The organism is Sinomonas sp. B1-1 (assembly GCF_050474465.1).
Lineage (GTDB): Bacteria > Actinomycetota > Actinomycetes > Actinomycetales > Micrococcaceae > Sinomonas > Sinomonas flava.
In genome coordinates this window covers 114,552-171,277 of record NZ_JBCHVF010000007.1, presented here as the reverse complement: position 1 = coordinate 171,277, position 56,726 = coordinate 114,552, and the positions used below count along the sequence as shown (strand labels likewise).

Sequence of the window (56,726 nt, the reverse complement as noted above, 5' to 3'; positions counted from 1 at the left end):
AAGGTGGTCGTCTACATCGACTTCATCTGCCCGATCTGCAAGCAGTTCGAGGACACGTACGGCGAGAAGCTGAACCAGGCGCGCAACGACGGCAAGATCACCCTCGAGTACCGTCCGCTGGGCTTCCTGGACCGCCAGTCCACGACGAACTACTCGTCGCGGGCCGCCAACGCCGCCGCCTGCGTCGCGAACTCCCACCCGGACAAGTACGCGGACTTCTTCACGGCGCTGTTCGCACAGCAGCCCGCTGAGGGCAGCGCCGGCCTCTCCGACGACAAGCTCAAGGAGATCGCGCGGGGCCTCGGCGCAGACATCGACAAGTGCGTCGACGACAAGACCTACCGGCCGATGGTCAAGTACGACACCCAGCTCGCGACCTCCTCGGGTGTCACCGGCACGCCGACGGCGTTCGTGGACGGCAAGCAGTGGGGCATCGGGGACTCTGCGCAGCAGGGCTTCGACGCGTTCCTCGACGCCGCGATCGCTGCCAAGGCTGCCTGACCGAAACGTACGACGCCGGCCCGGTCCCCTCGCGGGGGCCGGGCCGGCTGTCGTTGGAGCAGAGGTCCGGTGAGGAGCGTCGCCCCGTCAGCGGATGTGCATCTGGACGAGGGCGACGGCTGCCGCGAGCAGGAGGCCGAGCGCGACGACGCCGAGCATTCCGGCGAGGGCCAGCACGAGCCTGCCGGCGGCAATGAAGGGCCCCTTCGGGATCATCCAGGCCTTCCTGTGCAGGGCTGCCTGCAGCCTTGCAGACTCTGCCCGCGCATCCAGGAGGCTTTCCTGAACGAGGCCGTCCCCCACAGGGCCCATCATTCCCCCTCTTGTGTTTCCTGTTGTCTCCGCCGTCTGGGGTGAGCTCGCGCCCGCGGCCGCCTCACCGTGTGCACGGTGTCGAGGCGGCCGCGGGCGCTCCAAAGCGAACCCCCAGCGTCCGCATTGGACATGTACAACATTAGCGGATATGCCACCTGCGCGGCGCGGAAAGAAGCGATGGCTTCTGGGCGCTGCCGCTACCCCTGAGGCCTCCGGATCTGGCTAGAATGCGTCAACGCGACGACGGAGAGTCACTGGGGGGAATGAATACGTGGACGAGGCAATGAAGCGCTATCTCTCCAGGCAGATCACAGGGCTCGACCGCATGAGAGAACCGCGGGACGAGGAATTCGCGGCGGTCATTGTGGAACTCGAGGCATTCCGTGAGGAAGGCGGCGGCATCCCTGACTGGAGATCGAGCGACAGGGTCGAAGCGAGGCTCGGTTCGTGGTTGGAGGGCCAGCGGGATGTTGAACGCCGCGGCGTGCTGTGCGAGAAGCGGCGCATGCTGCTCGAAGGCGTGCTGGGGCCGCGGTGGGTGAGCCCGAGCTGAGGCCGCGGGAGTTCAGGAGTCCGTCGAGGCCGTCCGCTCCCGCGCCGGCAAGGGGGACTCCGCAGCGGCCAGCATTTCCTCCTCCGTTCGTCCCTGCTTGCGGAGGAAGAGCAGCAGTTCTTCCTGGGAGGGTTCCCCGCGGTCCCGGTACTTCACGGCGAGCCCGTAGAGGTACTCGAAGTCGGCATATCGGGCCGGGTCGGACCACATTTCTCGCTCCCGCATCGCCGCCGACCTCCACAGTGCCCAGCCGTGCCGGATGGAATTCCCATGGAGGTCGAGAACGCGCTCTGCCCTTAGGACCCCAGTCCTCGTGAGGTACCCCAGCTCGGTATAGAAGTTGAAGAGGGCGCGAGTGCCGCCGTCAATGTACTGTGGCTCGCGCAGCTGCCCATCGACCAGATAGTGGTCGAGGAAGTACTGGAAACTCGCCCGCCGGTACCGCTGGAAGATGGGTCCGGTCCACTCCTCCCAGAGCTGCGACATCACGCTGACCTCCAGCCGGATCCGCTCGCGCTCGTCGCGCAGCTGGAGGGACTTCAGCTGCGCGGCCACGCTCTCCGCTGTCAGTTCGGTCTGGCGTCTCATGAGGACGTTCTGCTCCTCGACGAATTCCGCGTGGGCCCTCAGCTGGCGTCGTGCGACCCACGCCGCCCAGATGGCACCGACGCCGGTGGCCATGCCGCCCACGGCGATGAGCACTGTCAGGAGATCGAGGTCCATCGGCGACCCTTCCTCAGTCCGATGAGATGGGCCCCAGCTGTTCGTACCGTCAAGATTCCGCGCACGCGCTGCGGACGTCAAGGAGGTGAAGGCGAAGGCGAGAGGCGCGATCGCCTAACCTCTGGCAGAGTATTCTTCAGCACCGACATCGTGAACCAGCCTGGGCATCTGTCTTAGCCTTCCGCTCATGTGGGTACTGTCACCGCATGGATTCAGCACGGAAACGAACAGGGGCCTGACTTGGCAGGGAACGCGACCTTTCGTCACGGCAACGCCGCACTGCTTGCGGTGAGCAGCGTCGAGGCTCCGAGGATCGTGAGTTCGACGGATTTCGACCACAGCCTGGCCTCGACCCTGCAGCGGCTCAGGTTCCCACCCCGGCTGCTCGAGCGCGTTGCCGGCATCACGCACCGCCGCTGGTGGGCCCCCGGGACGTCCTTCGACGACGCCGCAGCCGAAGCGGGTTCGAAGGCGCTGGCGGAGGCGGGTGTGGAAGCATCCGAGATCGGGCTCCTGATCAACACCTCAGTCACGCGACGCAGCCTCGAGCCGTCCGTCGCGGTGAAGATCCACCACCGGATGGGCCTGAATTCGTCGGCCATGAACTTCGACCTTGCGAACGCGTGCCTCGGGTTCGTGAACGGCATGATCCTGGCGGCCAACATGATCGACTCCGGCCAGATCAAGTACGCCGTCATCGTCAACGGCGAGGACTCCCAAGCCACGCAGGAGGCGACGCTGGCACGACTGCAGCGGCCGGACACGACCCGCGAAGACTTCACCCGGGAGTTCGCCACGCTCACCCTCGGCTCAGGGGCAGCCGCCGCCGTTCTGGGTCCCGCCGATGAGCACCCGGGGGCCCACCGGCTTGTCGGGGGCGTGATGCGGGCCGGCACCGAGCACCACGACCTGTGCGTGGGAGGCGTCGACGGGATGTCCACCGACACGAAGGGCCTGCTCGACGGCGGCCTCCAGCTCGTGGTCGACGCCTGGCACGAGGCCCAGCCGGAGTGGGACTGGGCCTCCATGGACCGCTATGTCACCCACCAGGTGAGCAACGCCTACACCCAGGCCATCATCAAGGCCATCGACCTGGACCCGGGCAAGGTTCCGATCACCTTCCCCCACTGGGGCAACGTGGGTCCTGCCTCGCTGCCCATGACACTGGCAGCCGAGGCGCAGTCGCTGAGTTCGGGAGACCGCGTGCTGTGCATGGGCGTGGGCTCGGGACTGAATACGGGCATGGTGGAAATCGTTTGGTAGCCGAGGCCTGGGCCGGGGTCGACCCAGAATGGTCCCGGACGATCACCGTTCATTCCACCTCCGCGGTGGACCCTGCGGGCACACTGCGCCGCTGGCACGTCTTGGACAACGGCGCACAGATCTCCAGGCGGGGTCTCGCGCCGGCAGGCACCCTGCTGTGCGTCCACGGCAACCCGACCTGGTCGTACCTGTGGCGGACCCTTCTGGCAGCCGGATCCGAGCCGGGCCATCCGTGGCGCGTCGTCGCGGTGGACCAGCTGGACATGGGCTACTCGGAGCGGACGGGCACATTCCGTCGTCTTGGTGACCGGATCAACGACCTCGGAGACCTGACCGACGCACTGGGCCTCGACGGACCGGTGGTCACAGTGGGCCACGACTGGGGCGGGGTGGTCAGCCTCGGCTGGGCGCTGGCGCACCCCCAGCACCTCGCCGGAGTCGTGCTGACCAACACGGCCGTCCACCAGCCGTCCGGCTCGGGGATCCCGCCCGCCCTCCGGCTTGCGCTGCACCCCGCAGTCCACCGCTGGGGCACCACGACGTCGGACGCCTTCCTGCGGGTCACGCACGCCCTGGCACGCCCACAGCTGCCCCCCGAGGTCCGCAGGGCCTACATGGCCCCGTACCGCAGCTCCCACCGCCGGGCGGGGGTGGGGAACTTCGTGGCGGACATCCCCACGGATGCCTCCCATCCCAGCTTCCCGGCGCTCCGGGGGGTAGCGGAGGGGGTGCGCGGGCTCAGGGTGCCGGCCCTGCTGCTCTGGGGCCCGCGCGACCCCGTCTTCTCCGACCGGTACCTCAAAGACCTCGTCGGGCGGCTCCCGCACGCGGACGTGCACCGCTTCGAGGGCGCAGGACACCTCGTGGCGGAGGACCGGGACATCGCCGCACCGGTCTTCCAGTGGCTCGCAGACCACGCGGTCGGCACGCACGACGGCGACCACGCGGCGTCGGGCGCCCCGATCCCCGATGCAGGCAGGCCGACGGCCGCCGAGGAGCGGCCCGGTGCGTTCCGCCCTCTCTGGTCGGAGCTCGACGAGCAGGCGGCGGGCCCCGGAGGGGACGAAACCGCTGTGGCCGAGATGTCGCCGGCGGGCGCCGTCAGCCGGTTGCTCACGTGGAGACAGCTGGGCCGGAGCATCGCCGAGCTCGCGGCGGGCCTGCGGGATGCAGGCGTGGGCAGCGGCAGCCGGGTGAGCCTCATGGTTCCGCCGGGGGTGGACCTCACCGTGGCGCTCTACGCGTGCCTGCGGCTGGGAGCGGTGGTCGTGGTGGCCGACGCCGGGCTGGGAGCCAGGGGTCTGAGCCGGGCCGTGAAGGGCGCGGCCCCCGATTTCCTGATCGGCATCGACAGGGCACTGGCGGCTGCCGCGGCGCTCGGCTGGCCCGGGCGACGGATCAGCGTGCAGGAGCTGCCGGAAGTCCGCCGCCGCATCCTCGCAGTCGAAGCCTCCCTCACAGGCCTCGCGCGGCGCGGTGCGGCGCTCGGCGCGGGCCGGCCGCTGCCCGATCCGGATCCGACGGCCCCCGCCGCCGTACTGTTCACGTCCGGCTCCACCGGCCCCGCGAAGGGGGTTGCCTACACCCATCGGCAACTCTCCGCGATGCGGAACACCGTGGCCCAGACGTTCGGGATCCGCCGCGGGGCCAGACTGGTGGCGGGCTTCGCCCCCTTCGCGCTCCTCGGACCGGCGCTCGGGGCAGTCTCGGTGACCCCTGCGATGGACGTCACGGCTCCCCGCACCCTCACCGCGCGCGCACTGGGGGACGCTGCGGCGGCCATCGAAGCCACCGTGGTCTTCGCCTCGCCGGCGGCGCTGCGCAATGTCCTGGCCACCCAGAATGGCGTAGGCGCGGCGGGGCGCGAGGCCCTGGAGCGGGTCGAACTGCTGCTGTCCGCCGGGGCACCTGTCCCCGAACCGCTCCTGGCCGAGGTGCAGCGGCTCCTTCCGCGGGCCTCGCTGCACACCCCCTATGGGATGACGGAAGCGCTGCCCGTCACGGACATCAGCCTCGAACAGATCCGGGCCGCCGACGTCGAAGCCGCCGCCGGCACAGTGCCGGGTGCGGGCAATGGCGTGTGTGTCGGCCTGCCGGTGCATGGCGCGCGCGTCGCCATCGTTCCGCTGGGCCCCGACGGCAGTGCGCACGGATCCCATCCTGTGACGGAGGCGGGTGTGACCGGTGAGATCCTGGTCAGCGCGCCGCACGTCAAGCACGCCTACGACAGGCTCTGGCTGACGCAGCGGGAGAGCTCCAGCGTTCCCGGGTGGCACCGCACGGGCGACGTGGGGCACTTCGACGCGGCCGGCCGCCTCTGGGTGGAGGGGCGCCTGGCCCACGTCGTGACGGCGCCGGGCGCCGTGGTCACGCCTGTCGGCGCGGAGCAGGCAATCGAACGTCTGGACTGCGTCCGGCTGGCCGCCATTGCCGGCGTCGGCCCGGCTGGCACGCAGGCGGCGGTTGCCGTCGTCGAGACCCTGCCTCCGACCCGCACCGGGGGCCCTGCGGCGCCCCGGCTCGCGTCGCGCGTCAGGGAGGCGGCCCGTGAGGCCGGTGTGGCGGTCTCCGCGGTGCTGGCCGTTCCAGCGCTCCCGACGGACATCCGGCACAACGCCAAGATCGACAGGACGCGTCTGTCCCGCTGGGCTTCCCAAGTGCTGGCCGGCGGCCGCCAGGGGAAGCCATGAGGGTCTTCGTCACGGGTGCCAGCGGGCTGCTCGGACGCGAGGTCGCGCGGCTCCTGGTCCGCCAAGGGCACGCCGTGACCACGTTCCAGCGACGGGCGTCAGGGGTCGACGGCGCCGCCGACCTCCGCGGCTCCGTCACCGACGAGGACGCTGTCCGGGCCGCCGTTCAGGGTGCGGAGGGAATCATCCATCTGGCCGCGAAGGTCTCCTTCACCGGCCGAGCGGCTGAGTTCCACGAGGTGAACGTCGAGGGGACCCGCCGCCTCCTCCGGTGCGCCCGCGCGGCCGGCGTGCGGGATGTGGTGTTCGTGTCGTCCCCGTCCGTGGCCAACTCCGGCGCCGCCATCGTAGGCCTGGGCGCCGAGCCCGCCGACCCGCAGCGCGCGCACGGAGACTACTCGCGCACCAAGGCCGAGGCGGAGCTCCTCGCGCTGGCGGCGGACTCGCCGGGGTTCCGGGTCGGGGCCGTGCGTCCCCACATCGTGTGGGGCCCCGGCGATACCCAACTGGTTGAGCGGGTCCTGCATCGTGCACGTCGCCACCGCCTGCCCCTGCTCGACGCCGGTGCGGCTCTGATCGACACCACCTATGTGGACAATGCCGCCTCCGCCATCGTCGCTGCGCTGTACCGCATGGACCATGTCCATCGGAGAGCCGTCGTAGTGACCAACGGCGAGCCGCGCCCGATCGGCGAGCTGCTCGCAGGCATCTGCCGCGCAGGCGGCGTCCCGGCGCCGTCGTGGGCCGTGCCCGGCACCGTGGCCCGGACAGCGGGCGCGGCGGTGGAGAAGCTCTGGACCTGGGCCGGGCGCAAGGAGGAGCCTCCGATGACGAGATTCCTGGCCGAGCAGCTCTCTACGGCCCACTGGTACGACCAGCGTGAGACCCGTGCGCTCCTCGACTGGACCCCCTCTGTCTCGCTCGATGAGGGGCTCGCGAGACTTGGCGAGCACTATGGTTCTCCGTCAGGGGGCCGCTGACGCATCTCGGCGACCGCGAGCGGGCACCCCGCGTCCCCCACGGCCCGGAGGTCAGGGCAGGGCTGGGGTGGGGCCGTCGCCGCTGGGGAGTGGGACGGGTTCTCCATAGGCGTTCACGATGCTGCCGGTCTGCTCGGCGCGGAGCTCGAGGAGCTCCACGGGCGCGGTGGCCCGGGCCAGGGCCGCGGCGTGGGCGACGTCGGCGGCGATGTGCTCGGCGGCGAGCACGAGGCGGTGGCTGACAGGGAGGCGGGTGTGCTCTGCGGCCCAGAGGTCCAGGGCGCGGGCGAGCTGGTCGGTGTCGGCGTCGCCGAGCTGGACTTCGACAAGGAGGCGCGTCCCGCTGGCGGGGTCGAAGAGGATGGCGGCGAACCGGTCGGTGCCGTCCCGGGGGATGGTGCGCTCGAAGCGGGGCATGCCGTCGGTGAGGCCCAGCAATACCGGGCTCTCCTCGATGCGTGAGGCCAGCCGGACCGCGTCGAGGCCGAGGCTGTGCAGGGTCGGCCGACGGGACCGGGGCGTGCTCACCCCACGATCCTATGCGCGGCCCCGGCAGGCGTCCGTGACGCACGGCATGGCCGCGGGTGGTTTGGCCGGGGCGCGTGCCGGATAGGGTCCGTACGAGTTCCCTCTCCCAATGGACTCAGCGGGCTGGTAACCCGCGACCCGGCACGGAGGGGCCCGGCAGCTGGGCCCCTCCAGGGCCGGAACGTCTCAGCGCTTGCCCGTGGCGGCGAGGGCATTCCTATCCTGATGCCGACTACCCGTCATCGCAGAGAGCGGCGAGAATGATAGGAGCGCAATGGGCCTCAAGAGTCTGGGACCCCGGCTGCGCATTGAGAATGATGCCCCCTCGACAGAGTCGAGTGAGGGCAGGGCAGGCAGATCTTCCATGCTTCCTCGAAGCAGTCACTCCAGAACCAGCCTCCACTCCGAGAAGTCCGTCGCGCGGGCTCGTCCGGACCATGAGAAGCAGACCGGCCCGGATCTCGCTCCGGCCTCCCACCGTCAGAGGACGCGATTGCTCCGCGAACTCAGGCAGGCCGGCCTCGGTGACTCGGAGGCGAGGGCCGAGGCGTCGAGGCTGCTGAGCGGTGACATCTGGTGCGGATGATCGGGAAGTGCTGCCTGACGAGACGGACATGACGCCAATGTGCTAGGCGAAGGCGATCTGGGGCGACTCGGGAGCAGGAGCCCGCGGCCCGTGAAGGTGGCGTACTTCGCGAAGAAGCGGCGGATCTCCTCCCGGAACGAGATGCGTGGCCTTCGGGAGACATGTCGGGACACGCCCAACCCACCCTGTTCCTCACCCGGTACTGTCTGGTAGAAACGGTGGCAGCGTGCGACGGCATCGTCCCTGCCTGCCGATTCGCAACATTGCACGTGCTGGAGGCGTCAGGCTGGCGCTCGGTCCTGAGGGAGGCCATTGGCCGGTCGGGCGCCTTCCGCGCGCCCCAGACGCTGTGCAGACCATCATCGGGCACCGGACCGGCTGCCTGGTTCGGAAGGACCGCGAAGGAGGAATGGGTATGGCTGGGAGCACCACGGCAGGGCGGGCGCAGACCCTCAAGGCGCTGCATGAGGCCTCGGACATCCTCCGCGTCGTCAACGTCTGGGACGCCGTCAGTGCGGCCACGGTCGCGGCCCTGCCCGAGACGAAGGCGATCGCCACGGCTGGCCACTCGATCGCGGCCTCCTACGGCTATCCCGACGGTGGGATGCCGCTGGAGACGGCGCTGGCGGGGATCAAGGCTGTGGTCGACGCGGTCGAGCTGCCCGTGACCGCTGACCTCGACGACGGCTACGACGACCCGGCCGAGACGGTCCGCCGGGCGATCGGCATAGGCGTCGTCGGCGCGAACGTCGAGGACCGGCTTCGGCCCTTCGAGGTGGCCGTGGCCCGGGTCGAGGCGATCATTGCGGGCGCTCAGGGCGAGGGCATAGAGTTCCAGCTCAACGCCCGCACCGACGCGATCGTGCGCGGCGGCGGACGCCCCATCCAAGAGAGCATCGAGGACGCCATCCGCCGCGGCAGGGCGTTCCTCGACGCCGGCGCCGCGCTCGTGTTCGTCCCCGGTGCCCTTACCCGCGACACCATCGAGCCTCTCGTGGACGGGCTGGGAGCGGGCAAGCTCTCGGTTATCGGTGCCCCGGGAGCGCTGCCGGCGGCGGAGATGCAGAAACTCGGGGTGGCCCGCATTTCCTACGGGCCCTACACCCAGCGGGTGGCCCTGCGCGCACTGCGCGACCTCGCCGCCGACCTCTACGGCTCCGGCGTCATTCCGGAGGACACGCCTGCCCTGAACTGAGCGCACGCAGGCGCTGGCCTAGGACGAGGCCGCGAGCTGATCCGGCAGGGCCTGCGCCGCCGGGCATGAGGCCATCAGCTTCCGGGTCGCGTCAGCCTTCGCAGTCGCGGCAGAAGGCCTGACCGCCGACCTCGACCTTCTGTGAGCGGTGGTGGACGAGGAAGCACGACTGGCAGACGAACTCGTCCTCGCCCTGAGGGATGACCTGGACAGTGAGCTCGTCGGTCAGGATCTCCCCGCCGCGTAGTTCCCCGGCCTCGCCACTGTCGTCCACGTCGAGCTCGCGCACGACGCTGCGCGCATCGGGGGCGCTCACCGACTTCACCGCCTCAAGCGATTCGTTCTGGGATTCCTTCACGTCGGAGCGCAGTTCGTCGAAGTCGGCGGCCACGGTGCTGGTGTTCCTCTCAGTGGTGGGGGCAAGAGCAGCTAACCGTACACCAGTCAGCTGGGCGCCGCGCGGCACGGCCGTGATCAGCCGCGCAGCAGGCGCAGACTGCCGTGCTGGGACGGGGCCTCCAGACCGCCGAGGACCCCTAGCACGGTCCGGCACGGCCAGCGCTCCAGGCAGCCTTCACAGACCGCTGCGGCATGTTCACCGGCCGGGGCATGGACCCATAGCAGGACCTCGCACCCCTCGAGCGAGTACCTGCTGTGCGACATCCGCCGTCGGCGCGCCTCGCCGATCAGCTCGAGCATCGTCCCGTGCAGCGGCGAGGCCGGTTCTTGATAGGGCATGCCCAAGGGGATACCCGATTGGCAGGAAGCAGAAACCGAGAGCAATCGGTTCGGTTGCTGGAGTCCACGTGCGACTCGATGCATGGCCCGACGGCGATCGGCCATCTTCGGGTGCCAGTGCCTGGGTCCCGCCTACGGTCCCTGCTTCTGGGACCCTCGGTATCTCCCGGCCGGCCGGAAGCAGAAACCGAGAGCAGTCGAATCGCCAAGAGGCGGCTCGCGGCCACCCGGGTCGGCAGATTCTGCCGGATCCCGCTCGGGCACTTGGCTGCGGGGCGGTCCCCGGGGATGCTGGCAGCAGCCTGAGCAGCAGGCCTCCTTCCAGGAGCGTCCACGGAGGAGGCCTGCATGGGCTTGCAGTAGGACCGGTCGGCCAAGGTGGACTGAACCGCTGGACGGAGGGTGCGGGCAGGGGAATGGAAATGCCTGAGGCGGTCTACGACTATGTCGTCATTGGGGCAGGATCTGCGGGGTGCGTGCTGGCGAACCGGCTGAGCGAGGACGGGCGGGCCTCGGTCCTGCTGCTGGAGGCCGGCCCTGCCCCCCGAAGCCCACTGCTGCGGGTCCCGGCCGCGGGCAGCCTGCTCTACAAGTCCCGCTACGACTGGACGCTGGAGACCGAGCCCCAACCGCACTTGGACGGGCGCCGGCTGTATGTGGGCCGGGGGAGGGGCCTTGGCGGGTCGACCCTGATCAACTCGATGATCTGCATGCGCGGAGCACCCCGAGACTACGACCATTGGGCCTCCTCGGGGAACCCCGGGTGGAGCTTCGCCGAGGTCCTGCCTTACTTCAGGAAGCTCGAGGACAACCAGCGTGGTGCCTCGGCATTCCACGGCGCCGGCGGCCCGCTTCGGGTCGAGGACCTGCGTTGGGTCAGCCCCCTGTCTCGGGCCTTCCTGGAGTCCGCGGCCGCTGCCGGGCATCGGCGCAACGAGGACTTCAACGGGGCCGAACAGGAAGGGGTGGGGCTGCACCAGGTGGCCCAGCGGGGCGGGCGCCGGCAGAGCGCGGCGGATGCGTACCTGCGCCCGGCCAAGGCCCGGCCGAACCTTGCGGTCAGGACCGGGGCGCGGGTCACCAGGCTGCACACCGGCGCCTCAGGGGTGGGCGCCGCCTACGTCAAGGACGGCCGCCCGCATGCCGTGCGGGCGCGCCGCGAAGTGCTCCTGTGCGCCGGGGCCCTGCACTCCCCGCAGATCCTGCTCCTGTCCGGCATCGGCCCGTCCGGGCACCTGCGGCAGATGGGCATCCCCGTAGTGAAGGACCTGCCCGGGGTCGGGCAGAACCTGCACGACCACGTGGCCATGGGCGTGGCCTGCTCCTGCGCCCAGCCGCTAGGCTTCGGCCGGGCCCTGGCCCCCTGGGCCCTGCCGCGGCACCTCCTGCACTATCTGCTCTCGCGCCGGGGCCCACTGGCGTCGAACGTGCTCGAAGCGGGCGGCTTCGCCAGGTCCGAGCCCGGCCTGGCGGCCCCGGACCTGCAGTTCGCGTTCCTTCCCGTCTGGGCGATGGACCACGGCCTCACCCGGGTCAAGGGCGACGGGTTCGTGCTCCTGACCTTGCTCCTGCGGCCCGAGAGCCGCGGCAGCGTCTCCCTGCGCTCGGCGGACCCCCTCGATGCGCCCCGCCTCCAGCCGAACTACCTCGCTTCCCCCGGGGACCGGGCGGCGCTGCTGCGCGGGATCCGGCTGGTGCGGGAGGTCATTGGCACCGGGCCGCTGGCCGCGCTCCGGGGGGATGAGTGCTACCCGGGCGCCGGCGTGCAGGACGACGACGGGCTGCTGGCGTGGATCCGCGCGTTCGCCGAGCACGGGGACCACCCCGTCGGGACCGCCAGGATGGGCCGTGATGCGATGGCGGTGGTCGATGAGCGCCTGCGCGTCCACGGCGTGCCCGGCCTCCGGGTGGTCGACGCCTCGGTCATGCCCACCATCGTCGGGGGGAACACCAACATCCCGACCGTCATGATCGCCGAACGCGCCGCCGACCTGATCAAGGCAGAGAACCCGTAGACCGGCCCGCACAGCCGGTGGGAGGAGGACGCTTCCCGTGGACATCCGCGACTACCTGGCCACAGGCCGGGTGGACCTGCAAGGCCTGAAGGGCCATCTGGACGGCCTCGACGACCAAAGCCGGGTCGCCGCAGTCCGTTCGCTCGGCCCGACGCAGCAGGCCCTCCTGTTCGAGGCCGCCGCGGACGCTGCGCTGACCGACACCGCGCACCTGGTGCCTGCAGGCACCCCGGTCTGGCATGGAGTGGTCCATGCCGGGCGCAATTCCCTCCCGCTGCTGAGCAGATTCGAGAAGAGGTTCCTCCGGACCGATCTGGGGGAGGTCTTCGGGCACAACAGGCACGTGCTCAGCCCCCTGGTGGGCCCGGGATACTTCGGCGTGGCCAGGACCGAGCGCGGGTTCCTGGTGATCGACTACGCCAGGCTCCCGGACATGGCCCCGCAGGGCTGGCCGGCGGTGCGGTCGAACTCCGCCCGGCTGGGTCGGTTCGTCTACGACCGCACCACGGACGCGCTCCGGGCGGTGAGCGGCCACGTCACTGTCGGGCGCGCCAGCCGGGACGGAAGGGCCTTGGATGCGTGGTTCGTGCTGTGCAGGAGGACACCGGATGCCTGAACGGACAGCACGGGTGCGCCAGGCGGTGCCAGCGCTGCTGGCGGCCTGCCTCTTTGCGGTGGGCGGCTGCGCCCGCCCGTCCGCGACGCCCCCGACTCCGGGTCCCGGAATCACCCGCTGCAGCCCCTCGGACCAGGACCGGTACGTCTATGACCCGGACCGGCTCCAGGTCGTGGCGGCCTGCCTGCGCGTCAGCGGCCGCGTCGAGGCAGTCCACTCTGGGAGCGACGGGGACACGATCTTCCTGCTGGACGTGGACCCCGCCTACCGGGAACTGCTGACCCCGGGCAACGACGCCGACGAGACAGGCAGGAGTCTGGACATCGAGGCCGTGTGCACGATCCCTCCGCTGGAGCCGATCGTGTACGCCGTGTGCGCGGGAGACCCGCACCCGGTCCCCGGCCCCTACCCGGGCGTCGGAGAGCACGTGTGGATGGAAGGGCGCTACATCCTGGACCTGAACCACGACGCCCACGCCGAGCTCCACCCCCTCTATCGCTTCGGCCCCGCCACCCCATGAGAATCCTGACCCGCCGCCCCGGCACCGCGTGGGCCGCAGCCAACACCATCGGGTACGCAGCGGCGGTGGTGCTGTGGGCCACCTTCAGCGGACCGCTCTGGTCGGCCCTGAGCCCGCTGCTGGGCGGCGCCGCCACGCTGGCCCTGTACGGTGCGGTGCTCGGCACCGGCCCCGGGGCCCTCCAGCTGGCCGCCCTCCGCCCACTGCTTCCCCGCCCGCGCAGGTGGCTGGCAGCGACGGCAGCGGGCTGCGCTGCTGGGTTCGTTCTGGCCTCCTGGGCGGCCCTGACCGTGACCGAGGCATTCTGGGCCGATGCGAACAAGTACCTCAGCAACTCCGCTGTCAACGTCGCCTTCGGCCTCTTGGCCGGGGCCGGGATCGGGGCAGGCAGATGGCTGGCGCTCGGCAGGGAGAACCGGGCGGCGGGACGGTGGATCGGCGTGAGCGCAGTGAGCTTCACGCTCGGCTACGGGCTCGCCGCAGCCGTGGTCCAGCTCACCTACCCCCTCCCCGCTCTCGCCACAGCGCTCGTGTTCGGAGCCTGCGCCGGCTTCACCACAGCCGCCATCGAATGGGCCTGGTACGGCCGCCGCCCCGAAGCCTGGGCCACCCCCCAGGGGGGCGGCCCCTCTCGCTGACAGCGCCCGCGCCCGGCCAGGCTGCCCCAGGTACGCGGCTGCGCACGGCCACCGGAGCGGACGCCTTCCTCGCTGAAACCCGACATCCTCGAGATCCTTGTGCATTGGTGGCCGGACGCAGTCCGCGCCAACGGGCGGAGCTCAGATGACGCGACGCCTGGGCGCGAGACCCCTGCTCGTATGGGGCCCGCCAAGGGAGTCGTGATCCGGCAGCGGAGGGTCCTGGTGCTGTTCGTTCGTGTGGGCCGGGACGGACTGCAGGCGGTCCGCGAGAGGGTGGATCACCTCGAGGGCCGTCGGAAGGGCGGACGGCATCGAGCGGATCCTCGGGCGCTGGAAGGCGTACGCTCGCGACGGCCACGACGGGAATCTCGCCCTCAAAGACCTCCCGCCCGGGCACGCTCGCCACTTCCGGTTCAGCATCCTCCGCGTCTTCGGCCCCAGCGCGTCCACCACCGAAGTGGCTGCCGTCGAAGCCCGCCACAAGCGGGAATTGAAGAGCAGGGAGTTCGGCAGCACCAAGAACTAAGGTGACGGGCATTCAGCCACTCGCGGATATGCCTAATCCTGCATGTTGTTGGGTCGCGCCTCCTGCGCGGCTTCGATCTCGGCTGACTGGAGGCGCCACGCCGCCTCCGTCTCGTCATTGATGGGGACCACTCGTGCTACGGGCTTGCCGCCCTTGGTGAGGATGCAGGACCCGCCGGAGGAGACGAGGTCTAGGATGCCGTTGACGGACTCCTCGATCCGCTCGATCGGCACTTCAAGTTCAGCGCTGGTCATGCGCCCCAGTCTGCTCGGCGCACCCCCTCGGGCGCCATACCGCCCCGCCACCCGCCCTTATACACAGCCGCGCCTGAGCCTACGCTCGCTCTGGAGAGAGTGGGGAAGATGCTGCTGTCCCTTAGTCATGCGCCTCGGGAACGCCCTGCCCGTGCTCGCCGCGCGACTGCGGCGCTGCTGCTGGCGGCCTGCCCACGCGACACCTGCGGGCCAGTGCCCAGATCCCGAGGCTCTCGACCCGCTCGTCCCGCCGGACTCCGGTGAGCAGCTCCGCACGACCTCCCATCCGGACCACCGGAGGTAGGCAAACCCATCGGGCACACCCACCGTCAGAGGCGGTCCTGAATCAAACCGTCACAACACGCCGGTCGGGAGGCAAGTGGTCCTGAATCAAGCTGTCACGGTCAGTGCTCGTCAGAAGGCTTGGCGGCTCTCGAGGAGATCGTCGTGGGACACCGGGACCTGTAAACCTGCCTTGATCATTGGCGGCTATTGAAGCCGGGGTGAGGCGGAGTCGCGAGAGGTCTCGAAGGTCTGCACATAGTCGATGGCGGCCTGCAGGGCGTCTCTCAGCGGGGCCGGGTTCCGCTGGACCTGGGAGAGGAGCATCCCGCCTTGGAACGCCGAGAGCAGAAGATTGGCCAGACGGGCGGGATCTGCATCGGCGCTGATCCGGCCGAGCTCCTGCATGCGCTGTAGTCCGTCGCGGAAGATGTCCCGCCACTGGTCGAACGCGTCCGCGAGCTGATCGTGGACGTCGAGGTCAGTCTTGATGATCTCGCTCGCGAGCGACCCGAGAGTGCAGCCTTCCTGATGGGCGCGCTCGAAGCCGACGTAGAAGTCCGCCCACTCCTGCAATGCGTCCAGGCTGTCGAAGCTGGCGAACCGCTCGCTTCGATGGAACGAGAGGACCCGGTCGGCGCGCCATTCGATGACGGCCAGGACGAGGCTCTCCTTGGTCGGGAAGTAGTGGTTGAGCTGGGACCCGCTGACGCCGGCTGCCCGCCGGAGCTGCTCGTTGTTCGTCGCATGGACGCCCTTGGTGTAGATGAGCTCCGCCGCGTGCTCCAGGATCCGCTCGCGGGTCGCCTGCCCCTTGCCGGTGAGCTTGCGTGGCTCCCGAATCCCCGCACTGGCGTTCATGCTTCCAAGCATAGATCAAAAGTGGGCTTGACAGCCCACTCGCACCCGCGCTTAATGGAAGAAATGGGCTGACCAGCCCAAAAATCGGATCGATGGGTCGAGATCAGCGTTCCAGTGGCTTCTCGTTCCAGGCCCCACTAAGGAGGGTGATCTGCTGTGCCACGCCAGGACTTGGCTCTCGAGCACCATCAGGACCAGCGAAAAACCGATTCGGCCGGAAGGAAGGCCTCTTGGTGGCCTTCGCTTCGGCGGTGGTCGCCTTGCTGGCCTCATTCGCCACGGTGGGGTCAACAATTCCGCTGTTCAACGTCTATCGGGCTCAGGACGGCTTCAGCAGTGCCGACGTCTCCCTGACCGTGGTCGCCTACTCGGGCGGAACGCTCGGAACACTGCTGGTTACGGGTCGCCTGTCCAACTATGGCGGAAGGCGCCCCGTCTCCATCGCCAGCCTCGCCTTCCTGATTGCGGGAACACTGACGCGGCTGAACGTGCACCACCACCCGGTGATGATCTGGACGACGGAACTTGACCTACCTGCCACCGAGTGCGCCGCACTCATCCCCAACCAAGCCCGGCACATCCGCTTCAACTTCCCGCCAACAGATACACGACAGAGGAGAAACCCATGAAAGCCATCGTGGTCACCGATCAGGCAGCAGGACTCGCCGGAATGACACTGACCGAGCGCCCCGAGCCGACCGCGGCAATAAACGACGTGGTCGTCCAGATTCGCGCCTCGGGATTCGTCCCGACCGAGATGGACTGGCCGTCGACCTGGACCGACCGCGCCGGCCACGACAAGTCACCCTCGATCCCCGGCCATGAGGTGGCGGGTGTGGTCAGCGCCCTCGGCTACGGCACGACCGGACTCTCGATCGGACAGCGGGTCTTCGGGCTCGCCGACTGGCACCGAGACGGAACCCTCGCCGAGTATGTGGCGATCGAGGCGCGCAACCTCGCCCCGCTGCCCGGCGACGTCGACTTCACCGTGGCCGCATCCCTGCCGATCTCAGGCCTGACCGCGTGGCAGGGCCTGTTCCAGCACGGCCGCCTGCAAGCCGGGCAGACAGTCCTTGCCCACGGCGCAGCCGGGGCGGTCGGGACGATGGTGGCCCAGCTCGCTCGCGAGGCTGGCGCCTACGTCATCGGCACAGGCCGCGCCGCCGACCGTGAGAAGGCGCTCGACTTCGGCGCGCACGAGTTCGTCGACCTCGAGAACGACGCGCTCGACGCTGTCGGCCGCGTCGACCTGGTCTTCGATGTCATCGGAGGCGAGATTCAGAAGCGGTCCGCGGCCCTCATCAAGCCTGGGGGAACGCTGGTGTCCATCGTCGGGCCTGTCGAGGGCCGCCCGGCCGATGGCCTGGCGGTGGACTTCGTCGTGGAGGCTGATCGGGCCGAGTTGGTCGAGATCGTGCAGCGGGTCCGGGACGGCCGACTGCGGACTAACATCGACACCATCGCGCCCCTCGACGAGGCGGTCTCAGCCCTCAACCCGACCGTCCGCCGTATGGGAAAGACGATCATCAGCATTCGCCCGTAATACGGTGGAATCCGCGTGTACCGGATCAGCAGACCGGCTAGGTAGGCGTCGTTGAGGCGTCGCCTACCAACGCGGATGGGCCGCTTCGGGACCAAGCTTGGCCACATCGTCAGGATCCACGCTCAATCAGCTCGGACCTTCGCCACGTCTGCCGGCAGATCTCCGAGGCGGAGCCGCGGGACGAGGGCGAGCTGTAGCAGTGGTGCCCGGCATGCCCAACGAGGTGCACTGAGACAGCGCCGAGCAGTCCGCTAGGAACTACGTGCCCCGGTCCTGCGGGGCCCCACGGCGCTGGACGCCACTCGCTCCAGGCAATGGTCCCTGCCCTGAACGCCGTCCTCGCCGAGCTGCCGACCGATGTCGCACTGGACGACGCCGAAGACGGCGTGCTGGAGGCCATGGCGGAGCTGTTCGGCGTCCTGGATGCCCGGCCGGCACACGTGGGCATGACGAAGCTCGCGAAGGTACTCGCACGCAAGCGGCCGGGCCTGATCCCGGTGTACGACGGGGCCATCGGGCACTGCTACTCGGCTGCGAGGGCGCCCCGGTACCTTGGGACAGGGAGCACCCGCGGGCCGGGTACGCGGAAGCGTGGCTGCGGGCGGTGCGGGACGACCTCGTCCGCCAACTAGGGGCCTGGGCTGAGCTGGCCGCGATCGCGACCAACCCGCCGATCGCGCCGCACCGCCACAGACGATGTCGGACAGGGCGCCGCGCGGATCCCCCCATTCCCGCGTGGCGCCCTTCTCTGTGCCCTGCGCCGCAGGATCACCGCAGGATTGGCACAGGAACGGGAATCGCAGGCTTTCAGGCAGAGACGATGTTTTCGTGCCCCCTCTGGCGCGTCCCCGCCGAGCGCCCACAAGCGCGCCCTCGGCGGCGCCGTCGCCCGCTCAGGCCGCCGACACGAGCACGACGGCGACCGTCTACTCCGCTTCCAACCCTCAACCCGCCCACGGAACCAGCCCGCACTGATCGGCTGCACAGCGCTCAACCTCTTGGGCGGGCCCGCCCTCATGCACCGCCGCAGCACCGGCCCCGCACGGCGCGACGAGGGCCACGCCCCCGGCGGAACCCGGACCCCGACCGCCCTGGGCAGATCCACGGCCGCTTAGACCAGCCACACCACCCCCGCACTTGGAGGACCCCATGCGCCGACGCGCGCCCAGACACCGAGCCGTGCCCGCCAAGAAGCGCCGCCCCGACAAGGGGCACCGGCACAGCGCCGCACAGCGCGGCCTGACCTCCGCCGCCCTCGTCCTGACCGTCCTGGCAACCCCCGTCCTCATCGGCCAGCCGGCCCAGGCGGCCACCCTCCCGGCCGCCGTCACGACCGCGTTCCCGCAGCGGGCCGCCCAGCTCTCCGTCACCCTCGTCACACTGCAGACCCGGGACAAGACCGCCGGGGACGCCGCAGCGCTCGACGTCAACGCCTACCGGAACGCCATCTCTTCGGCGAGCACCTACTGGTCCTCGATGTCCTCCGGGCGCATAGGCATGCGTGTCGACCGGGTCCTCCCCGGATTCCGCACCTCCGCGTCCTCCGCCGACGACTTCACCGTCATCATGGACACTGTTGCCCGCGAGATCGGCTGGGCCGCCGGAGGGAACAGCGTCCTCATCCTCGCCGTCCCCCGCGACGACGTCATGGTCTACGGCTCCGGCGGAAACCTCGGCGCCGGCTGGGCCGCCGGGCAGACCAGCGGCCGCATCCTGCTGCCCCGCCCGTCCAATTTCACCGCCCCCGTCACCGCGCACGAGGTCGGCCATGTCCTCGGCCTCGGCCACGCCAACACCCTCCAGTGCAGCAACGGTGCCGCCGACTCCCCCCGCGGCGCAGGCCGCTTCGCCGACGCATCGTGCAGCACCCGCGCCTACGGCGACCGCACCGACCTCATGGGCGTCTCCCAGTGGAGCCAGCCCCACCTGAACTCCTATCTGTACGAGTACGGCGGGTTCGGGCGCGGCGACGAGATCACCGACGCCGGGACCGCCGGAGCCGCCGTCACCTACACCCTCCTGCCCTGGGCAGGGACAGCCTCGCACCGGGCCCTGAAGTTCGAGGACCCGCCCACCGGGGAGTGGTACTACGTCCAGTTCAAGACCAACACCGGCTACGATGCCCCGACCGCAATCGGCGGCAACCGCGGGATCGAGATCATCAAGGGCGGCCTCGATGAGAGCGAATCGCTGCTCATCCCGCCCTCCACACTCCCGTTCGCCGGGGTCTACGCCAGCAGCCTGGCCTGGCAGGCCGGGCAGACCTTCACCACCGCCGGCGGCACCCGCGTGACCGTGAACTCAGTCGGAGCGGATACTGCAACCGTGACCATCGCCGGGAAGAACGCCCCGCCCGCGGCCGTCGCCACAGTGATCGACGCCAAGGCCGCCCAAGCCGGGCTCGGCTCCGCCATGAGCGACTTCGGCGCGATCCGCAGCGGCGGCTTCTACCGCATGTACCAGCGCGGGGCCGTCGTGTGGACTTCCTTCACCGGCGCGCACATCTCCACCGGCGGAATCCGGACCGCCTGGGCCAGGAACGGCTACGAGGACGGCCACCTCGGCTACCCCACCACCGACGAGATCGGCGGCCTCAGGGGCGGGGGCGTCTACCAGATGTACGAGGGCGGGGCCATCATCTGGAACCCCACCCTTGGCGCCTTCGAGTCCAGCGGGGCCATCCGCGCCGCCTGGGCCCGCAACGGGCTCGAGAACGGCAAGTTCGGATACCCCACCAGCGACGAGGTCCGCGGCCTCAAGAGCGGCGGCTCCTACCAGGCCTTCCAGGGCGGGCTCATCATGTGGTCGCCAACCACCGGGGCACACGAGTCGCTCGGCGGCATCCGCAATGCCTGGCAGCGCACGGGATTCGAGGACGGCTACCTCGGCTACCCCACCACCGACGAGGTCGGGGGCCTGCGCGACGGCGGGGCTTACCAGATGTACCAGGGCGGGGCCATCCTCTGGTCACCCAAGACAGGGGCGCACGAGTCCGGCGGCGCTATCCGCGCAGCGTGGGCCCGGTTCGGGCTCGAGGACGGCAGCTTCGGGTACCCCACCAGCGACGAGATCCGGGGCCTGCGCGACGGCGGGTCCTACCAGGCCTTCGAAGGCGGGCTCATCATGTGGTCCCCGAAGACCGGGGCGCACGAGTCGGTCGGCGCCATACGGAACGCGTGGCAGCGGGTCGGGTTCGAGGACGGCTACCTCGGCTACCCCACCACCGACGAGATCCCCGGCCTGAAGGGCGGCGGCGTGTACCAGATGTACCAGGGCGGGGCGATCGTCTGGTCCCCCAAGACCGGGGCGCACGAGTCCGGTGGTGCGATCCGTCAAGCCTGGGCGAAGGCAGGCTACGAGAACGGGAACCTCGGCTACCCCACCAGCGACGAGTACGCGATCTCCGGGGGCAAGGCGCAGGACTTCGAGGGCGGGCGCATTGAATGGCGGCCTGGCTCGGGCACGACCGTCGTCGACCCGCTCCGCTCCGAAGGCACCACCGGCACCACCATCCCCACCGCTCCGGCCTCCGGGACCGAGACCGCTCCGCAGATCCAGTCCATGGTCCGCCAGACCGCCACCCAGATGGGCGTCGACCCGGCCCTGGCCCTCGCCGTGGCCGAGCAGGAGTCCAGCTTCCGACAGAACGTCACCTCGTCCGTCGGGGCGATCGGCGTCATGCAGATCATGCCCGCCAACCGGGACTGGCTCGCCGCGCTCTCCGGCCGGCCCGCACTGGACCTGCGCAAGACCTCCGACAACATCACCGCCGGCGTCGCGATGCTCCGCTGGCTGCGCGCCCAGGCGCCCTCCCTCGACGTGGCCATCGCCGGCTACTACCAGGGCCTCGGGTCGGTCCAGTCCAGAGGCATGTACGAGGACACCAAGGTCTACGTCGCCCAGGTCAGAACGCGCATGGCCCAGTACTGACCGCCCGGCCCGTCGCCCGCCAAGGCGCATGGAAGCACACACACCCCACGTCCGCGGCCGCCGCAACCCGTCGGCCCCGGACCGCACTCGGGAGGGAATCAGTGGCACAGGCACAGCTCCTCAGGCCGCCGTCGCCCGGGAGAAGAGTAGAACCCCTCTTGACCTGCGTTTCCGCAGGTCAAGAGGGGTTCTTGGAGCCCCCTGCCGGATTCGAACCGGCGACCCTCTGTTTACAAGACAGCACCAAAAGTCCTGCAATCAGAGGGAACTTTGGACATGGACTGCCCGGAAACTGCCCACCCTATTGGGGAGACAGCAGAGCCAGCGCCTGTGGGACAAGCGCCAAGGCATCGTCAAGGTGGGCAGCGACATCGTGTATGTGATCTTCAAAGAGGTCCGCGTATACGTCTAAGGTCACAGCCGCCGACTTGTGGCCAGCGATCCTCTGAACCGCTTTGACGTTACCGCCTGCCTCAATCGCCAGAGACACCGCCGTGTGGCGCAGGTTGTGAAAGGTTGGCCTGAGGAAATCGACGTCCCCCAGACCCATCTCAACGCGCTCCAGGCGCTTGAGCACAGGATCACTAGCTGCATCGGACAGCGAGCGCCAGAGGCCGGGCGTCGTCACCGACGCCTTATCAAGTCCCACAGCCTCCTGCCATTCGTGCATGGCTCGAAGCATGGCGTCACTGAAGACAGCGACGCGCTCTGCCCTGCCGTCCCGTTGAACCCGCCTGTAGTCCGGCTTTGCCTTCAGCCGCTCAGCAAGTGTTGCCACAGCGGCGCGTGCAGCCTCTCCGGCCGGCCTGTAGTGGCGCGCTCCGAAGTTCTTCTCATCTAGAACCCGTCCCTGTCGGGACGGGAAGACGACTTCCTCAGGGCCCCGATCCCCTATAGCCTCCTGAAGGGCGCGCGCCACGGAGCGAGGGATCGGCACCTCACGCTCGACATCGGTCTTTGACACGTCCCTTTCCACGAACACCGACGGGCGCTCGCCGAACTCAAGGTGTCGCACACGCAAGGTCGAGACCTCACCCCACCTCAGCCCGGTGACTCCGGCGAACATCACCAGCAGGCCGTGGTCCCCGGCTGCAGATGCCAGTCGGGCGAGCTGTGGCATCGTCAAGCGAACTTGGGTCTTGGCCCTCTCGGGACGCGGAGCCGGCAGGGGGCGTCCCGCGTTGTCCAAAAGTGGGCTTCTCTCGATCAACCCCTCACTCGCCGCGAATGCCATCATGCGCTGGAAAAACGTTGACACCCTCTGCTTGGCATGGGCCGACGCCGGACCGCCGGTCTTCGCGGGTAGGGCCCCCACCCACTCAGCTACCCCTTGACGTGAGACGTTGGCCAGAGGCGTATGCTCCCATCCGATCTTCAGCGGGCGCCCTGCGCCGTCGCTCCAGTCATCGAGCACCATCTCTGCCCAGTAGTCATAATCTGTAAGCGTCTTCGGCTCAAGTCCCGTGCCCGCACGTCCTCCGTGCAGCTCAAGGTGATCGCGGTACTTGTCCCAAAGCTGGCGAACGGTCACCCCGCGCGCCAGCTTTGGATCGACGTAGGTGCCGCGCCGGACGGCGCGTTTCTGCTCGGCTTCGAAGTGCTCGGCTTCAGCCTTGGTGTCAAACCGTGGCCGGTGCCGCTTGTTGGAACCGTCGCGGTACGACACTTCCCAACGACCATTCGGTAGCTTCTTGACCCCCATGCGACGCTCCTCGCCTCACCGACTGTTACCGCCCAAGGATACAGGGGGTCACCCACCCCGGGACATGTGGGCGGGAGCCTTCGTCGTGCCTCACCGAAGCTCATCCGGACCGGGCTTAGGATCTTCTTGCGGGCCTCAACGTGAGCCTAGCCCCAGACATATGACAGAGCATCGACCCCGGCAGGGGTGGGTGCTCTGTCGTCTTCTGGGACCGTCTATCGCCGAAGGAAGGCGCACCCTTGTCCACCTCCCAGCCGTCCCCATACCTCACCCGAGCCCAAGCAGCCGAGTATCTCAACGTCAAGCCGCGATGGCTGGCGAACGAGGGGAGGGGCCTCGTGCCCTTCCACCGTTTCGGAAGCATGGTGCGCTACCACCTTGAAACGCTCGAACAGTGGGCACGCCAGCAGCGTGTCCGGACGGCCTGAACGCTTCGACCCCTCAAGATCCCAGGGCTGGCCTGAGGGCCAGCCTTCAACCCTACGACCGAACAGGAAGAACTCTGAAGCCCACCGACATCGCCATCACCTACGCTCTAATGGCCCTTGGAGCCGACACGGGATGGAAGCCCATCTCCCAGCGGTTCCTAAACGAGTACACCGCGTACGCACGCGAAACCATCAGGAGGTCCCTTGACCGGCTTGAACGTCGCGGCATGCTCGTGGTCAAGAAACCCCGGAACCCTCTCATGGAGCACCGCTTCAAGCTGACTGCGGAGGGGATCAAAAGTGTCCCAACCAAATGGCCTCTCCCGGGCCCCCTTCCGGATTGTTTCAGGACACTGGATTTCAAGGGGCCCGGGTGGATGTATCTGCTTGCGGAGAAGTCGGTTCCGCTGACGCTGGACGATCTCGCGGCCGCGTCGGGTGTCAAGACCAAGCGAACCCTCCGCGAGTACATTGATCGCCTCGCCGGGCTTCCCGTGCCGATCGTCAGCATTGCGCAGGACCGCCGGCGGCCCGTCTACGTCTTTCACGAGCTAAGTCTTGCGGACGAGGACATGGTCTTCGACCTGCTTGACAGGCGGGACGAGAAGTACCGCCCAATCACGATGGCGGCGACGGCTGCCCGCAACGAACGCGAGCGCAACGCTTTCTACTTGGTGCAACGGAATCGCGAGGAGTCTTACGACGATGCCCTGTCCAAGATGCTCGGCCTCTGCGTTGTGGACGAGCGCGGCTGCCACCTCTACGGCGGAGGTCTCGATGCCGGGGGCTACGCCAAAGTGCCAGGCTGTCCTCTGCCGTATGGCACCGGACACCGCGCCAGCTACCGTATTCAACAGGGGCCAATTGAACGGGATTACCAGATTCACCATGTCTGTGGGGTCCGCAACTGTCTGAACCCGGACCACTTGCTGGCGCTTCCTGAAGTACTGCATCAGTGGTACACCGAGCATCACGACGCGTTCAGTGGTCAGGTCCTTCAGTACGTCGTGGAGTGCAGGGACCACGGCCTGCGGTTCGCGTTGGGCAACCCAGCGCCACCTGTAGAACTCTTCACGTGCATGAGTTGTCTTGGACTCGAACTCGTGTCGATCATCCCAGGTCGCAGGGAGTACGAGCTCGCCTCGTGACTCTATGATGCCGCGAGGGGGCCGGTCTATCCGGCCCCCGGCACGGCATTGTGGGTTCAGATATCCCGGAACCGAGAGTCGTATTCGTGCGCCATCCGCACGATCATGCTGTCGTAGTGAAATGAGTCTCCCGGCTGAGGCGCCGGGGGTACCTCCACCAGATTCACCGGTCCGCCGTCGTTGCGCAGGTCCAAGATGCTGACACCAAGGCCGTCGAAACCCACCTCCCCAGCGTGCGAGCGCCTAGGAAGCTCAGCGGTCTTCTTAAGCACCCGGAGCGTGTCTTCCGGCTGTTTGTGTTTGGTTATCTCGATCGGGAAGCCTGGGCGAGAGTTCTTCACCGAGGAGACAAAATCGCGGGAAGCATTGACTTGAACGTATCCGATCGCGAGCGCCTGCTCGGAGGCGCCGTGAACGCAGAGATGCGACGAGTTCAGTTCGTCATAGAGGCGTGGAAGAGCCTTTACGTGAGCAGTCATGGCGGCCTTGGCCTCCAGTGCGATCAGGACCGCCCCCACATCTGACACCGGGATGTTGGGCAATCGGTCAAGTTCTTCCCGCTCGTGCCCTGTCAGCAGGACGCGATACCTGTCGGCGAGACTTCTGAGGCTCTCGCTTCCGGAGGCTACGGACCCGCTGGGTCTCGCAATCACCAAGTCCAAGGCCTTCTTGCGCTGTGTCCTAAAGTCGCTCATCGTGTGATTGACCCCGATCACGACCTTCGCCGTTTCAGCGTGGCGGCGTAGGAGCGCCGAGGTACGTAGGAGGTCGAAGGCGATACCCCAGCACCCCACTTTGGAATGTCGGTCGGACCGCGAGTTGTACTGCCATGCGACCCCGCTGGAGTCTGGCTCCCCCGGAACTTGAAGGAATCGTGTCAAAATGCGAGGTCCATACACTCCCGCACCATAACTTAAGTCCTTCAGGTTCCAGCCATGACGTCCACATGGGCCGCGATGTCCGTACGGAACCCTGGGTGGCGGCCGAGGTTTCCCTGCTGTAGGCGCTTGTAAAAGCCGGCGGTGGCCCGGTGAGAGAGGACGTCCGCTGCCGCCACGTCCATGACATCGGTCAGGTGTTGGTAGACCCCGTGAACGGGGAATTCCGAAAGTCCCGAGACCTGGCGGATTCGGCCAGTCTCGCCCCACGCCGCCGTCGGCCAGGCGCCCCGGGAGAAGTGCCACTCTGACTCGACACCGAGCGGTGAGCCGGGACTTGCGATCCTGCGAGCCGCCCACTCCGCAACTCCGACGGTTACGGCGTTGCCGACGAGTTTCCACCGGGGACCATTCTTCTTGGCGTCAAGCCCCGCGACCGCCGTCCATCCCCGGTCGAACCCCTGCATCGCTTCGGCATCTTCGATAGCGGGCTTGACGAAGCGCCGACCTGCTGCGGCCTGGGGGATCCAAACGGCAGGCGGCGACGGAATGCCAATCGTGCTCCCTCCCTTCAGTGTGGGAACGGCATCCTGTGCCCAGCCGAGGCCACCGCGCCCTTCTGTCCAGTAGAACCCGAAGGCATCCGACTGAAGCGAATCTTCCTGTCGCTCGCCTGCATCGTCAGCGAACAGAACCGTTCGCGGATCGAACTCCGTAGACGCAATGAGGATCACTCTTCGCCTCCGCTGAGGAACCCCCGTAAAGCGCGAATCCACCACCCTATAGGCCCACCTGTATCCGAGGCTTTCCATCTCGGTAACGAGATAGTGCATGGCCTTGCCGCGATCTAGCGACAGCATGTTCGGCACGTTCTCGATGAACAGCGTGGGGAGGCTGGCTCCCTTCCGGGAGGCGTTCAGGGCTTCGAAGACGTGGCGTACCAGTCCGGAGTTCTCACCCGTGATACCGGCGGTACGCCCAGCTTGAGAGAGATCGGTGCACGGGAACCCTGCGGTTACGAGGTCAATGCCTGCTGGGATCGATGCGAGCTCTCGAACGTCAGGATGGACCTCAACACCAGGGAAGCGTGCTTGGAGCACCGCACGGGCGGGCTGCCACCACTCGCAGAAGAAGCTCGTTTCGAGGCTGTCCCCGAAGGCACGCTGAAATCCAAGCTCAATACCACCTATGCCGGCGAACAGGGCTGCGACCTTCATGGATGGTGGGCTGGCCAACGGTACCTCCAGTAACTTAAGTGGGCTTCGAGACCGACCCTAGATGATCTCATGTGAAATCTCGAGCCCCAGTTGACTCCCTCACCCTAGGCTGACGGTCCGACAGTCTTCGCTCCGGCCGCGAGGGGTGAGGTCCACCGGGTGGCCCAGCACCCCACGCACTCCGACCGTATGAATGCGGGGACCTGTTCAGGGGAGGACGCCCCCTGCCTTCTCCCAATGGCGTACCACTCTTGGATCAACGTACCGGGCCTGCCTCACTGTGGGCAGGGCAAACCACCCTCGGGTATGCATCAGCGTTAGCGAGCCGGCATCGGTATCAACAAGCTTGTGCAGCCGTATGACGTCCCTGCTACTAATCGGCAGTCCCTCGAACCTGAGCTCGACACGTGGCACGCGCGGCGTTCGCGCCCGTACCTTGAAGCGCAGGCGCAGCGCGGGGAACCTCTCCCGCAGCCAGAGCTGAAGCTCAGGCATCAGCGCAGCCATCATCCGTGCTGAATCAGGTCCGCCCTTTGAAGGTCGCCGCTCCGAGAGGTGGTCTGCGAGCAGAATTACTGTCACGTCGGGCAGGTGTCTGAGTCTCTCCAACTGGGCGCCGCGATCGATCCACGCACTGATGAATCTCACCAGCCAGATCGTAGGACCGACAAGTTTCGGGAGAACTGGCAACAGAACCATACCTATGGTTGCGCTGCCGACACCCTTGCCAGTCGCCTTCGCCGCTGGGAGGCCAGCGTTCGCAAAGAAGGCCTCAATGGCTTCGCCAAGTGGTTCGACGTTCGGCGAGCAGAACCTATGGTCGGTCCAACCGCCAACGTGGTAGCCGAGGTGGGTCCGCGGGAGGTTTTCGAACTCGAACCAGAAGTCCTTCTCCTCCCTGCCCTCTGGGCTAGGACTCGCAGATGCGGCGCACATGGCTTTCCCCTTGTCTGGCGCTCATGCGCCCGACTATTCGTTGCGATCATGAAAGGCTGGGCCCTAGGCTCACTGGTGCGCAAAGACTTCTAGACCCGTACACTCCAGAGGGCGTTATTTACCTCCGGGGCATTAGACCGCGTGGAGGGTCACCCCCCTGGGGTTCGGACGCACCGAACTGATCTCGATCCATAAGTGGCAGCACGCATGCATACCACCCGTACGAGGCCTTGGGCCTCGAAAGAGGAGATGGGCCGGGGTCCCTGAACGTTAACGAGCCGCCACTAAACGTGTTCATGTGGGAATGCCCCGGCCGACAGCCATTCACCGGAGCTGTCATCAATCTCAAGACCTGCAGCCGTAAGCCGGCCCTTGAGGTGGTGGCGCCACTTAGGGCCGCTCAGACGAAAGAGGTGCTTGCCATCGAGATCCGTGGCAGGACGGATGTCCCCCCATTGCACGATGAGAGTCCGCTTAGGATCGCGGGCCAATGCCATGCCCGCCTCAATAAGAACATTTGGACGCGGTTGGCGGCCCTCCTCAAGCTCGCGGCGAGGGGTGTTCGAGCCCGCGACAGTCGAATCGAGTCGAACGTGGTCATCGGGGGTGAACAACACGATAACCGATTGGACTCGGTCCATTCCTACGCGGATGACCTCGCCGATGTAGGGGTTCGGCTCGCCCGTCCAACGAACGACCTCCTCCCAGTCGTGAACTCTGAGGTAAAGAGACCGTAGGTAGCTTGTGAGTGCCGCATTAACAGCGTTGTTGCGACCTTGAACCAGGAAGACCGAACGCCGATCTCTTTTACTCGGACTCGGCGACCATAATTCGCTACTCACATCGAGCTCCTTTGGATCTGAGGTGTGCCTTTCATGCGGCACGCCCTCCATCTTCCGTTCTGACACATATAGCCGACTCTCGTCATAGTGGATGTCAAGATCTCCGAGGGCACGTAGCAGTCTCTGCTGCTGAGCTGGCTCGATGTAGAACTTCCTCGCGGCATAATCCATGAGGAGTTCCTGCGATATCTGGTACAGGCGATCCGTCCCCTGCTCCCGCGCCAACCGAAGGAGGGCCTGAGCCCTGGCTGCGATGGAGGCCTTACCCTTGGAAAGTATCTCAAGCTTGTCCGGTCCTCCGCGCACCAAAGCGAAATATGCATCGAGGTCAGCCCCCCGCAGCGAGCTGAGACATTGTTGGAGCGCAAACAGCGCCTCCTCGCTCATCGGTGGGAAATCTTGGAACGCAGCTGCTCTTCCTATTTCTCCTCCTATCAATCCGGGAGCAACTCAGTTTACTCCCGTCGGCGTAGGCGGCAATCCGTCTGGGGCGCCTCGAACGACCGACCTCAACTTTGATGAACAGGAAGGATCCTACGCGATCGCTTTGCCTCCAAACACCCTCTCGGAAAACGATCGTTTATTGGGGGGCTGCGGAGCCCTCCCGCCGACCGCCGGAACAGGGCAGAACGCGTCTCGCTTGACTCTCACTTCCCATTTCCATAATCTAAATCCCACCAACCCCAATCGGGAACGTTAAACGAGAAAGGCGAGACCGTGGCACTCATCGGGTATATGCGAGTCAGCACGGCAGACCAGAAGACGGATGGTCAGAAGGATGCGCTGATCGCAGCGGGCGTCAGGGATGACGCCCAGCACCTCTTCACCGATCACGGTGTCAGCGGCAAGCTCGCCTCCCGCCCAGGGCTGGACAAGTGCCTTGCCTCCCTGCGAGCTGGGGACACTCTCGTCATCGCCAAGCTCGACCGGCTGGGCCGGTCTCTCGGAAACCTCGTCTCGCTCTTTGAAGAGCTGGGCCAGCGTGGCGTAGGCGTGCGCGTGCTGGACAACCCCGCGCTCAGCACGGACGGCAATGCCGCCCAGGCGAAGCTCATGCTGGGCATCTTCGCCACGCTCGCGGACTATGAGCGCACCCTGATCAGCGAGCGCACGAAGACAGGGCTTGAAGCGGCACGCGCTCGTGGTCGCAACGGCGGACGCCCTCGCGTCACGGCTGACGATCCTCGCGTGGTCCGCGCCAAAGAGCTGCACGCGGCTGGGCACCTCACTCCGGCAGAGATCGCGAAGACGGTCGGGGTGGGCATGAGCACGCTGTACCGCTGGCTGGCGAAGACGCCCGAAGTGAGCAAGTAGAGTAGACCCCCAGAAACCCCCGGTATCCCCCCATTGCCGGGAGTTTCGCCATGCCCAGAGAAGCCGCTCAGGGCCGCTCTCGCGGCCTACCGAAGCCGATCCCTGAAACGCCCAAGGAGGCCGCGTAAGGGCCACTCGGGGCGCTCACAGCCCTGCGCAAGTGGGTTGCTCAGCGACGCTCAAGGGGCGCTCACGGGCTGGTCAGGGGGCGTGCTCAGGAGCGGGCTCAGTACGCTGCTCAGCCCGCCCACCCTCAAGCATCCGAAAGGGCCATTCGAAGGTTAGCTGGGGCGGCCTCAGCTGCACGTGCCAGCCGCTCCAGAGCAGCGCTCGGCTCCCGCTCAACGGCTAGCCAGCCCCTCCACCTCGCCCACCCTCTGCTCAAGCCCAGCGAGCTTGGAGGGCTGGCCATCCTCAGTAAGCGCGCTCACCTGCTCACTGTGGGCAGGGTCAACAGGACGCAGGCCGTTCGCCAGCAAGTCCTTGAGCGGGAATCGCCAGGCCTCTGCGCTGCGCGCCGGTCTGCTCCGCGGCTTCAGTCAGGCTCCAGGCTCGGCTCGTGGTCATTGCCCAAGCTACCTGTGAACGTAGCTAACTACGCGGGAGGCCTCCCCGTGAGGTGCTTCTTGAGCCTGTCCAGAGCAAGCTCACGGAACGTATCCGGGTCGCCTTTGAAGATCATCCAAGCGGCCCACAGACAGCAGAGGCAAGCGAGCAGGGAGACCGCTGCGAGCGGGTCACGCAACGACTCCTGGAGGGGCTTGCGTAAGACGAAGAAGCCTACGGAAGCCAGTCCGGTAACCCCGCCCCAATCGGGCAGGCTCGACAGTATCTCGATGATGGTCGGCATGGTGAGCCTGGACCTTTCTTGAGCGCCTTCCCTCGGGGGCGCTCGACCCCGTTATGCCCCGGCAGTTCAGATTGTGCGGCACGATCGAGCGAATGTCACATTTGGGTAACGGTCACGGCGTGGCGGCTGCCAGGAACGCCTCTCTACTGGCCCGGCCCATCGGGTGGGCTCGCAGGCGCAGGCGATCTCTTGGGCCGGGCGCCGGGCGGAGGGTGAGATTCTGAGACGCGCACAGGGCGGCCAAGCGAATCAGGCTGCACCGCATGACCGCGTGGGCCCCGAGCTTCTGCCTCATCGAAATCCGGAGGAGCCAAAGAGCTGGCCGCCCTGGCGATGAACCTCGCGAGCCGCTGTCGGTCAGTTTCGCACCCGCCGCGTGAGGGACGGAACCACCCGGCCACCTCAGACCGCTGCAGCTCCGAAAGCTCTCTCTCGAAGTTCTTCTGGAAGGGCGACAGCTTCTTCCTGACGATGTGCGGGCCTCCCGGGTTGCCCCTGCGTGTGATGCAGGCCTGCCCTTCCCCGGCGTCGCATTTTGGACATGGCCTACTCTCGACATCCTCCAGCAGAAGGGCGCCTACATGCTGACGACGCTTCAGCTCACGGACCCGCGCATCAGCCCCGTTCGCAAATTCCTCAGCACGCTCTTCCTGTTCTAACGCCCAAGACGGGTACTCCTTGCGCATGACCTCGGCGTAGATGACCAACTCACTTGGAAGAACGTCGCCAACACGCCTCGCCAAAGCCCAGAACTCCCTTGGCGAAAGCTGCGGCCCCGAGACTGCTTCGTACCACGGCAGGTCCTTATGCTGGAAGCTTCGCGCAATAGGGTAGCCCGCCGCGATCGCCTCTCCAGTCTTAGTCACGGAATCCCGTATCCGGCCCACATCGGAAGCCAGAGGACAGAGGTCCTCAGCCTCTGTGTCAAGGCGGAGGGCCCTCGTGGCCTTGAGCACACGGCGAGCAGTTCGAAGCGCTGCGAGGACGTCATCCAATGCATCGAGGGCCGCATCGAGGCCGGACTCCAGCGGCTCCTCAAGCGGGGCCGGGCCTCCTGCCCGGCCGACAACCTCTTCCGACTCCGTCATGGTTACGGATTGTAGAGAGGCCGATACAGCAACGCCAGTCAAATGTCAAGTTGCATATTTAGGACCAAGCATGGTGTGCATATGGGAGGCAACAGCGACCGAGTGGGGTCCGTGGCTCTGACTAGGGGCTGCCTGATGGCAGGTCACGTCAGCGACGCGGGCCTGTGGGCTCCTTGACGACTGCCCAAAAACTGCCCAAACTGCCCGGAATCGACCGGATTCCAGCGGAATGCACGACATCGAGTGCCTGTCAACCATGACTGGCACTTCCACGGGGAAGGCCCCGCCTTCCCCGGAATATCAGGGAAGGCGGGGCCTTCTGTTACGAGCCCCCTGCCGGATTCGAACCGGCGACCCTCTGTTTACAAGACAGATGCTCTGGCCAACTGAGCTAAGGGGGCGCGGCGACCGCGCAGGCTGTGCCTGAGGCGTGCACCAAACCAGACTAGCGCCTCACGTGTCCCTGTCGGGAATTGGGCTGATGCGCAGAGTCAGCGGTGCTCGCGGAGGGTGCGGTCGATGATGTCCCTGATCTCGAGCAGGGTCTCCACGGAGAGGTCGGAGGTCAGGGTGCGGGCAGCGAAGGACTTCACCTCTGCCTCACGCATCGCGCGGAGCAGCTCGAGCTGGGCTCCCACCCGGTCCGGGATCTCCGGCTCTGGGTCCGTGAGGTACGTGATCGGCACGCCGAACATGTCGGCCAGGGCGTGAAGGAGCTTGGTGTCGGTCGTCAGGGGGCCGGTGCCAGCACGCATGTAGTGCCACCGCTGCCTCGAGACTTGGGCCCCGCGTTCTTCGACTCCACGCTTGATCTCCGGGAACTGCGGCCGCTCGCCTCCGCGCTCGGCGGCAGCGATGTCCAGCAGGGTGTTGAGCCGCTGGGCAAGTGCCGCCGCGGAGGGCGGTAGCGGTTCAGGCATGTGGTACCTCCTCGGTCTTGATTATCATAACGATTTCTCGCTTTACCCGCCTTTCCCGCCCCAGGCGAATCAGGCCCCGCTGAGGAGGCGAATGACCGCGTCTGCGGTGAGTGCGGGCGGAGGTTAGTCTTGGTCTCATGCGAGAGAATTTGCCCGGCGGAATGGCGCCGTGAGGAGGCGCCTCCTGCGTGATGGCCTCGGTCCTGTCCGGAGGGAAGCCTCCGAGGCTGTTTCCCGACTCCGCCTCGGTTCTGCCTTCGGCTTCCAAGAGCTGGTGGATTCGGTGGCCCGGTTCCGCGGCACCCGGCTCGATATCAGGGCTGTTCCGAGTCTCGGCAAAGGTGAGGTCAGTGCTCTGTGGCTGTCCATGCGGGACATCGAGTTGATCCTCCACGTGGACACCGATTCCGAGCTTTATCGGGAACAGATAATTCTGCACGAGCTCGCCCACATGATTCTGGGACACGATCTTCAGGAAACAGGTTCCATGGCTCAGAATTCCCTTCTTCCCGATCTCCCGGCGGCTTTGATCCAAGGCGCGCTCGCCCGCTGCCGCGAGCGGAGCCGAATTGAGCTCGCCGCGGAGGTGCTCGCCGATCTGCTCGCGAAAGGCCTGAGCGCCTCGCGTGCGCCGTCCGGAGGGGAACCGCTCAAGTTCTCAGAAGTGTTCGGATGACGGTGCACGTTGCGGCTGCAGCGGCTCTGGGCCTCCTGGCTCTGCTCCGCCTGCCCACACTCGTGAGGCGGGGAGACTGCGTCTTCTTCGTCGCAGTCTTCGCGGCAGTCGCCTCGGTCCTGGACGTCGCGCCGATCGCAACGGCAGTGGACGCCGCGGTGGACGTGCGCGGGATCGCCGCCCTTCTGGGGGGGCTGCTCATGATCGCGGCCTTCGGCGCCATCCGCCTGTCCGTCCTGAGAGCAGTCGTCCCCGAGACGGACGTCCAGGACGAAGTCCAGCGCGCGATTCTCCTCACCTGGGTCGCCGCCGCGATGTACCTCGGCTCCTTCCTCTGCATGTGGCTCGTTGCGCCGGGCAACCCAGGAGCCGGCGAGGCGCTCCTGACCAGGGTCGCCAAGGAATCGGATGTCGGAGCCTTTGTCTGCGGGACCGTGCTGAACGGCTTCTTGGCGCTCGCCTCGCTCTCCGTCCTGCGCGCGTGCCTCCGACACGTGCCCGACATGGCGTCCACGGCCTTCCGCATGGGCTTCGCCTGCGTGGGCGCAGGCAGCGTGCTGCGCATCGGATCCCAGGCTGTGCTGGAAGCCAGGGGAGTCCTCATCATGCTCGGCCGACCCGAGCTCGGCGCCGTCCCTCTGGATTCGCTGAGCCTCGTCCTCGGCGGGACCTCGATGCTGCTGATGGCACTCGGGCTGACCCTCCCGGCACTGCTCCGCCACCTTGCCCCTTTGGGTCTTCGTCACCGTCTCCAGCTCCTCAGGCTCGTCCGTGTGTGGCGTCGCACCACGGCGGCGTATCCAGAAGTGGTGGTCCACAGCAGCCTGACGCCGGCCCACGGAGTGTTCTCGGGGGAACCGAGGGCATACCTGCATCGGGCCGTCGTGGAGCTCATCGACTGCGAAGTGCTTTCGGGCGGACGGCTCTTCACCGACCGTGAGCGCGGTGCGCTGTGGCAGGCAGAGTCGATGCTGTATGCGTCGCCGGTCAGGGCTGCGGGATGACGCCGCGCAGGAGCGGACTCCGGATTCTCGGGTACGTGTGCGTCACGGCCACCCTGACGTTCACGGGGGTGTCAGCTCTTCAGGCCGTGGTCAATCCGCCCCTGAAGCAGCTCGAGCAGCTGTGGCCGCCTCAAGAGGGCGCGCCTTCTGCCCCGCCGGCGACGAGCGCGGCTGAGGATGCCGGAAACGGCCACATGGCCCCCACGCCTGAGGGGGACTCGCCGGCAGCCCAGCTGCCGTGGTGGGCGTGCGGCCCCGGTTGCTCTCAGCCGGCGGCCCCGCCGTCGGGCCATGCCGACGGCGCGGCCGCTCGTCCCGGATCGTCGCGCGACGAACGGAGCCACGAGAAGTCCGACGTCGACCAGGGGCTCACCTCCCGGGAGGGTGCCGGGCCGACGGCTCGCCCGGAGCCGCGGGCCCAGGATGGGGATTCCGCCGGCAAGTCGGCGCCACCTGCCTCTGGGCGGGACGACCGGAGCACCGAGGAAGCGACGAGGCCCGACAACGAGGGCGTGGGCCGGGCGCCGAATGGAAAGCCGTTGCCGGGCCAGGGGAGCCAGAGCCAGGGGAGCCAGGGGCAGTCCGACTCATCCAGATGACGTGCGGAACGAGGTGCGTGTTTCGACTGCCGCGCTGATGCATTCGTTGACCCTGTTCCATGCCCCGGCGTCGGCGAAGTTCTGCCGCGCGGCGTCGAGCTGTTCGAGCGCGTCGGAGGTGCGCCGGAGGGTCCCGAGCGTGCGCCCGTAGAGGAGCGCGACTTCCCCTGCGGGGTATGGCCCGAGGTCGAGGGCCTCCGGTGCAAGGGCCTCGAGCCGCTCCGCGGCAGCAGCGGGGTCTCCCGAGAGGTAGAGCCACTGGGCGCGGATGAGCGCGACGTCGAGATGGTCGCGCCGGCTGCCGCCAACGATCTCGAGGGACATCTCCGCCCGTTCAAGGGCGGCGAGGGTAGCGGACTCGACGCGCCCCGCTGCGAGCCGCGCGGCGGCGGTGGCCTTGTTGAACTGGGCCCAGAGCCCCAGGTCCTGGGCGGGTGAGAGGAGCGCCGCGGCGCGCTCGTGACGGTCGACTCCCTCTTCGCAGTCGCTGCGCATGAACGCGACATTGCCGATCGCCCACTCGACCTGGCCCGCGAGCTGGGGCGAGGTGCCGTCGACGAGCGAGGCGAGGTGCCGGCAGTGCTCCCACGCCTCATCGAGGTGCCCGCGGTCCGCCAGCGCGGCGACCAGGACATTCAGGGCGCTGACGTGGGTCGTCGACGAGTGCGCGTACCGTTCGGCCAGCGCGACGGCTTCCCGGGCCCGCTGCACCGCGGCATCCAGCTGGCCGAGGCCGTGGCACGAGGCAGCAAGGAGCTGCTGTGCCCGGCCAGCCAGAGAAGGGGACTCTGCGACGATCGGGTGTCCGAGGAGCTGATCGGCGAGTCGCTGGCACTCGGCGAGGTCTCCCTGCTTGAGGGCGCACTCGGCCTGCATGTAAGTCATGTTCCACCAGTCGCTGTGGTGGCCGCTCGCCAGGGCCAGCTGGGCCGCCGCCTCAGCATGCGACGCTGACCGGGCGTAGTCCCTCCCGTCCCACGCGTCGCGGGCACTGAGCTCAGCGAGGACGAATTCGGCGTCGTGGGCACGAGCCTCTTGGAGTGGGTCGAGGTCGCTGGGGGCGACTTTCAGGCGGTCTGCCAATTCGGCGAGGACGCCGGGAGTCGGTTCACGAAGGCCGGACTCGAGCATCGAGATATAGACCGCGGAGCAGAGGTTCCTGCCGAGTTCGGCCTGCGACAGGCCTCTCTCCATTCGCTTCGACTGCAGGCGAGCGCCGAATCGGACACCCATGGTCAACTCCTCCACACGCTGGTACAGGGCTTGTGGCGCGGATTCGCCCTTTTCCACGGGTGACTCCGGCGACGCCTGTTCGGGAACATGTATATCATCCCTTTTACATGTAAAAGATCCTCTGGAGGTAGGGGCGTTTACATGTCCGCCTTTCACTGATCTCGGGCGAGAATTCGCCCCACCGGAGGACATCCATGCGCCGTCGCACCCCCAAGCACCGCGCCGAGCGCACGAAGCGGCCCGCGGCTGCCCCGCCCAGGGCGGCGGCAGCCGTTGCCGTGGCAGTGGCGCTCGCCGCCGTCCAGCAGGGTGCGACGGCGAACGCTGCCCCGGCCGCGGCTTCCGCACAGGGCTCGGCGCCGTCCGTGCTGGCCGCCGCCTACCCCCAGCGCACGGCCCAGATCAGCGTCACCCTGGTGACGCTGCAGACGCGGGACAAAACCGCTGCGGATGCCGCATCACTGGATGTGGCGGCCTACCGCACCGCGATCCAGTCGGCCAGTGCGTACTGGTCGTCGATGTCGGCCGGCAGGATCGGGCTGCGGCTCGACCGCGTCCTGACAGGGCAGCGGACCTCCGCCGCCTCCGGAGACGACTTCACCGTCATCATGGACACGGTTGCACGGGAGATCGGATGGACCCCGGGGACGGCCAACGTCCTGATGCTGGCGATTCCGCGCGACGACGTCGTCGTGTACGGCGCGGGAGGGAACCTCGGCGCGGGATGGGAGTCGGGGCAGACGAGCGGCCGCATCCTCATCCCGAGGCAGTCCAACTTCACGGCTCCGGTGACGGCCCATGAGATGGGGCATGTCCTCGGGCTCGGGCACGCCAATACCCTCCAGTGCACCAACGGGGCAGCGGACTCGACACGGTCCATCGGGCGCTTCAGCGACAGCGCCTGCAGCACCCGCGAGTACGGCGACCGCACTGACCTGATGGGCGTGTCGCAGTGGAGCCAGCCGCACCTGAATTCCTACCTCTTCGAGTACGGCGGATTCGGACGCGGGGACGAAGTCCTGGACATCGGCACGCCGGGGTCCCCCACGAGCTATGTACTCACGCCGTGGGCGGGCACGGGCCCCAGGAGGGCCGTGAAGTTCCGGGACCCCGCGACCGGTGAGTGGTACTACCTGCAGTTCAAGGCCCCGACCGGGTACGACGCGCCCACCGCCCTCGGCGGCAACCGCGGTGTAGAGATCATCAAGGGCAGTCTGGACGAGACGGAGTCGCTGCTCATCCCTCCGAGCACCCGCCCGTTCGCCGGCTACTACGCCACGGATCTGGCCTGGCAGCCCGGCCAGACCTTCACCACCGCCGGCGGGGCCAGGGTCACGGTCGACGCCGTCGGCGCGACGGCAACCGTCACCGTCGTCGCGAAGAACGCGCCGCCAGCCGCCGTCGCGTCGCTCATCGACGCGAAGGCCGCCCAGGCCGGTCTCGGTCCTGCCTATGGCGACTTCGGCGCCATCCGCAGCGGCGGCTTCTACCGCATGTACCAGAGGGGTGCCGTGGTCTGGACGGCGGTCACGGGAGCGCGCGTCTCGACAGGCGCGATCCGGAGCGCCTGGCAGCGGCAGGGCTTCGAGAACGGCTACCTCGGGTACCCCACTACGGACGAGATCCGGGGCCTGCGCGACGGCGGCGTGTACCAGATGTACGAAGGGGGCGCGATCGTCTGGAATCCCCTCACCGGAGCGTTCGAATCCGGGGGTGCGATCCGGGCGGCATGGCTGAGGTTCGGGCTCGAGAACGGCAAGCTCGGGTACCCCGTCACCGACGAGATCCGGGGCCTGCGCAACGGAGGCTCCTACCAGGCCTACCAGGGCGGCGTGATTGTCTGGTCGTCCACCACGGGGGCTCGCGAGTCCGGCGGGGGAATCCGTACCGCGTGGCAGCGGCAGGGCTCCGAGAACGGCTACCTCGGGTACCCCACGACGGACGAGGTCAGGGGCCTGCGCGACGGCGGTGTGTACCAGATGTACCAGGGCGGTGCCATCGTCTGGTCCCCGCAGACCGGCGCACACGAGTCCGCTGGTGCGATCCGGGCAGCGTGGCTGCGGTTCGGGCTGGAGAACGGCACGTTCGGCTACCCCACCACGGACGAGGTCAGGGGCCTGCGCAACGGCGGTTCCTACCAGGCCTACCAAGGCGGTCTGATCATGTGGTCGCCCACGACCGGAGCGCATGAGTCGAGCGGCGGCATCCGCGCGGCGTGGCAGCGGCGCGGCTTCGAGAACGGCTACCTCGGATACCCCACCACCGACGAGATCCGGGGCCTGCGCGACGGCGGCGTGTACCAGATGTACCAGGGGGGCGCGATCATCTGGTCGCCGAAGACGGGGGCGCACGAGTCGGGCGGAGCCATCCGCCAGGCATGGGCGGGACTCGGCTATGAGGGCGGCACTCTCGGCTACCCCACGAGCGACGAGTACGCCATCACGGGTGGTGTGGCCCAGGACTTCGAAGGCGGTCGCATCGAATGGCGCCCAGGTTCCGGCGTATCCGTCGTCGATTCGCTCCGGGCAGGCGGAAGCACGGGCACGATCATCGCTGCGCCGACTCCGACCGCGACGGAGTCTCCCGCCCAGATCCAGTCGATGGTCCGCCAGACCGCCTCGCAGATGGGGGTCGATCCCGCGCTCGCGCTTGCTGTGGCCGAGCAGGAGTCGGGCTTCCGCCAGAACGTCACCTCACCCGTCGGGGCGGTGGGAGTCATGCAGATCATGCCCGCCAACAGGGACTGGCTCGCCAGCCTCACCGGCCGGCCGAACCTCGACCTGACGAAGACGGCGGACAACATCGCCGCCGGCGTGGCCCTGCTCCGCTGGCTCCGCTCGAACGCGTCCAGCCTCGACCAGGCGATCGCCGGCTACTACCAGGGCCTCGGCTCGGTGCAGACCCGAGGCATGTACGAGGACACCAAGACCTATGTCGCACAGGTCAAGGCCCGCATGGCGAAGTTCGTCTGAGCTCCGGCCGCCTGTTCCCCCGGGCTCAGCTCGTGGCGCCCTGGTCTCCGGGACGCAGCGCCGCGGATGCCTGGACCCCGGACGCCTGCTGCATGCCCCCGAGGACGGCCGACACTGCTTCCTGGGAGCTCCGCCGCGGCCGCCAGCCGAGCTCGGTCTGCGCGCGGGAGGCAGCGTCTGCGGGTCGAGCAGGACGGGCACCCGCGCCCGGGCCACCTGCTGGGGGATGAACCGCCCGAGGATGAACCGCCCGAGGAAGATGCCTGCCCCGACTGGAAGGTCAGGCCGGAACGGAGCCGGGCCACCGCGATCTCCGGGTGGTCCGCCTCGAAGCGGTCCAGAATGCGCTCGACGTCGGCCTTCTGCCGGCTGTAGTGCGAGGTGTGGAGTCCGCCGGTCGGCCACGATTCGTCGACTCGGCGATCCTTCGGCCCCGGGCTGTACGCGCCCACCGACGAGGCATAGGCGAGGTGCTTGACGCCCGCCTGCGCCGCGGCGTCGAACACCCGGGCGCTCCCGTCCACATTGACCCGGCGGAGCTCCTCTTCGCGGTGGTTCGGCTGGATCACCCAGGCGAGATGGACGACGGCATCGCACCCCGCGAGCGCCGACCGCGGGGCCACCGTCCCGGCGGCCCACCCCGACGAGCTCGTGGCCTCCGTGCGCGGAGAGGGTCCGTAGCAGTGCCGTTCCCACGTTTCCTGTCGCCCAGACGACGGCGACGCGCATGCCTGCTCCTTCGGAAGACGGTGCCCTGGGAGCTCCTTTCCCCACCGCAGCGAGGGCAACCAGACGCACGGTAGGGGCAGTCAGGGAACCCGGAGGAGGCGAAGCGTTGATCTCTCGAAAACCGAGAAGTAAGATCATCGAAAAATCCTGCTCTCCCTGGAGGCTCTGGCATGAACGGTCCGTCTCGCCCGTCCCGCGGGCCGGCTGCGCAGGCGGCGGGGAACGCCGCCTCATCTCCCGACATCGAGGAGCGACGTCGGTGGATCGGGCTCGTGGTGATCAGCCTCGCCGTCGCGCTCATCATCGTGGACTCGACGATCGTCAACGTCGCTATTCCCTCCATCGTCCAGGACCTCGGCATCGACTCGACGGGAGTGCAGTGGGTCCAGGAGTCCTACACGCTCGTCTTCGCGGCGCTCCTGCTTGTCTTCGGCACGCTCGGGGACCGGTATGGCCGACGGCGGCTGCTCCTGACCGGCGTCGTCGTGTTCGCGCTCTCCTCGGTCGTGGCGGCGCTGGCACCGGACGGCAGCGTCCTCGTCGCCTCGCGCCTTGTCCAGGGTGTGGGCGGGGCCATGGTGCTGCCGTCCACCCTCTCGCTGATCAATGCGGGGTTCAGGGGACCGGAGCGTGGAATCGCCTTCGCGGTGTGGGGCTCGACAATCGGAGGAATGTCCGCCGTCGGTCCACTGCTCGGTGGCTGGTTGACTACATCCTTCTCGTGGCGTTGGGCGTTCGGGATCAACATCCCGATCGCCGCGGTCATCGTGGTCGGAGCCCTTGCCGCAGTCGCCGAGTCCAGAGACGGAACCCGTCGTCGTCTCGATCCGGTAGGGGCGGTGCTGTCAGTCGTCGCGTCGGCTTCCTTGGTCTTCGCCCTCATCGAGGGACGCACCTATGGGTGGTGGGCCGTAGAGCACCGCCCGCGCGTCGGATCCTGGGAGTGGCCGGGTGGGATCTCTCCGATCCCCTACGTCCTGGGACTCGCGGTCATTGCAGCCCTCGCCTGCGCCTTCTGGGCCATCCGACGCGATCGCCACGGCAAGGCCAGCATGTTCTCCGTTGAGCTCCTGCGCATACCAGCGTTCCGCAACGGCAATATCGCGGCGCTCATCGTCTCGCTTGGCGAGTTCGGCATCATCCTCGTGCTCCCCATCTGGCTCCAGAACGTCCTCGGGTTCAGCGCCCTGGAGACCGGGCTGATCCTTCTCGCGCTCGCGATCGGCTCCTTCGCGGCCAGTGGTCTTGCCGGCGCAGTCGGGCACCGCGCCTCGGCTGTGGTCGTGGTCCGGGTAGGCCTAGCGGCCGAGATCGCCGGGGTTGCCGGCCTCGGCATTGTCATCGGGCCCGACACGACGTGGGGCCTCCTCGTCCCTTTCCTGTTCGTCTATGGGTTCGGCGTGGGACTCGCGACAGCGCAGCTGACCGGCGTCGTGCTCAAGGACGTCCCGGTGACGCTGAGCGGGCAGGCATCCGGAACCCAGAGCACGTCGCGGCAGATCGGTTCCGCCCTGGGCATTGCCGTCCTCGGGACGGTCCTCTTCACGTCCGCCGCCGGGGTCCTGGGCAGCTCGCTCGATGCGCGGGGAGTGCCGGCGGACCAGCGCGACTCCATCGTCGCCGCCGTCGTCGACAGCTCCGGGGGCGCCATCGCAAGTCTCGCCGGGTCACCCGCCACCGCGCAGGCAGCCTCTGATTCGCGGGTGGCGTTCTCCGAGGGGACGCGGCTGGCGGCGTGGTCGGCCGCCGGATTCCTTGCAGTGGGTCTCCTCGCCACACTCTCCCTCAGCGGAGGCGCTGGCGGACGGCGCCTGCAGGGCGGCCCCCCGGACGAGGGACTGGCAGAACCTGCCCGGGCCGGGGCCCAGCAGCCGCCGGTATCCTGACGCCGTGTCGACTGAACTGATCACGATTCCTGCTCCGGATGGCACCGCGGAAGCCATCGTCGCACGTCCGTCGTCCGGGGAGGGCCTGTTTCCCGGCGTCATCCTCTACATGGACGCGTTCGGCCTCCGCCCGCGCATCGAGGAGATGGCCCAGCGCATTGCGGACTGGGGGTACGTGGTCCTGGCCCCGAACGTCTTCTACCGCGAGGGCGCTGCGGCGGACCTCGCGCCGCAGACCGACATGACCACGCCTGAAGGGCGCGAGGCGGCAGGGAAGGCCGCATTCCCGCGGGTCCGCAGTCTCACTCCATCCAAGGCCCTGCCCGATATCGAGGCCTGGATCGCGGCCCTCCGTGGACTCCCCGGGCTCGCCCGGGGACCGATCGGGACGACCGGGTACTGCATGGGTGCGCGCCTTGCCCTGCGCACGGCAGCGGCCCACCCCGAGGCGGTTGCCGCCTGCGGCGGGTTCCACGGCGGAGGGCTTGCGACGGACGAGCCGGACAGCCCGCATCTGGGCCTGCGGCAGGCGAGGGCGCGCTTCGTGTTCGGCCATGCCGACCACGACAGGAGCATGGGTCCCGAGGCCGTGGCACGCCTCGGTGCGGCGCTCGCGGAAGCCGGCCTGACGGCGTCGAACGTGATCTACTCCGGCGCCGCCCACGGATACACGATGGCGGACACGTCTGCCTACCACGAGGCGGCCGCCGAGCGGCACTTCCGCGAGCTGCGCGAGCTCCTCGACACGACCCTCAAAGGCTCATCGGGCCTATGATGGACCTGCTTGAGAAGCGCGCGTTCCCCCGGAGGTGACCTCATCGGCCACCTCCGGGCCCGACCTCCTGCCGGCTACTTCTTGCCCGTGACGAGCACCGGCGGCGGGGGATCGAACCCGCCGTGGTCGAACAGGCCGACCACCTTCTGCATGTAGAAGGCCCACTGCGGTCCCGCGATGTAGGCGCCGTCGACGCTCGGCCAGAACCTGCCGTTGACCACGACGTTCCGCCCGACCCGGTCCTCCGGGTTGCGCAGCGCCTCGCCGAAGAACGATGCCGTCGCGAGGCCCTTGGTGAACCCCATGACCCACGTCTGGCTGTTGTACTGGTTCGTACCGGTCTTCGCGGCCGCCGGGACACCGAGCTGGATCGTCTTCCCGGCGTCGTCCTTGATGTTGTAGCCGGAGCCCTTCGTCAGGACGTCCTGGAGCACGTTGGTCACGGCCTTGGCGACGTCGGGGCTGATCGCCCCTGCCCGGCACTTCTGCTCCTGGCCGCCGATCCGCTGCCCGTTGGCGTCCTTCACCTCGGTGATCGAGATCGGGACGCAATAGGTCCCGTTGGCCGAGAAGGTCGCGAACATGCTCGCCATCGTCACAGGCGACACGTTCGGGCCGCCCAGCAGGTTGCCCAGCGTGGACATGTCCAGCTTCTGGTCCTTGCCCTCGCCGTCGTGCAGTCCGAGCGCGTCCGCTGCCCGCTGGATGTCGCAGAAGTCGTTGAGGCCGGCCGCCGTGGCGAAGGTCGCGGTGTTGATCGACTGGTAGATCCCCTCGCGGACCGGCATGGGCCGGTACCACTGCGGCTCGTTGTTCTGCAGGTCGGGAGCGGTCCCGAGGCCCACCGTCGTGTCGTCGAAGGCGCCGGTGACCTTGGTGCACGTGGTCTTCCACGGGTAGTTGAGCGGGTACCGGCGCTGGGCGGCGTTGACGACCTGGTCGGTCGGCTTGCCCTCGCTGAGCCATGCCGTGAGCGTGACCGGCTTCATCGAGGATCCCGGCTGGAAGCCGCCGGCTCCGCCGAGGTCGTTCCCGTTCGCATCGAGGCGATCGACGTTGAAGTTGTAGGACGTGACGAAGTCCAACCCCTGGCCTTCGAGCATCCGCGTGTTCTGGGCCATCGAGAGCACCTTGCCGGTGCCGGGCTGGATCGTGGTGAGCGCGGTGCCCCACTTGTCCGGGTTGGCCCCCGCGGTCGCATCCACCTGGGCCTGCGCGGGCGCCTGGAGCCGCGGGTCGAGCGTCGTCGTGATCGTCAGGCCTCCCCGCGTGAGCAGCTGGAGCCGGTCATCCGGCGTCGCGCCGTAGGCGGGGTCGTTGAGGATCTGGTGGAGGACGTAGTCGCAGAAGTACTGGGCCTGGGCCGCGTAGGCGCAGCCCTGCATCGTGGGCTTGACCGCCAGCTGGATCGGTGTCGCGACGGCTTCTGTGTACTGGGCCTGCGTGATGTACCCCCGCTTGAGCATCGCGTCGAGGACCAGATTGCGCCGCTGGAGCGAGTTGTCCGGGTTCGTGACGGGATCGTAGACCGAGGGCCCGTTGACGAGCCCGGCGAGGAGGGCCGCCTGGGGAATCGTGAGGTCCTTCGCGTCGACCGAGAAGAAGTGCTGGCTTGCGGCCTGGATCCCATACGCATCGCGGTTGAAGAACACGATGTTGAGGTACCCCTCGAGGATCTGGTCCTTGGAGTACTGCTTCTCGAGCGCGATCGCGAGCTTCATCTCGCGGAGCTTGTCGCCGATGCTCTTCTGGCCGTTGAGCAGCACCGCCGGGTCCTCGCCCTGGGCGATGGCGTTCTCCTTGAGGACGTTGGCGACGTACTGCTGAGTGAGGGTGGAGGCGCCCTGCCTGTCGCCCCGGAAATTCGCCATGGCGGCCCGGAGGATGCCGGTGGTGTCCACGCCTCCGTGCTCGTAGAAGCGGTAGTCCTCGATCGCGATGATGGCATTCGTGATGTTCGGCGACATGGCTGCGAGGGGGACCGGTGTCCGGTTCTCGCTGTAGACCGAGGCGATCGGCGACCCGTCCGCTGCGACGACTTTCGTCACGCGCGCCGGAGGCGTCACCTTCAGCTCTGAGGGGAGGCTGTCGAAGAACTGCACGGAGCCGTTCGCGGCGCCCCACGTGGCGGCGACCGTCGGGGCCAGGAAGCCGACCGCCAGGACACCGCACAGGGCGCTGACGGCGAGGAAGGCTACGAGCCTCCCCAAGGTTCCGGCCAGGGCGGACAACCATCTCATCAAGGACCGTCCTCACTCAGGCGCCTCAGGTACGTGTCAACGTTATAGGGGCTCCCGGGCGGGGGCTGCGAAGGGTCCGCCGGCGGCTCGGGGCGTGGCGGGGAAGCGTCGGGTGGGGCAGCCGGCCCGTAGTGGCGGTCCTCGAAGCCCTGCCGCCGCTGACGGCGGAGGAACGCCAGCCAGCTCGAGCCCACGACGACCAGCACGAACGGGACCCCGGCGACCCGCCCGATGTCGAGGAAGGCCAGGCACACGAGCACCAGCACGAGCCAGCGGGCCCCGAACGCGGCGAGATTGACCGGCGGTGCACTGCGCCCGGCGCGCCACAGGGGCCGCGGGTCGGCGCCGACTGCCCGCAGGATGCGCTCTGCCTGCCCGATCGTGAGCCCGCGGAGGCTCGGCGTCTGGCCGGTCTGCTGCCAGACCGCTCGGCGCACGTAGGCGACCTGCAGCGGCAGCGCGGGAGGAGTGCCGTCCGGGGCCAGGAGCGCGCGCCAGGCGGAGGTGGTCTGCTGGCTGACGACGCCGAGGCCTTCCCGCCGCGGTCGGGTCGCGCGTGTTCGGGGGTCGGCCTGCCGCTCCCCGGGAAGCTGGGCGGGACGGCGGGCAGGAGCCGAGGTGCGGTACGACCGTCCGTGCCGCGCCCCCCGGACCCGGTAGTGGATGTGCCCCACGGGACCTCCTCTGGCTTCCTCCATTGTAGGAGCGCCTACCCTTGTGAAAGGTAGGTTTCAGCGTCAGGAAGGTGTCCCCCATGTCCACGCTCAAGGAGCGGCTCCAGGCCGACGTCGTGGCCCACATGAAGTCGGGCAACAGGACCGCGCTGACCACGGTGCGCAACGTGCTCGGCGAGATCGAGACGCGGGAGAAGTCCGGGAAGGCTCCTGTGGCCCTCGACGATGCCCAGCTCACCTCGCTCCTGCAGAAGGAGGCCTCCAAGCGCCGCGAGACCGCCGAGATCTACTCGCAGGCCGGCGAGGCGGGGCGCGCCTCTGCCGAGATCGCTGAGGCCGAGGTCATCGAGGCGTACCTTCCCAAGCCCCTCACCCGCGACGAGGTCGAGGCGATCGTCGACGAGGTCATCGCTGACCTCAAGGCCGGGGGGACGGAACCCGGGATGCGCCAGATGGGCCAGGTCATGAAGCCGGTGACCGCGAAGGTCGCCGGACGCTTCGACGGCAAGGCGGTCAGCGAGATCGTCCGCTCGCGGCTGGCCTAGGCTTCCCTGCCTGCGCGCCTCCCTGCCTGCGCGCGGCGGGCGGACGACGGCGCGCGGGGGACCGCCGTCGTGCTCCCAGTGGCGCTGGGCTACTCGAACCGGCTCGGATCCCCGGCGCCGTAGCGGGCGATCTCGGCGACGCCGGAAGAGAAGTCGATGACGGTGGTCGGCTCGGAGCCGCACTCGCCGGCGTCGATGACCGCGTCCACCGCGTTGTCGAGGCGCTCTTTGATTTCCCACCCGTCGGTGAGCGGCTCCTCCTCGTCGGGGAGGAGGAGGGTCGAGGAGAGGAGGGGCTCTCCGAGCTCGGCCAGGAGCGCCCGGACCACCGCGTGGTCGGGAATCCTCACGCCCACGGTCTTCTTCTTGGGGTGGAGCATGCGCTTGGGCACCTCCCGCGTGGCGGGGAGGATGAATGTGTAGGGGCCCGGCGTGACGGCCTTGATGGCACGGAAGACATCGTTCGGCATGTCCACCAGCTGGCCCAGCTGGGCGAATTCGCGGCACACGAGCGTGAAGTGGTGCTTGTCGTCGAGGTGCCGGATCTGCCGGATGCGGTCGAGCGCCTCGCGGTTGCCCATCACCGCACCGAGGGCGTAGCACGAGTCTGTCGGATAGGCGATGAGGCCACCGTCCCGGAGGATCTGCACCGTCTGGCTGATGGCGCGGGGCTGCGGGTCGACCGGGTGGACGTCGAAGAATCTGGCCATGTGCGCCAGCCTACGCCGTGGGATCGCAACTCTCCGGGCCGCCGTACCAGAAATGTCGGAGCCGCTCTCTAGCCTGAAAACATGAGCACTGCAGCAGTCATCGCCTCGCCTGAGCGGACCCACCCCAAGGCCGCGTCTCGCCGTCCCCTGCACCTCGCCGAGGACGCGTGCCGCGACTGCGGCCGCGCCCTCGCGCAGTTCGAGGAGCATCGGTGCGCGGACTGCGAGGATCTCAGCCTCCACATGGAGTGTCGCAACTGCGGGAGCATCCTCGCCGACGCCGACCTCGAAGCCGGCGCCTGCGCCGGCTGCCTCGGGTGAGCTCCCGGCCTTGAACCTCTCGCACTACCGTCCCGTCCCCGGCGGGAGGGCTCCGCGCGCATGATGGGAGCCCATCACGCGGCCTGTGGCGCAGCAGCCTGGGTCGCGGTGACCACCAGATTCACCATCGACATCTCTCCCGCGACCGTCCCGCTTGGGTTCGGGCACGTTGGGGTGGACATCGGATGGCCGCTCTTCGAGTCCACGCCCGCCGGGGTCGTCGTCGGCGCGCTCGTGACCGCCGGCGCGGCGCTCCTTCCCGACGCCGACCACCGCAGCGCGACCATCGCCCAGTCCCTGCCGCCGGTCTCCAATGCGTTCTGCGCGGGGATCGGCACAGTCTCGGGCGGCCACCGCAACGGCACCCACTCGCTCGTGGGAATCGCCGCCTTCGTCACGCTTGCCTGGTTCGCCGGGCAGTGGACGGTCGAGACCGACCTCTGGGGGACCGTGTACGTCGGCGCAGGCCTGGCCTCGCTGCTGCTCGTCTCGTTCGCCGCCAAGGTCCTCGGCATCCTGCCCGACGGCGTCCAGAAGCTCCCGTGGCTCCTGGCCGTTCCGCTGGCCCTCTTCGTGGCCGCCTTCGCCCCCGACCAGGAGGACTGGTTCCCGCTCGCCGTCGCGCTCGGCACCGCGGTCCACATCGCGGGGGACATGCTGACGACAGGCGGCTGCAACCTCGTCTGGCCGTTCCGCTTCCGCCGGCCCAAGATCCTGCACAAGGTCCCCGTCATCCGGTGGATGTGGCGCCGCGGCGGCCACCTCTCGATCCCCGTCCTCGGCGACGCCGGGTCGTGGCGGGAGTGGCTCATGCTCGTCCCCGTCAGCGTCTACGCGATCGCTGGGGTCGGCACTGCCCTCTACGCGCTCGGGAAGGCGGGCATCCTCTGGGCTGCGGTGAACCTCGGAGTCCTGGCCCGATGAGGCGCCTGGGCGGGGGAGCCCGGCGCGGAGAGTGTCGGTGCCATGGTGCACAGTAGGAGGGTGAGCACAGCGACTTCTCCCGCCTCCCGCCCTGCTGCCCTTCACGAGCCGTCCCTGCCGACGCCGGAGCAGACTGCCGAGGACATCGCCACGACGATCGCGGCCGAGCTCGGGGTCGAGCCGTGGCAGGTCCGGGCGGCGATCGGCCTGCTCGACGGCGGTGCCACGGTGCCGTTCGTCGCCCGGTACCGCAAGGAGGCCACGGGGACGCTGGACGACGCCCAGCTGCGGGCCCTCGAGGAGCGGCTGCGCTACCTCCGCGAACTCGAGGACAGACGGCGCGCTATCCTCACTGCCGTCGCCGAGCAGGGTGCGCTCACCGAGGACCTGCAGGCGGCGCTCCTTGCCGCCTCGACGAAGTCCGAGCTCGAGGACCTCTACCTCCCCTACAAGTCCAAGCGCCGCACCCGTGCGCAGATTGCCCGGGAGGCCGGTCTCGAGCCGCTTGCGGACGCACTCCTCGCCGATCCCACCCAGGACCTCGAGGCCCTCGCCGGGGTGTACGTGGACGCCGAACGAGGCGTCGCCTCAGCCCAGGACGCCCTTGCGGGCGCCCGGGCGATCCTCACCGAGCGCGCCGGCCAGGACGCCGAGCTCGTGGCCACGCTGCGCGAACGGCTCTTCTCCGGCGGCCGCCTGCGTTCGGCTGCGAAGGGCGGCGCCGCTGGCGCCCACGACGCCGGCCCGCGGGGGACCTCGGCGTCGTCTGAGAACCACGCCGGCGCCGGGAAGTATGCGGACTTCGCCGACTACGTCCAGCCCGTCGGGACCGTGCCCGGCCATCGCGTCCTGGCACTCCTGCGCGGGGAGCGGGAGGGCGAGCTCTCGCTCGAGATCGCGGAGGCGGACCCCCGGGACGAGTCGGCGCTCGCCGAGGCACGGTCGCGGTACGAGGGAGCGGTCGCCCGGGCCCTCGGCGTGCGGGGCGGGGCGGACACCGCGGCCGGGAAGTGGCTGGCCCAGACCGTCAAGGTCGCATGGCAGGGCCGTCTCCTCGCCAAGCTAGAGTCCGACCTGCGCTCGCGCCTCTTCGAATCCGCCGAAGACGAGGCCGTGAAGGTGTTCGCCGCCAACCTGCGCGACGTCCTGCTTGCCGCGCCCGCCGGCAACCGTCCGGTCCTCGGGCTCGATCCCGGCCTGCGCACCGGCGTCAAGGTCGCCGTCGTGGACGCGACGGGCAAAGTCGTCGACACGGCGACGGTGTACCCGCATGCGCCGGCGAAGAAGTGGGAGGAGTCGCTCGCGGTCCTCGAACGGCTCGCCCGGAAGCACGCTGTCGAGCTGGTCGCGGTCGGCAACGGCACGGCGAGCCGTGAGACGGACCGGCTCGCGGGGGACCTCCTCGGACGTCTCGGCATGCCGCGAAGCGCGAAGGTCATCGTCTCCGAGGCGGGAGCCTCCGTGTACTCGGCCTCGGCGCTCGCCTCGGCCGAGCTCCCGGACCTCGACGTGTCCCTGCGGGGCGCGGTCTCGATCGCGCGCCGCCTCCAGGATCCGCTCGCCGAGCTGGTCAAGATCGATCCGAAGTCGATCGGCGTGGGGCAGTACCAGCACGACGTCACCCAGTCCAAGCTCGAGCGTTCGCTCGACGCGGTCGTCGAGGACTGCGTCAACGCGGTCGGGGTCGACGTCAACACCGCGTCCCCGGCCCTCCTTGCCCGGGTCGCCGGTGTGGGCCCGATCCTGAGCAGGAACATCGTCGAGTACCGCGATGCCAACGGGGCCTTCGCATCGCGCTCGGAGCTCAAGAAGGTCCCCCGGCTCGGGGCGAAGGCCTTCGAGCAGTGCGCAGGGTTCCTGCGGATCACCGGCGGGAAGCAGCCGCTCGACGCTTCGGCCGTGCACCCCGAGGCCTACGGCCTCGCGGAGAGGATCCTTGCGTCGGCCGGGGGGTCGAAGGAACGGGTCGCGACCCTCAGCGCTGCGGCATTCGTCGACGACCGCTTCGGGCTGCCCACCGTCCAGGACGTCATGGCTGAGATCGTCCGCCCCGGCAGGGACCCGCGTCCGGAGTTCGTGACGGCTGCGCTGAAGGAGGGAGTGGAGACCATCAACGACCTCACGCCGGGAATGGTCCTCGAAGGCACCGTGTCCAACGTTGCTGCGTTCGGCGCCTTCGTCGACATCGGCGTGCACCAGGACGGCCTGGTGCACGTCTCGGCCATGAGCAGCAGGTTCGTCGCCGATCCGCGGGAGGTGGTGCAGTCGGGACAGGTCGTGAAGGTCAAGGTCCTCGAGGTCGACGTGCCGCGCAAGCGCATCTCGCTCACGCTGCGCCTCGACGACGAGCCCGGAGCGGGGCGGAACGCCGGGGCGGGCGCACGCGGCGGGGAGGACCGGCGTCGTAAGGCCGGGGAGCAGCGCTCGGGCGGCCAGCAGCAAGGCGGAGAGCGGCAGGACGGCAGCCAGCAGGGCGGACAGCGGCAGGGCGGCAGCCAGCAGCGGACCGGCAGCCAGCCCGGGCGGGGGCAGCGGAGCGGTGCCCAGCGAGGCGGTGCGCCCCGGGGCAACCGGCCCGAACCCGCTGACACCGCTCTGGCGGAGGCGCTGCGCCGGGCGGGGCTCGCCTGAGCGCCGCGGCAGTGCATGCCTGAGCGCCGCCCGCGAGCCGTGTGCCGGCACAGCCCGAGGGCTGGCCGCTCCGGCGCCGCTCCCTCGGACGGCGCCGGGCGTGGTCTGCGTGTACGGTGGCGCAGGTGACCTCCCCTGTGCTCCTGACCGGGTCGCGCGTGGTGCTGCGCGACTGGACCCCCGAAGACATCGAGGCCTACCGGCGGTGGATTGTCCCTCCTGCCCCCGGCACGACCCCCAACGGGGTCCACGAGTGGCAGCTCTTCGACGGACCGTTCTACTCGCGGTGGACCGCCGACGGCGCGAACCGCTGGTGCGACGGGCTCCTGCGGCGGGCGCACGACGCCGACTGGCCGGCCGTGCGCGAGAACCTCGCCGTGGTGGACGCGGCCTCGGGCGAGTTCGTGGGCCAGGCCTCGTGGTACTGGGAGGAGAAACCGGGGGAGGAGTCCGCAGACGGCACCGCGCTGCTGCCGTGGCGGCGGCTGGGCCTCGTCGTGTTCGACCCGGCGCACTGGTCCGGCGGGTACGGGACCGAGGCGCTGGCACTGTGGACCGACTACCTCTTCGCGGCCACTGACAGCGGCCGGCTCGACTTCGCGACCTGGAGCGGGAACGTCGGCATGTGCCGGGTGGGCCAGAAGCTCGGCTTCACCGAGGAAGCCCGGTTCCGCAAGGCCCGGAAGGTCCGCGGTGAGCTCTACGACGCGGTCGTCTACGGGGTGCTGCGGGAAGAATGGGAAGCCCACCGCGGTGGCAGGGGCGGCCCGCGCACCTGAGGCCGAGCGCGGCCGCGTGGCAGAATGGCATGCGGTGCTACCTGAGACCGGACCCCACGACGAGGCTCCTCCAGGGTCCGGAGAGGGCCTGAGGGAGCGCCGCGAGCGTACCCGGATCCGTCCTCTCACGACGCTTCTCGTGGCCCTGGCCGCGGGCGTGGCGGTCGCCGGTCTCGTGGTCGCCCCAGCCGCCGTCCTTGTCGTGGCGGCGGTGCTCCTGTGCCTCGCTCTCTTCTGGAAGTCCTCCGCGCGGAGGTCCGCCGGCTCCGGCTTCGTGCCGACCGCTGTTGTGCGGGGAGGCATCGTGGTCCTCGTCCTCGCGCTTGGCGCAGCCTCGGTGCAGGGAGTCGCCGGCGCCTGGTCCTCGGCGCTCAGCGGTCTGGCCGCCCCCGCGGGCCGTGTCCCGGCGCCGGGTGCGACGGCGACGCAGCCCGCCGTCGGGCCGTCGTCCGCGTCCGCAGCCCCGACCAGCATCCCCGCCACAACGGCCGCACCGGAAGCGCCGAGCGCTGCGCCCGGCCAGACCCCCTCGGCGCCGCCCGCCCCGCAGCCCGTGTCCGCGGCTGCCGCGCCGCCGGCACCCGCGCAGACCGTGGCCCCGGCGCCGGCCCGCCCCGCCCCCACCCCGAGCTACAAGAACTGCGGTGCGCTGCGTGCGGCGGGAATCGCGACGCTGACCGCGGGCGAGGCCGGGTACAGCCTCCAGCTCGACCGGAACGGCGACGGGATCGCCTGCAACTGACCCGGGTGTCGAATATCACAGCCGCCGCGTCCGCCTCCACGTCATTCCGCCGCCGTCGGGCAGCGAAAATTAGGGGGTGGTCCTTCTAGGGGAGGGGCCGGAGCGAGTGGAGCGATGTTCGATTTCAACCTTCAGACGGCCGTCTTCTTCGGCACCGTGGCGCTGGGCGCGCTGCTGTTCGGGCTCGGTGTCCTGGCATTCCTGGGCACGACGCTCATGGTGGGAGCCTTCAAGGGCATCCATCAGACCGCCGAGGCGGCGCAGGAGCGGCTGCGGCGCGAGCGGTCGCCGATCGCCGGCTGAGCTGCGCCAGGCGAGAAGGGCCCCGTCCATCAGGACGGGGCCCTTCGGCGTCCCGGGAGGCGGCTCTCACTTGGACCCGGATCGGGCAGGCATTTGCCGATGTGACCCTTGGCATAGCAGAATTGGACGTACACCACGGCGCCGAACGCTCGGGGTGTGCGCACAATTGAAGACAGCCTCTGATCTGCGGCGGGAGAGTCCTGCGAGCAAGAGCAAGCAGGCGCCGTAGGAGCAACACCTCCCCAGGAATCTCTCAGGCACCTGTACCGCTGCGGCAAGGCAACTCTGGAAAGCGGCCCAACTGGGCTCACCGACGGTGCAAGCCGGAACCATCCGGCGGAATCTCTCAGGTCCCATACAGAGCGGGGAGGAACCTGTTACATCGCCACACCCCACCGGGTGGGCCGAAATGATGGAGTTCCCCGTGACGGACCTTTCCCCCGCAGTCTTCGTCGACCGCCACATCGGCGTCCGGCGCGACGCCGACATCAAGCACATGCTCAACACCGTCGGGTTCGACAGCATCGACGCGCTCGCTTCGGCAGCTGTGCCCGACAGCATCAAGCAGGAGCAGCCGCTCACGCTCGACTCAGCGCTCAGCGAGTCCGAAGCCCTCGCCTCCCTCCGTGCCCTGGCGGCCAAGAACAAGCCCCGCGTCCAGATGATCGGTCAGGGCTACTACGACACCGTCACCCCTCCGGTCATCCGCCGGAACATCGTCGAGGACCCGGCCTGGTACACCGCGTACACCCCGTACCAGCCCGAGATCTCCCAGGGCCGCCTCGAGGCCCTCCTGAACTTCCAGACGGCGGTCGAGGACCTCACCGGCCTCCCGATCGCCAACGCGTCCCTCCTGGACGAGGCCACCGCCGTCGTCGAGGCCGTGCTGCTGATGCGCCGCGCCAACAAGAACAAGGCCGCCGCGAACGGCCGGACCGTGCTGGACGCGGACCTCTTCCCGCAGTCGATCGCGATCGTCAAGGGCCGCGCCGCGGCCCTCGGCTTCGAGGTCGAGGTCGCCGACCTCTCCGCCGGCCTGCCCGACGGCCCGATCAACGGCATCGTCCTGCAGCAGCCCAGCGCGTCCGGCCTCGTCGCCAGCGCCTCGGGCCTCATCGCCCAGGCCAAGGAGCGCGGCGCGATGGTGACCATCGCCGCGGATCTCCTCGCCCTGACCCTCATCACGTCCCCGGGCGAGCAGGGCGCGGACATCGCCGTCGGCAGCGCGCAGCGCTTCGGCGTCCCGCTCTTCTACGGCGGCCCGCACGCCGCCTTCATGGCGGTCCACGCCGGCCTCGAGCGTCAGCTCCCCGGCCGCCTCGTGGGCGTCTCCAAGGACGACGCCGGTGTCCCCGCCTACCGCCTCGCGCTCCAGACCCGCGAGCAGCACATCCGCCGCGAGAAGGCCACGTCCAACATCTGCACGGCGCAGGCGCTCCTCGCGATCGTCGCGTCCATGTACGCCGTCTACCACGGCCCCGAGGGCCTGCGGGCGATCGCGGAGCGCACGCACCGCCACGCACGCTCGCTCGCCGCGGCCCTCGAGGGCGCCGGCGTCGAGATCGCCCACCGCAGCTTCTTCGACACGATCACGGCCCGTGTCCCCGGCCGCGCCGCCGCCCTCGTGGAGAAGGCCGAGAAGCAGGGCGTGAACCTGCGCCTCGTCGACGCCGACACCGTGGGCATCTCGTGCGACGAGACCACCACGTCCGAGCATGTCGCCACCGTGGCCGGCGTGTTCGGCGCCGGCGCCGCGGGCGATGGCGTCGACGTCCACCTGGGCGCCAGCGGCACAGGGACGGGCGCCGGCGGCTTCGCGATCGAGTCCGACGCGCTGCGCACGAGCCAGTACCTGACCCACCCGGTCTTCCACTCGTACCGCTCCGAGACGCAGATGATGCGCTACCTGCGCAAGCTCTCGGACCGCGACCTCGCGCTCGACCGCACGATGATCCCGCTGGGCTCCTGCACGATGAAGCTCAACGCGACGGTCGAGATGGAGGCCATCACGTGGCCCGAGTTCGCGGGCATCCACCCGTTCGCTCCGGACTCGCAGACCGAGGGCTGGCGGGAGCTCATCTCCGGGCTCGAGGCGGACCTCGCGGCCATCACCGGCTACGACCAGGTCTCCATCCAGCCGAATGCGGGCTCGCAGGGCGAGCTCGCGGGCCTCCTCGCGATCAGCGGCTACCACGCCTCCCGGGGCGAGGCGCAGCGCAACGTGTGCCTCATCCCCGCCTCGGCCCACGGCACGAACGCGGCCTCCGCCGTCCTCGCAGGCATGAAGGTGGTCGTCGTCGCCACGGCCTCCGACGGCACGATCGACCACACGGACCTCAACGCCAAGATCGAGGCGCACCGCGACGAGCTCGCGGCGATCATGATCACGTACCCGTCCACGCACGGCGTGTACGACGCCGACGTCCGCGAGGTCTGCGACGCGGTCCACGCCGCGGGCGGCCAGGTCTACATCGACGGCGCGAACATGAACGCGCTCGTCGGCCTCGCCCAGCCGGGCAAGTTCGGCGGCGACGTCTCGCACCTGAACCTGCACAAGACGTTCTGCATCCCGCACGGCGGCGGTGGCCCGGGCGTCGGCCCGGTCGCAGCCCGCGCGCACCTCGCCCCGTTCATGCCGGGCGACGCCGCGACGTGGGACGGCGGGGCTGACGTGCCGGTTTCCGCCTCGCGCTTCGGCTCCGCCGGCGTGCTCCCGATCTCGTGGGCGTACGTGAAGCTCATGGGCGGCGACGGCCTGACCGAGGCCACGAAGTCCGCGCTCCTGGCCGCGAACTACATCGCCAGGCGCCTCGACTCCTCCTTCCCCGTCCTCTACACGGGAGAGGGCGGCCTCGTCGCACACGAGTGCATCCTCGACCTGCGCGACCTCACCGCCAAGACCGGCGTGACCGCGGAGGACGTCGCGAAGCGCCTCATCGACTTCGGCTTCCACGCCCCGACCCTCGCGTTCCCGGTCGCCGGGACGCTCATGGTCGAGCCGACCGAGTCCGAGGACCTCGGCGAGATCGACCGGTTCATCGACGCGATGGTCGCCATCCGCGCAGAGATCGACCAGGTCGCTGCCGGCGACTTCACCGTCCAGGAGTCGCCGCTGCGCCGTTCGCCGCACACGGCCGCCGCGGTCGTCTCCTCCGACTGGGACCGCCCCTACACCCGCGAGCAGGCCGCCTTCCCGGGTTCGGTCCACACGCAGGACAAGTACTTCGCCCCGGTCGGCCGCATCGACGGCGCCGGCGGCGACCGCAACCTCGTCTGCGCGTGCCCGCCCCTCGAAGCATTCGAGAACTGACCGACCACGCTGGTTGAGCGGAGTCGAAACCGGCTCCAGACCATGTTTCGACTCCGCTTCGCTTCGCTCAACCATCGCAAGGAGACTTTCCATGACTGAGACCACCACTGGTCGCACCGCCACAGAGCGCCACACCGCCCTGTATGACAGGCACGCCGAGCTCGGCGCGTCGTTCACCGACTTCGGCGGCTGGCAGATGCCGCTCAAGTACGGCTCGGAGCTCGCCGAGCACCGCGCCGTCCGTGAGACGGCGGGCCTGTTCGACCTCTCCCACATGGGCGAGGTCTGGGCCACCGGCCCCGGCGCCGGCGCGTTCCTCGACTACGCGCTCGTGGGCAAGCTGTCCGCGATCGCGGTCGGCAAGGCCAAGTACTCCCTCATCTGCGCCGAGGACGGCGGGATCATCGACGATCTCATCGTCTACCGTGTCGCGGAGAACGACTTCCTCGTGGTGCCCAACGCCGGCAACGCGCTGACCGTCGCCGCCGAGCTCGAGGACCGCCTCGCCGCGTTCTCGGCCTCGTCCGACGCCGGGAAGGTCGCCCTCCGCAACGCCTCCGACGAGACGTCGCTCGTCGCGGTCCAGGGCCCGAACGCCGAGGCGATCGTGCTCGCCGTCGTGCGCGCCCAGGACGCCGAGGCCGTCACGGGCCTCAAGTACTACGCGGCCGTCGAGGTCGAGGTGGAGCTCGAGCAGGGCACCATCCCTGTCCTCCTGGCCCGCACCGGCTACACCGGCGAGGACGGCTTCGAGCTGTTCGTCGGCAACGGCAGCGCCGCCGCCCTCTGGGACGCACTCAAGGCCGCGGGCGAGGGCCACGGCCTGATCCCGTGCGGCCTCGCCGCGCGCGACTCCCTGCGCCTCGAGGCCGGCATGCCCCTCTACGGCAACGAGCTCTCCCGGGAGCGCTCGCCCTTCGCGGCGGGCCTGGGCGGCGTCGTCGCCCTCAAGAGCAAGGAGGGCGACTTCGTCGGCCGCTCCGCGCTCGAGGCCAAGAAGGCCGCCGGCGAGGGCACCACGAGCGGCCAGTGCCTCGTCGGCCTGAAGGGACTCGGCCGGCGCGCCGCCCGCGGCCACTACCCGATCCTC

At 68.8% G+C, this 56,726-nt stretch carries 49 protein-coding genes, 2 tRNA genes, 1 pseudogene and 2 riboswitches (2 of these 54 cut by a window edge); of the genes and pseudogenes, 31 read left to right on the top strand and 21 right to left on the bottom strand.

Going from position 1 to position 56,726, the window contains the following annotated elements:
* A protein-coding gene (locus ACQ5BE_RS12065) for a DsbA family protein (RefSeq protein WP_430297243.1) crosses the window boundary here: on the top strand, positions 1 to 501 show its 3' portion. Its footprint begins 399 nt before the window's first position; only the last 501 of its 900 coding nucleotides appear in the window; its start codon lies beyond the left edge, outside the window; it ends in the stop codon at positions 499 to 501.
* 87 nt (positions 502 to 588) lie between these two features.
* On the opposite strand, the gene ACQ5BE_RS12060 is transcribed toward ACQ5BE_RS12065, so the two are convergent.
* Positions 589 to 717, bottom strand: a complete 129-nt coding sequence (locus ACQ5BE_RS12060; protein WP_413249974.1) for a hypothetical protein — start codon at positions 715 to 717, stop codon at positions 589 to 591.
* Positions 718 to 1,087: 370 nt separating this feature from the next.
* Between ACQ5BE_RS12060 and ACQ5BE_RS12055 the strand changes: the two genes are divergently transcribed.
* A complete protein-coding gene (locus ACQ5BE_RS12055) occupies positions 1,088 to 1,369 on the top strand; it encodes a hypothetical protein (protein WP_430297242.1) in 282 nt (93 codons plus the stop codon).
* Positions 1,370 to 1,381: 12 nt separating this feature from the next.
* Here ACQ5BE_RS12055 and ACQ5BE_RS12050 read toward each other — a convergent pair whose 3' ends face one another.
* A complete protein-coding gene (locus ACQ5BE_RS12050) occupies positions 1,382 to 2,092 on the bottom strand; it encodes a hypothetical protein (protein ID WP_430297241.1) in 711 nt (236 codons plus the stop codon).
* Between the two features lie 240 nt (positions 2,093 to 2,332).
* Here ACQ5BE_RS12050 and ACQ5BE_RS12045 point away from each other — a divergent pair, with 240 nt between their 5' ends.
* Genes ACQ5BE_RS12045 through ACQ5BE_RS12035 form a run of 3 tightly spaced genes read left to right on the top strand, consistent with a single transcriptional unit; the run spans position 2,333 to position 7,025 of the window.
* Entirely contained in the window at positions 2,333 to 3,355 is a 1,023-nt protein-coding gene (locus ACQ5BE_RS12045) for a 3-oxoacyl-ACP synthase III (protein ID WP_430297240.1), read from the top strand.
* Positions 3,349 to 6,045, top strand: coding sequence for an alpha/beta fold hydrolase (locus ACQ5BE_RS12040; RefSeq protein WP_430297239.1), 2,697 nt, complete (start codon positions 3,349 to 3,351; stop codon positions 6,043 to 6,045). Before ACQ5BE_RS12045 ends, ACQ5BE_RS12040 begins: the two co-directional genes overlap by 7 nt.
* The gene (locus tag ACQ5BE_RS12035; protein WP_430297238.1) at positions 6,042 to 7,025 is read left to right on the top strand and encodes an NAD-dependent epimerase/dehydratase family protein; all 984 of its coding nucleotides are present in this window, start codon (positions 6,042 to 6,044) and stop codon (positions 7,023 to 7,025) included. The genes ACQ5BE_RS12040 and ACQ5BE_RS12035 overlap by 4 nt, the downstream gene beginning before the upstream one ends.
* Positions 7,026 to 7,076: 51 nt before the next feature.
* Here ACQ5BE_RS12035 and ACQ5BE_RS12030 read toward each other — a convergent pair whose 3' ends face one another.
* Positions 7,077 to 7,553, bottom strand: a complete 477-nt coding sequence (locus ACQ5BE_RS12030; protein WP_430297237.1) for a hypothetical protein — start codon at positions 7,551 to 7,553, stop codon at positions 7,077 to 7,079.
* 1,001 nt (positions 7,554 to 8,554) lie between these two features.
* Here ACQ5BE_RS12030 and ACQ5BE_RS12025 point away from each other — a divergent pair.
* Positions 8,555 to 9,334 carry an isocitrate lyase/PEP mutase family protein gene (locus ACQ5BE_RS12025; RefSeq protein WP_430297236.1) on the top strand — a complete coding sequence of 260 codons (780 nt, stop codon included), beginning with the start codon at positions 8,555 to 8,557 and terminating at the stop codon, positions 9,332 to 9,334.
* Between the two features lie 91 nt (positions 9,335 to 9,425).
* Here ACQ5BE_RS12025 and ACQ5BE_RS12020 read toward each other — a convergent pair whose 3' ends face one another.
* Positions 9,426 to 9,725 carry a DUF4193 family protein gene (locus ACQ5BE_RS12020; RefSeq protein WP_208711663.1) on the bottom strand — a complete coding sequence of 100 codons (300 nt, stop codon included), beginning with the start codon at positions 9,723 to 9,725 and terminating at the stop codon, positions 9,426 to 9,428.
* A 769-nt stretch (positions 9,726 to 10,494) separates the two neighbouring features.
* Between ACQ5BE_RS12020 and ACQ5BE_RS12015 the strand changes: the two genes are divergently transcribed.
* The 4 genes from ACQ5BE_RS12015 to ACQ5BE_RS12000 are packed head-to-tail and all read left to right on the top strand — an operon-like array spanning position 10,495 to position 13,861.
* A complete protein-coding gene (locus ACQ5BE_RS12015) occupies positions 10,495 to 12,087 on the top strand; it encodes a GMC family oxidoreductase (RefSeq protein WP_430297235.1) in 1,593 nt (530 codons plus the stop codon).
* Between the two features lie 37 nt (positions 12,088 to 12,124).
* The gene (locus ACQ5BE_RS12010) at positions 12,125 to 12,703 is read left to right on the top strand and encodes a hypothetical protein (RefSeq protein ID WP_430297234.1); all 579 of its coding nucleotides are present in this window, start codon (positions 12,125 to 12,127) and stop codon (positions 12,701 to 12,703) included.
* Positions 12,696 to 13,223 carry a hypothetical protein gene (locus tag ACQ5BE_RS12005; protein ID WP_430297233.1) on the top strand — a complete coding sequence of 176 codons (528 nt, stop codon included), beginning with the start codon at positions 12,696 to 12,698 and terminating at the stop codon, positions 13,221 to 13,223. The genes ACQ5BE_RS12010 and ACQ5BE_RS12005 overlap by 8 nt, the downstream gene beginning before the upstream one ends.
* Positions 13,220 to 13,861, top strand: a complete 642-nt coding sequence (locus ACQ5BE_RS12000) for a hypothetical protein (protein ID WP_430297232.1) — start codon at positions 13,220 to 13,222, stop codon at positions 13,859 to 13,861. Before ACQ5BE_RS12005 ends, ACQ5BE_RS12000 begins: the two co-directional genes overlap by 4 nt.
* Positions 13,862 to 14,422: 561 nt before the next feature.
* Here ACQ5BE_RS12000 and ACQ5BE_RS11995 read toward each other — a convergent pair.
* Positions 14,423 to 14,644 (bottom strand): hypothetical protein, encoded by a 222-nt coding sequence (locus tag ACQ5BE_RS11995; RefSeq protein WP_430297231.1) that lies wholly within the window; start codon positions 14,642 to 14,644, stop codon positions 14,423 to 14,425.
* Positions 14,645 to 15,133: 489 nt separating this feature from the next.
* Positions 15,134 to 15,787, bottom strand: coding sequence for a TetR/AcrR family transcriptional regulator (locus ACQ5BE_RS11990; protein WP_430297230.1), 654 nt, complete (start codon positions 15,785 to 15,787; stop codon positions 15,134 to 15,136).
* 233 nt (positions 15,788 to 16,020) lie between these two features.
* On the opposite strand from ACQ5BE_RS11990, the gene ACQ5BE_RS11985 reads away from it, so the two are divergent.
* The 4 genes and pseudogenes from ACQ5BE_RS11985 (at position 16,021) to ACQ5BE_RS11970 (ending at position 21,260) form a co-directional block, all read left to right on the top strand.
* Positions 16,021 to 16,416, top strand: a complete 396-nt coding sequence (locus ACQ5BE_RS11985) for a hypothetical protein (protein WP_430297229.1) — start codon at positions 16,021 to 16,023, stop codon at positions 16,414 to 16,416.
* Positions 16,413 to 17,330: an NADP-dependent oxidoreductase gene (locus ACQ5BE_RS11980; RefSeq protein WP_430297228.1), complete on the top strand. Its 918-nt coding sequence runs from the start codon at positions 16,413 to 16,415 to the stop codon at positions 17,328 to 17,330. Before ACQ5BE_RS11985 ends, ACQ5BE_RS11980 begins: the two co-directional genes overlap by 4 nt.
* Positions 17,331 to 17,635: 305 nt before the next feature.
* A pseudogene (locus ACQ5BE_RS11975) lies at positions 17,636 to 17,962 on the top strand (DUF6308 family protein); the annotation flags it as partial.
* A gap of 547 nt (positions 17,963 to 18,509) precedes the next feature.
* Positions 18,510 to 21,260: a transglycosylase SLT domain-containing protein gene (locus ACQ5BE_RS11970; RefSeq protein ID WP_430297227.1), complete on the top strand. Its 2,751-nt coding sequence runs from the start codon at positions 18,510 to 18,512 to the stop codon at positions 21,258 to 21,260.
* 192 nt (positions 21,261 to 21,452) lie between these two features.
* Here the strand turns inward: ACQ5BE_RS11970 and ACQ5BE_RS11965 are convergent.
* A tRNA-Thr gene (locus tag ACQ5BE_RS11965) sits at positions 21,453 to 21,537 on the bottom strand.
* Between the two features lie 24 nt (positions 21,538 to 21,561).
* Entirely contained in the window at positions 21,562 to 22,962 is a 1,401-nt protein-coding gene (locus ACQ5BE_RS11960) for a tyrosine-type recombinase/integrase (RefSeq protein ID WP_430297226.1), read from the bottom strand.
* 239 nt (positions 22,963 to 23,201) lie between these two features.
* On the opposite strand from ACQ5BE_RS11960, the gene ACQ5BE_RS11955 reads away from it, so the two are divergent.
* Positions 23,202 to 23,390, top strand: a complete 189-nt coding sequence (locus ACQ5BE_RS11955; RefSeq protein WP_430297225.1) for a helix-turn-helix domain-containing protein — start codon at positions 23,202 to 23,204, stop codon at positions 23,388 to 23,390.
* Complete coding sequence (locus ACQ5BE_RS11950; protein ID WP_430297224.1) at positions 23,357 to 24,538, top strand: HNH endonuclease; 1,182 nt, start codon at positions 23,357 to 23,359, stop codon at positions 24,536 to 24,538. Before ACQ5BE_RS11955 ends, ACQ5BE_RS11950 begins: the two co-directional genes overlap by 34 nt.
* Positions 24,539 to 24,594: 56 nt before the next feature.
* On the opposite strand, the gene ACQ5BE_RS11945 is transcribed toward ACQ5BE_RS11950, so the two are convergent.
* The 4 genes from ACQ5BE_RS11945 to ACQ5BE_RS11930 form a co-directional block, all read right to left on the bottom strand.
* On the bottom strand, positions 24,595 to 25,233 hold the full coding sequence (locus tag ACQ5BE_RS11945) for a hypothetical protein (protein ID WP_430297223.1): 639 nt from the start codon (positions 25,231 to 25,233) through the stop codon (positions 24,595 to 24,597).
* A 227-nt stretch (positions 25,234 to 25,460) separates the two neighbouring features.
* Entirely contained in the window at positions 25,461 to 26,633 is a 1,173-nt protein-coding gene (locus ACQ5BE_RS11940; protein WP_430297222.1) for a DNA cytosine methyltransferase, read from the bottom strand.
* Between the two features lie 207 nt (positions 26,634 to 26,840).
* Entirely contained in the window at positions 26,841 to 27,569 is a 729-nt protein-coding gene (locus ACQ5BE_RS11935; protein ID WP_430297221.1) for a hypothetical protein, read from the bottom strand.
* A gap of 284 nt (positions 27,570 to 27,853) precedes the next feature.
* Positions 27,854 to 28,798, bottom strand: a complete 945-nt coding sequence (locus ACQ5BE_RS11930; RefSeq protein ID WP_430297220.1) for a TIR domain-containing protein — start codon at positions 28,796 to 28,798, stop codon at positions 27,854 to 27,856.
* Positions 28,799 to 29,128: 330 nt separating this feature from the next.
* Here ACQ5BE_RS11930 and ACQ5BE_RS11925 point away from each other — a divergent pair, with 330 nt between their 5' ends.
* Positions 29,129 to 29,725: a recombinase family protein gene (locus tag ACQ5BE_RS11925; RefSeq protein ID WP_430297219.1), complete on the top strand. Its 597-nt coding sequence runs from the start codon at positions 29,129 to 29,131 to the stop codon at positions 29,723 to 29,725.
* Between the two features lie 595 nt (positions 29,726 to 30,320).
* On the opposite strand, the gene ACQ5BE_RS11920 is transcribed toward ACQ5BE_RS11925, so the two are convergent.
* The 4 genes from ACQ5BE_RS11920 to ACQ5BE_RS11905 all read right to left on the bottom strand — a co-directional run bounded on the left by ACQ5BE_RS11920 (position 30,321) and on the right by ACQ5BE_RS11905 (position 32,583).
* Positions 30,321 to 30,575, bottom strand: coding sequence for a hypothetical protein (locus tag ACQ5BE_RS11920; protein WP_430297218.1), 255 nt, complete (start codon positions 30,573 to 30,575; stop codon positions 30,321 to 30,323).
* Between the two features lie 143 nt (positions 30,576 to 30,718).
* A complete protein-coding gene (locus ACQ5BE_RS11915) occupies positions 30,719 to 31,261 on the bottom strand; it encodes a zinc finger domain-containing protein (protein ID WP_430297252.1) in 543 nt (180 codons plus the stop codon).
* Positions 31,262 to 31,990: 729 nt separating this feature from the next.
* Positions 31,991 to 32,064, bottom strand: a tRNA-Thr gene (locus ACQ5BE_RS11910).
* 90 nt (positions 32,065 to 32,154) lie between these two features.
* Complete coding sequence (locus ACQ5BE_RS11905; protein ID WP_430297217.1) at positions 32,155 to 32,583, bottom strand: hypothetical protein; 429 nt, start codon at positions 32,581 to 32,583, stop codon at positions 32,155 to 32,157.
* Positions 32,584 to 32,752: 169 nt separating this feature from the next.
* Between ACQ5BE_RS11905 and ACQ5BE_RS11900 the strand changes: the two genes are divergently transcribed.
* The gene (locus ACQ5BE_RS11900) at positions 32,753 to 33,259 is read left to right on the top strand and encodes a hypothetical protein (RefSeq protein ID WP_430297216.1); all 507 of its coding nucleotides are present in this window, start codon (positions 32,753 to 32,755) and stop codon (positions 33,257 to 33,259) included.
* Positions 33,256 to 34,263 (top strand): hypothetical protein, encoded by a 1,008-nt coding sequence (locus ACQ5BE_RS11895; protein WP_430297215.1) that lies wholly within the window; start codon positions 33,256 to 33,258, stop codon positions 34,261 to 34,263. Before ACQ5BE_RS11900 ends, ACQ5BE_RS11895 begins: the two co-directional genes overlap by 4 nt.
* A 587-nt stretch (positions 34,264 to 34,850) precedes the next feature.
* Here the strand turns inward: ACQ5BE_RS11895 and ACQ5BE_RS11890 are convergent.
* Entirely contained in the window at positions 34,851 to 36,095 is a 1,245-nt protein-coding gene (locus tag ACQ5BE_RS11890) for a helix-turn-helix domain-containing protein (protein WP_430297214.1), read from the bottom strand.
* A 194-nt stretch (positions 36,096 to 36,289) separates the two neighbouring features.
* On the opposite strand from ACQ5BE_RS11890, the gene ACQ5BE_RS11885 reads away from it, so the two are divergent.
* The gene (locus tag ACQ5BE_RS11885) at positions 36,290 to 39,067 is read left to right on the top strand and encodes a transglycosylase SLT domain-containing protein (protein WP_430297213.1); all 2,778 of its coding nucleotides are present in this window, start codon (positions 36,290 to 36,292) and stop codon (positions 39,065 to 39,067) included.
* Here the strand turns inward: ACQ5BE_RS11885 and ACQ5BE_RS11880 are convergent.
* A complete protein-coding gene (locus tag ACQ5BE_RS11880) occupies positions 39,025 to 39,690 on the bottom strand; it encodes an NAD-dependent epimerase/dehydratase family protein (protein ID WP_430297212.1) in 666 nt (221 codons plus the stop codon). The genes ACQ5BE_RS11885 and ACQ5BE_RS11880 overlap by 43 nt on opposite strands.
* A 276-nt stretch (positions 39,691 to 39,966) precedes the next feature.
* On the opposite strand from ACQ5BE_RS11880, the gene ACQ5BE_RS11875 reads away from it, so the two are divergent.
* Both ACQ5BE_RS11875 and ACQ5BE_RS11870 read left to right on the top strand, forming a co-directional pair.
* Positions 39,967 to 41,682, top strand: coding sequence for a DHA2 family efflux MFS transporter permease subunit (locus ACQ5BE_RS11875; RefSeq protein WP_430297211.1), 1,716 nt, complete (start codon positions 39,967 to 39,969; stop codon positions 41,680 to 41,682).
* A gap of 4 nt (positions 41,683 to 41,686) precedes the next feature.
* On the top strand, positions 41,687 to 42,457 hold the full coding sequence (locus ACQ5BE_RS11870) for a dienelactone hydrolase family protein (RefSeq protein WP_430297210.1): 771 nt from the start codon (positions 41,687 to 41,689) through the stop codon (positions 42,455 to 42,457).
* 74 nt (positions 42,458 to 42,531) lie between these two features.
* On the opposite strand, the gene ACQ5BE_RS11865 is transcribed toward ACQ5BE_RS11870, so the two are convergent.
* The gene (locus ACQ5BE_RS11865) at positions 42,532 to 44,697 is read right to left on the bottom strand and encodes a transglycosylase domain-containing protein (RefSeq protein WP_430297209.1); all 2,166 of its coding nucleotides are present in this window, start codon (positions 44,695 to 44,697) and stop codon (positions 42,532 to 42,534) included.
* Entirely contained in the window at positions 44,697 to 45,371 is a 675-nt protein-coding gene (locus ACQ5BE_RS11860) for a hypothetical protein (protein ID WP_430297208.1), read from the bottom strand. The genes ACQ5BE_RS11865 and ACQ5BE_RS11860 overlap by 1 nt, the downstream gene beginning before the upstream one ends.
* A gap of 80 nt (positions 45,372 to 45,451) precedes the next feature.
* Between ACQ5BE_RS11860 and ACQ5BE_RS11855 the strand changes: the two genes are divergently transcribed.
* Positions 45,452 to 45,916, top strand: coding sequence for a GatB/YqeY domain-containing protein (locus ACQ5BE_RS11855; protein WP_430297207.1), 465 nt, complete (start codon positions 45,452 to 45,454; stop codon positions 45,914 to 45,916).
* Positions 45,917 to 46,005: 89 nt separating this feature from the next.
* Here the strand turns inward: ACQ5BE_RS11855 and ACQ5BE_RS11850 are convergent, their stop codons facing one another.
* A complete protein-coding gene (locus tag ACQ5BE_RS11850; RefSeq protein WP_430297206.1) occupies positions 46,006 to 46,626 on the bottom strand; it encodes an L-threonylcarbamoyladenylate synthase in 621 nt (206 codons plus the stop codon).
* 81 nt (positions 46,627 to 46,707) lie between these two features.
* Between ACQ5BE_RS11850 and ACQ5BE_RS11845 the strand changes: the two genes are divergently transcribed.
* The 8 genes from ACQ5BE_RS11845 to gcvT form a co-directional block, all read left to right on the top strand.
* Positions 46,708 to 46,947: a hypothetical protein gene (locus tag ACQ5BE_RS11845; RefSeq protein WP_430297205.1), complete on the top strand. Its 240-nt coding sequence runs from the start codon at positions 46,708 to 46,710 to the stop codon at positions 46,945 to 46,947.
* Between the two features lie 60 nt (positions 46,948 to 47,007).
* The gene (locus ACQ5BE_RS11840) at positions 47,008 to 47,871 is read left to right on the top strand and encodes a metal-dependent hydrolase (protein ID WP_430297204.1); all 864 of its coding nucleotides are present in this window, start codon (positions 47,008 to 47,010) and stop codon (positions 47,869 to 47,871) included.
* A gap of 42 nt (positions 47,872 to 47,913) precedes the next feature.
* The gene (locus ACQ5BE_RS11835; RefSeq protein ID WP_430297203.1) at positions 47,914 to 50,502 is read left to right on the top strand and encodes a Tex family protein; all 2,589 of its coding nucleotides are present in this window, start codon (positions 47,914 to 47,916) and stop codon (positions 50,500 to 50,502) included.
* A gap of 125 nt (positions 50,503 to 50,627) precedes the next feature.
* Positions 50,628 to 51,281: a GNAT family N-acetyltransferase gene (locus ACQ5BE_RS11830; protein WP_430297202.1), complete on the top strand. Its 654-nt coding sequence runs from the start codon at positions 50,628 to 50,630 to the stop codon at positions 51,279 to 51,281.
* A gap of 34 nt (positions 51,282 to 51,315) precedes the next feature.
* A complete protein-coding gene (locus tag ACQ5BE_RS11825) occupies positions 51,316 to 52,023 on the top strand; it encodes an excalibur calcium-binding domain-containing protein (protein ID WP_430297201.1) in 708 nt (235 codons plus the stop codon).
* A 114-nt stretch (positions 52,024 to 52,137) separates the two neighbouring features.
* Positions 52,138 to 52,326: a hypothetical protein gene (locus ACQ5BE_RS11820; protein WP_344300625.1), complete on the top strand. Its 189-nt coding sequence runs from the start codon at positions 52,138 to 52,140 to the stop codon at positions 52,324 to 52,326.
* Positions 52,327 to 52,506: 180 nt separating this feature from the next.
* Positions 52,507 to 52,605: riboswitch (glycine riboswitch) on the top strand.
* 1 nt (position 52,606) lies between these two features.
* Positions 52,607 to 52,697: riboswitch (glycine riboswitch) on the top strand.
* A gap of 41 nt (positions 52,698 to 52,738) precedes the next feature.
* On the top strand, positions 52,739 to 55,636 hold the full coding sequence (gcvP, locus tag ACQ5BE_RS11815) for an aminomethyl-transferring glycine dehydrogenase (protein ID WP_430297200.1): 2,898 nt from the start codon (positions 52,739 to 52,741) through the stop codon (positions 55,634 to 55,636).
* A gap of 91 nt (positions 55,637 to 55,727) precedes the next feature.
* Positions 55,728 to 56,726: the 5' portion of a glycine cleavage system aminomethyltransferase GcvT gene (gene gcvT, locus ACQ5BE_RS11810; protein ID WP_430297199.1), read on the top strand. The gene runs 186 nt beyond the window's last position; only the first 999 of its 1,185 coding nucleotides appear in the window; it begins with the start codon at positions 55,728 to 55,730; its stop codon lies beyond the right edge, outside the window.

Bases quoted from the DNA above. Each gene is read 5' to 3' on its own strand.
- ACQ5BE_RS12060 (WP_413249974.1), bottom strand. From the start codon at position 717: ATGATCCCGAAGGGGCCCTTCATTGCCGCCGGCAGGCTCGTGCTGGCC.
- ACQ5BE_RS12050 (WP_430297241.1), bottom strand. From the start codon at position 2,092: ATGGACCTCGATCTCCTGACAGTGCTCATCGCCGTGGGCGGCATGGCC.
- ACQ5BE_RS12035 (WP_430297238.1), top strand. From the start codon at position 6,042: ATGAGGGTCTTCGTCACGGGTGCCAGCGGGCTGCTCGGACGCGAGGTC.
- ACQ5BE_RS12025 (WP_430297236.1), top strand. From the start codon at position 8,555: ATGGCTGGGAGCACCACGGCAGGGCGGGCGCAGACCCTCAAGGCGCTG.
- ACQ5BE_RS12015 (WP_430297235.1), top strand. From the start codon at position 10,495: ATGCCTGAGGCGGTCTACGACTATGTCGTCATTGGGGCAGGATCTGCG.
- ACQ5BE_RS12005 (WP_430297233.1), top strand. From the start codon at position 12,696: ATGCCTGAACGGACAGCACGGGTGCGCCAGGCGGTGCCAGCGCTGCTG.
- ACQ5BE_RS12000 (WP_430297232.1), top strand. From the start codon at position 13,220: ATGAGAATCCTGACCCGCCGCCCCGGCACCGCGTGGGCCGCAGCCAAC.
- ACQ5BE_RS11995 (WP_430297231.1), bottom strand. From the start codon at position 14,644: ATGACCAGCGCTGAACTTGAAGTGCCGATCGAGCGGATCGAGGAGTCC.
- ACQ5BE_RS11990 (WP_430297230.1), bottom strand. From the start codon at position 15,787: ATGAACGCCAGTGCGGGGATTCGGGAGCCACGCAAGCTCACCGGCAAG.
- ACQ5BE_RS11980 (WP_430297228.1), top strand. From the start codon at position 16,413: ATGAAAGCCATCGTGGTCACCGATCAGGCAGCAGGACTCGCCGGAATG.
- ACQ5BE_RS11960 (WP_430297226.1), bottom strand. From the start codon at position 22,962: ATGGGGGTCAAGAAGCTACCGAATGGTCGTTGGGAAGTGTCGTACCGC.
- ACQ5BE_RS11945 (WP_430297223.1), bottom strand. From the start codon at position 25,233: ATGAGCGACTTTAGGACACAGCGCAAGAAGGCCTTGGACTTGGTGATT.
- ACQ5BE_RS11940 (WP_430297222.1), bottom strand. From the start codon at position 26,633: ATGAAGGTCGCAGCCCTGTTCGCCGGCATAGGTGGTATTGAGCTTGGA.
- ACQ5BE_RS11935 (WP_430297221.1), bottom strand. From the start codon at position 27,569: ATGTGCGCCGCATCTGCGAGTCCTAGCCCAGAGGGCAGGGAGGAGAAG.
- ACQ5BE_RS11930 (WP_430297220.1), bottom strand. From the start codon at position 28,798: ATGAGCGAGGAGGCGCTGTTTGCGCTCCAACAATGTCTCAGCTCGCTG.
- ACQ5BE_RS11920 (WP_430297218.1), bottom strand. From the start codon at position 30,575: ATGCCGACCATCATCGAGATACTGTCGAGCCTGCCCGATTGGGGCGGG.
- ACQ5BE_RS11915 (WP_430297252.1), bottom strand. From the start codon at position 31,261: ATGCGCAAGGAGTACCCGTCTTGGGCGTTAGAACAGGAAGAGCGTGCT.
- ACQ5BE_RS11905 (WP_430297217.1), bottom strand. From the start codon at position 32,583: ATGCCTGAACCGCTACCGCCCTCCGCGGCGGCACTTGCCCAGCGGCTC.
- ACQ5BE_RS11895 (WP_430297215.1), top strand. From the start codon at position 33,256: ATGACGGTGCACGTTGCGGCTGCAGCGGCTCTGGGCCTCCTGGCTCTG.
- ACQ5BE_RS11890 (WP_430297214.1), bottom strand. From the start codon at position 36,095: ATGGGTGTCCGATTCGGCGCTCGCCTGCAGTCGAAGCGAATGGAGAGA.
- ACQ5BE_RS11885 (WP_430297213.1), top strand. From the start codon at position 36,290: ATGCGCCGTCGCACCCCCAAGCACCGCGCCGAGCGCACGAAGCGGCCC.
- ACQ5BE_RS11875 (WP_430297211.1), top strand. From the start codon at position 39,967: ATGAACGGTCCGTCTCGCCCGTCCCGCGGGCCGGCTGCGCAGGCGGCG.
- ACQ5BE_RS11865 (WP_430297209.1), bottom strand. From the start codon at position 44,697: ATGAGATGGTTGTCCGCCCTGGCCGGAACCTTGGGGAGGCTCGTAGCC.
- ACQ5BE_RS11855 (WP_430297207.1), top strand. From the start codon at position 45,452: ATGTCCACGCTCAAGGAGCGGCTCCAGGCCGACGTCGTGGCCCACATG.
- ACQ5BE_RS11850 (WP_430297206.1), bottom strand. From the start codon at position 46,626: ATGGCCAGATTCTTCGACGTCCACCCGGTCGACCCGCAGCCCCGCGCC.
- ACQ5BE_RS11845 (WP_430297205.1), top strand. From the start codon at position 46,708: ATGAGCACTGCAGCAGTCATCGCCTCGCCTGAGCGGACCCACCCCAAG.
- ACQ5BE_RS11840 (WP_430297204.1), top strand. From the start codon at position 47,008: ATGATGGGAGCCCATCACGCGGCCTGTGGCGCAGCAGCCTGGGTCGCG.
- ACQ5BE_RS11835 (WP_430297203.1), top strand. From the start codon at position 47,914: ATGGTGCACAGTAGGAGGGTGAGCACAGCGACTTCTCCCGCCTCCCGC.
- ACQ5BE_RS11820 (WP_344300625.1), top strand. From the start codon at position 52,138: ATGTTCGATTTCAACCTTCAGACGGCCGTCTTCTTCGGCACCGTGGCG.
- gcvP (WP_430297200.1), top strand. From the start codon at position 52,739: ATGGAGTTCCCCGTGACGGACCTTTCCCCCGCAGTCTTCGTCGACCGC.